We start from the raw sequence: 57,158 nt of genomic DNA on the forward strand, positions 1-57,158 counted from the left end.
CTGTGTGGGGACGCGGTAGGCGTGCCACACCGGATGGTCCCAGCGGGCGAAGGCGGGCGGGAGCGCGGGCTCGACGACGTCGGACTCGGCGGTGAGCTGGGCGAGGTCGCGGTCGAGGGCCTCGCGCGCCCGGCCGGTGAGCTCCCGGCACCTGGCGTCGGCCTCGGCGCGGGCGGCGTCCCCCGTGCCGAGGCGGCTGCGCGGGTCGGACAGGGCGCTGTCCAGCTCCCGCTCCATCCGGGACTCCGCGAAGTCGACGGCGCCCCGGTAGGCGGCGGTCGTACGGGCCAGGTCCTCGAACATGCCCCAGACCTGGTTGTAGAGGCGCTCCTCCATGGACCAGCCGGCGGCGTCGCCGGCGACCGGGGCGGCGGGGGCGCCGGGCGGCACGGGTGGCGCGGACGCGGCCGGCGGGGGCGGGGCGGTCCGGCGGCGGGGGTGCGTGTAGTCGACGGGGCCGACGGGCGGGGCGGACCGGACCGGAACGGACGGGGCGGGCGCGGGCGGGGCAGGAACGGGCGGGGCAGGCGTGGACGGGGCCGAAACGGGCGGGGCAGGCGCGGGCGAGGCGGGCGCGGACGGAGCCGGAACGGGCGGGGCAGGCGCGGGCGAGGCGGGCGCGGACGGAGCCGGAACGGGCGGGGCAGGCGCGGGCGGGGCCGGAACAGGCGGGGCGGGGCGGTGGGGCCGGTCGCCCTCCCCGGTAGGGGGCGGGGGCGCGGCGGCGGCGCGGTCCAGGCCGCGCGCCACGGCGTCCTGGACGGCCGCGGCGAGTTCGGCCGCGCAGGGCACCCCCTGGTCCCGGAACAGCGCGGCGAGGCCGTCCGCGTACCCCTGGCCGACGGCGCGGACCTTCCAGGCGCCCTGTCGGCGGTACAGCTCCAGGGCGATGACGGCGGACTCGGCCTCCAAGCCGGTGAGGGTGTACGTGGCGACCTCGGCGCCGCCGGGCGCGGCGACCGCGACGAAGGGCGCGGCGACGGCGCCGAAGCGGCCGGGCCCGCCCGTGTCCGCGGGCAGGGCCAGCAGGACGGCGACGCGGTGCACACGCGCGGCCAGGGCCTCCAGGTCCACGGTGAGCCGGTGCTCGGTGGCCGCCCGGCGGGACACCTCGACGCCGGGCAGGGCCGGCGCGCCGGGGTGGGCGACCCCCTCCGCTCCGGCGACGGTCCCGGCTGCGTCGGAGAGCACGGCCCCCACCGCCACCGGCACACCGGACGACACCCGGATCTCGAGTCGGGTGTCGGGCAGCGGGTGGTTCTGCCCCCGGACCAGCTCGGCCGTCATCGCCTGTCGTCCCCTCGGTGGTTGCGGCTGGGTGGCGTGCGTCGCGGAACGCGTCGGTGGCGCACGCGTGGCAGCTCCCGGTGGCCGGGCCTCCGGGAGCTGCGGTGCGTAACGCCGGGGTGCGGCTACAGGTGCGGCAGGATCGCCGGCATCAGGTCCTGGAACGTCCGGCCGTTGGACGGGGCGCCGATGGCCGTCATGGTCCAGCCGCCGCCGGTGCGGTGCACCTTCGCCATGATCTGCGCGGTGTACTGGCCACCGCCGTTCAGGGTGTAGCGGGCGAGCTCCTGGCCGTTCGTCTCGTCGACGAGGCGACAGAACGCGTTCTGCACCTCCTGGAACGTCTGGCCGGTGAACGAGTTGACGGTGAAGACGATCTGGTCGATGTGGACCGGGACCCGCTGGAGGTCCACGAGGACCGCCTCGTCGTCGCCGCCCTGGCCCGCGCCGCCCACCAGGTTGTCGCCGGTGTGGCGGACGGAGCCGTCGTCGCTCACCAGGTGGCGGAAGAAGACGACGTCGACGGGGTCCCCGCCGGCGAACAGCACCGCCGACGCGTCGAGGTCGACCTCCCGGGTGCGCGAGCCGAACAGACCGCGGCGCGGCGCCGCCTGCCAACCGAGCCCCATCCGCACCGCGGACAGGGACCCCCCGTCGCTCTTCTGCAGGCTGATGGCCTGGCCCTTGGTCAAGTTGACCGACACGCGCTGTCCCCTCTCTTCAGCGTTCCCCGCGGCCGCCCTGTGGTGGGGGCGCGGTTGCGAGCACCCTATGCGGGGGCGCGGCGCCGGCATCACGGCAAGACCCCCTTTGTGTCGGTGTTGCAACACAGCGGACGCGGCGTCCCCGGCCGCGTCCGCGGCGGCGCGCCCCGGCGGGCCGGGAGGCCCGTCAGGCGATGCCCGCCTCCTTCATCTGGCGCAGCTCCTTCTTCAGCTCGCCCACCTCGTCGCGCAGCCGGGCGGCGACCTCGAACTGGAGGTCCGCGGCGGCGGCCCGCATCCGCTCGGTCATCTCCTCGATGATCCCGGCCAGCTCGGCGGCGGGGCGGTCGCTGGTCACGGCGCCCGCGCGGGCCGTCCCGCCCCTGCCGGCCCTGCCGCCGTCCTTGGCCGCCTTCGCCGCCTTCGCCGCCGACCCCAGGGAGGGGACGGGGGCCTTGGCGCCCTTGCCGTCCTTCGACTGGCGGTAGCCCGTGCCCAGCAGTTGCTCCGTGTCGACCTCCTCGCGCGCGAGGGTGACGACGATGTCGTTGATCTTCTTGCGGAGCGGCTGCGGATCGATGCCGTGGGCCTTGTTGTACGCGACCTGCTTCTCTCGGCGGCGGTTGGTCTCGTCGATGGCCTGCGCCATCGCCGGTGTGATCGTGTCCGCGTACATGTGGACCTGGCCCGAGACGTTGCGCGCGGCGCGGCCGATGGTCTGGATGAGGGACGTGCCGGAGCGCAGGAAGCCCTGCTTGTCGGCGTCGAGGATGGCGACCAGGGACACCTCGGGCAGGTCGAGGCCCTCCCGCAGGAGGTTGATGCCGACCAGGACGTCGTACTCGCCGGCGCGCAGCTCGCGCAGCAGCTCGATCCGGCGCAGCGTGTCGACGTCGCTGTGCAGGTAGCGGACCTGGATGCCCAGCTCCAGGAAGTAGTCCGTGAGGTCCTCGGCCATCTTCTTGGTGAGCGTGGTGACCAGGACGCGCTCGTCGCGCTCGGTGCGGAGGCGGATCTCGTGGACCAGGTCGTCGATCTGGCCCTCGGTGGGCTTGACGACGACCTCCGGGTCGACCAGGCCCGTGGGGCGGATGATCTGCTCGACGAACCCGTCGGAGCGGGACAGCTCGTACGGCCCGGGCGTGGCCGACAGGTAGACGGCCTGGCCGATGCGCTCCTGGAACTCCTCCCACTTCAGGGGCCGGTTGTCCAGCGCGGACGGCAGCCGGAAGCCGTGGTCGACGAGGGTCCGCTTGCGGGAGGCGTCGCCCTCGTACATGGCGCCGATCTGCGGCACGGTGACATGGGACTCGTCGATGACCAGCAGGAAGTCCTCGGGGAAGTAGTCGAGGAGGGTGTTGGGCGGGGAGCCGGGCTCGCGCTGGTCGAAGTGCAGCGAGTAGTTCTCGATGCCGGAGCAGGAACCGATCTGGCGCATCATCTCGATGTCGTACGTGGTGCGCATGCGCAGCCGCTGGGCCTCCAGCAGCTTGCCCTGCCGCTCCAGCTCGGCGAGGCGCCCCTCCAGCTCGCGCTCGATGCCGTTGACGGCGCGCTCCATGCGCTCGGGGCCCGCCACGTAGTGGCTGGCGGGGAAGACGTACAGGTGCCGGTCGTCGCTGATGACCTCGCCGGTGAGCGGGTGCAGCGTGGAGAGGGCCTCGATCTCGTCGCCGAACATCTCGATGCGGACGGCGAGCTCCTCGTAGACGGGGAAGATCTCGATCGTGTCGCCGCGCACCCGGAACGTGCCGCGCGTGAAGGCGAGGTCGTTGCGCGTGTACTGGATGTCGACGAAGCGGCGCAGCAGCTCGTCCCGGTCGATCTCGTCGCCGACCTTGAGGGAGACCATCCGGTCGACGTACTCCTGGGGCGTGCCCAGGCCGTAGATGCAGGAGACGGAGGCGACGACGACCACGTCCCGCCGGGTGAGCAGGGAGTTCGTGGCGGAGTGGCGCAGGCGCTCCACCTCCTCGTTGATCGAGGAGTCCTTCTCGATGTACGTGTCCGACTGCGGGACGTACGCCTCGGGCTGGTAGTAGTCGTAGTACGACACGAAGTACTCGACGGCGTTGTTCGGCAGCAGCTCGCGGAACTCGTTCGCCAGCTGCGCGGCCAGGGTCTTGTTCGGCGCCATGACGAGCGTGGGCCGCTGGAGCCGCTCGATCATCCAGGCCGTGGTCGCCGACTTGCCGGTGCCGGTCGCACCGAGCAGGACGACATCCTTCTCACCTGCGCGGATGCGCCGTTCGAGGTCGGCGATGGCCGTGGGCTGGTCACCGCTGGGCTGGTACGGGCTGACGACCTCGAAGGGCGCCACCGAGCGTTCGATCTGGGTTACGGGCCGCATGAGTCCACCGTACGACCCCGCACTGACAGCCGGGCGTCGTCCGCCGGGCCCGCGGCGCACGGCCCCCGGTCAGCGGCCGGCGTCGTGGTCGCGGTGGCGCGGGGCGGGGACGCCGGGGCGGTGCGCGCGCGGGTCGGCGGGGTGCCGCCCGGGCCCGTCGCCGCCGACCAGGGTCGGGTCGAACAGCACGACGACACCCGCGAGGACCAGGAACGCGGCCGGTCCGGCGAGGAGCGGGACGAGGGGCGCCGTACCGCCGTCGGCCGCCACGGTCACGTCGGGCGCGCCGCCCGCGGCGCCGGCGGCTCCCGCGCCCGCCGCGTCCGCGGTCCCGGCGGCTCCGGCCGCGCCCGCCGCTTTGGCCGCGCCCGCCGCTCCGGCCGGGTCCGCCGGGCCGGAGCGACCGGACGCCGCGGTGGCGCCGCCGTGGAGGTGGACGGTGGCGGCGGCCATGCCGGTGTAGTGCATGCCGGTCACCGCGAGGCCCAGGACGAGGCTCGCGCCGACGCTCGCCGCGAACCCCCGGACGCTGACGGTGGCCCACAGCGCCGCGGTGGCCGCCGCCACGGCGATCACCACGGAGAGGGCGACGGTGGGGGTGTGGTACTCGACGCGGCCGGGGAGGCGCATGCCGGCCATGCCGAGGTAGTGCATGGTGGCGATGCCCAGGCCGGTGATGGTGCCGCCGGTGACCAGGGCCATCGCGGTCCGGCCGCGCAGCCCCACGACGAGGATCCCGACGCCGGCCATGAGGATCGCGACGGCGAGGCTGGCGAAGGTGATCGGGCGGTCGTAGCCGATGGGCACCCCCTCGATGCGGAAGCCCGTCATCGCGACGAAGTGCATGGTCCACACTCCGGCGCCGATGGACACGGCGCCGAGGGCGAGCCAGCCGGGGTGGGGGGCTCCGGAGGCGCGCAGGGACCTGGTCGTGCAGCGCAGGCCGAGGGCCCCGCCCAGGCAGGCCATGAGGTAGGCCACCACGGGCGTGATCAGCCCGTGGCTGAATCCTTCGACTGTGCCCCGCATACCCGTGCGCCCCTCACCCCTCGGCCTTCCGCCGCGAACCTGAGCGTGGAGGGTAGTCCACCCGGGCGGCGCCCACGCGGCCGGGCGGCGGGGGCGGGCGGTCTCGCCGACCGCGTTGTCGGTGGCGGCGCGTACCGTGGCGGCATGGACAGCGGCACGCGGGGTGAGGGGCGGACCGTGGAGTGGGCGGTCGTCGGCAGTGGCATCGGGCCGCTGCTGCTGGCGGCCACCGCCGACGGGCTGGTCGGCGTGGTCTTCCACGCGGGCGAGGAGGTCCGGCGCGAGGCGCCGACCCGGCTCGCGGCGCGACTGGGGGCGGAGCCGGTGGAGACTGCGGCGGGACGCCTCGCCGAGCCGATACGGATGCTGGACGCCTACTTCGCGGGCCGCCTCCGGGAGTTCCGGCTGCCCCTGGACTGGTCGCTGACCAGCGGGTTCAACCGGCAGGTGCTGCGTGAGCTGGCGTCCGGGGTGCCGTACGGGACGCTCGTCGGGTACGGGGAGCTGGCCGCCCGGGTCGGGCAGCCCGGTGCCGCGCAGGCCGTGGGTGCGGCGATGGGCGCCAACCCCCTGCCGGTCGTCGTGCCGTGCCACCGCGTGGTGGAGGCGGGCGGCGGGCTCGGCGGGTTCGGCGGCGGGCTGGAGACCAAGCGGCGGCTGCTGGTGCTGGAGGGGGTGCTTCCGGAGCCGCTGTTCTGACGACTGTTCCGGCGGGCGGAGCGGCCGGGCCCGGGCGGTCGGCGCGGGTGGCCGGGCGCGGGCGGCGGCGACGGGGCCGGCGTCCCCACCGGTGACCCGTACCGGTGGCCCGGTGTCTGCGGGCGGCGGGGTCGAGGGCCTGGGTGGCCGGTGTCGCGGGCGCGGTCCGGCACGCCGTACGTGCCGGGGACCGGCGCGCGCGTGACCCGGTCGTCCAGGGCCGTGCCCTGCCGGACGACGCTCGCGTCCCGGTCCGCGTGGAGCAGGCCGCGGTCGGTTGCCGGGGCGTCGTGGGAGTACCGGGGGCGTGAGGGGGCGCGGGAAAGGGGCGTACGGGCGGGGAGCGGCGGGGCCGCCGATGTTTGGGGGTGTGGCCGGCGCGCCAGGGATGGGGGCATGTCCCAGACCGCAGTGGTGTTGTCGGAAGAGGTGCGGGAGGCGCTGGAGGCGCGCCGCCCCGTGGTCGCCCTGGAGTCGACGATCATCGCGCACGGGTTGCCGCGCCCGCGCAACCTGGCCGTCGCCGAGGAGCTGGAGGCGCTCGTACGGTCCGGGGGCGCCGTCCCGGCCACGATCGCCGTGCTGGACGGGGTGCCCCGGATCGGCCTGGACGGGGACCAACTGGAACGGGTCGCGGCGGACGCTTCGTTGCGGAAGCTGGGCCACCGGGACCTGGCGCTCGCGGCGGCGGCGGGTGCGAGCGGGGCGACGACGGTGTCGGCGACGGCGTTCCTGGCGGCGCGGGCGGGCCTGCGGGTGTTCGCGACGGGCGGGCTCGGCGGGGTGCACCGGGAGTGGGCGCGCACGCAGGACGAGTCGGCGGACCTGCGGCTGCTGGCCCGGACGCGGATGACGGTGGTCTGCGCCGGTGTGAAGTCGATCCTCGACGTGCCGGCGACGCTCCAGCGGCTGGAGACGCTCGGCGTGGGCGTGGCCGGGTACGGGACGGACCGCTTCCCCGGCTTCTACCTCGCGTCGTCGGGCGAGCCGGTTGACTGGACGGTGGGGTCGCCGGAGGAGGTGGCGGCGGTCATGCGGGCACAGGACCTGCTCGGCGGGCCCGGGGCGGCGCTGGTCGTCGCCAACCCGGTGCCGGAGGACGAGCAACTGGACCCCCGACTGCACGACCGGGTGCTGGCGGAGGGCCTGGCGGAGTGCCGGGAACGGGGCATCACCGGCCAGGCGGTGACGCCGTTCCTCCTGGAGTACCTGGTGCGGCACACGGACGGGGCGTCACTGGAGGCGAACCTGGCGGCGGTACGGGGCAACGTACGGCTGGCGGCGCGGATCGCGTCGGCGTGGACGGCCGGGGCAGGAGAAGGGCCCGGGACAGGAGAGGTGTCCGGGGCGGGGGCGACGCCCGGGACAGGAGAGGTGCCCGGGGCAGGGGCGACGCCCGGGGTGGAAGAGGCAGCCAGGGCAGGAGAAGGGCCCGGGACAGAAGAGGCGCCCGGGGCGAGCGGGGGCACCGGGGCGGCGGAGGCGCGGTGAGCGGTCTGCTGCTCGTGGGGGACGTGGTCACCGATGTGGTGGCCCGGCACGCCGAACCCCTCGCCCCGGGCACCGACACCGCCGCCCGGATCCGGATCCTGCCGGGCGGGGCGGCGGCGAACGCGGCGTGCTGGGCGGCCCGTTCCGGCTGCTCCGACGTACGGCTGCTGGGGCGGGTCGGCGTGGACGAGGCGGCCTGGCACGAGGCCGCGCTGCGCCGCGCCGGGGTGCGCCCGCTGCTCGTCCGGGACGCGGAGGCGCCGACCGGGACGGTGGTGGCGCTGGTCGACGGGCAGGCCGGCGGGGAGCGGACCTTCCTCACGGACAGCGGCGCGGTGCTGCGGCTCGCCCCCGCCGACTTCTCGCCGCGGCTGCTGGACGGGGTGGCCCACCTGCACCTGTCGGGCTATCTGTTCTTCGCCGCGACCAGCCGGGACACGGCGGTGCTCGCGACGGCCGCGGCGCGGGAACGGGGCGTTCCGGTGAGCGTGGACCCGGCGTCCACCGGGTTCGTCGGCGCGTTGGGCGTCGACCGGTTCCTGGGGGCCGTGGCCGGTGCGGACGTGCTGTTCCCGAACGCCGACGAGGCGGCGCTGCTGACGGGCCTGCCCGCTCCGGAGGCGGCGGCCGCCGCGCTGAGCCGCCGCCACCGGCTGGTCGCGATCACCCTCGGCCCGGAGGGCGCGCTGGTCGCGGAGGCCGGCGCGGTGGTCGCGCGGGTGCCGGCGCCGCGGGTGCGGCCGGTCGACACCACGGGCGCGGGCGACGCCTTCGCGGGCGGTTTCCTGGCGGCCCGGCTGGCCGGCGCGACGGTGGCGGAGGCCGCGGCGGCGGGGTGCCGGGCGGGCGCGGAGGCGGTGACGGTGGTGGGCGGGCGCCCGGCGCGGTGACGGCAAGACGCCGGGCGGGCCGGTCGCGGCGCGGTGGCCGCGCGGCCGGTCACGGCAGGCCGGTCCAGGCCGGGTGGCGCGGGTCGTCGGCGCGTACGACCACGTCGGCGGCGTCCGCCGGGGCGACCTCCTCCTCGTACCGCTCGAAGGCCGGTAGCGTCCAGCGTTCGGGCGTGCGGCGGGCCAGCGCGGCGCGCGAGAGCCGCAGGTGCACGGTGAGGTCGAACGGGAACCAGTGCCCGAGCAGGAACGGCCCGTGCAGCAGCAGGACGCCGCCGGGCGCGAGCTCCCGGTACGGGCTGCGGGTGGCGCGGTCGGTGACCGGGTCCCACAGGTCGGGCAGGACGCGTCCGCTGCCGCCCGGCTCCAGCGGTCCGAACACCTCCCGCCACAGCGCGCCGGTGTCGAACCACCCGTCGTAGTACGCGTCGGGGTCCTCCTTGCCGTACTCGAACCGCAGCGACGCCGGGCGCAGGAACCCGGACGTGCCGACCCGGATCACCTCCCGCCCGCGCAGCCGCAGTTCCTGCGCCACGCCGTCCGCCAGGTCGCCGGGCCGGGCGGCGGGGGCGCCGTCCACGGCGACCTTCAGCCAGGGGCCCCCGTCGGCGGGGCTCAGGCCGTCCAGGCGTTCGGCGAGCGCGTCGGTGAGCCGTTCCCAGGTGATCGGTTCCAGTCGCACGCCCCCATCCTGCCAAGGAGGACCGGCACCGCGGACGGCGGACGACAGCGGACGGCGGACGGCGGACGGCGGACGGCGGACGGCGAACGACAGCGGGCGGCGGCCGGTCAGCCCCGGCCGGTCTCGCCCCGGAGCGCGGCGGCCAGCGGGCTCTCCCCCGCCACCTCGACGCGCCCGGCCTTCACCCCCGCCGTCAGCGTCAGTTCGCCGCCGCCCACCGCCACGCAGGTCGCTGCGTCCATGCGCAGCCGCGCGTCCGGCGCCTCGGCGGGCCCGTCCCCGTAGGCGGGCCCGCCGTCGTCGCCGAGGCGGACGTGGAACACGCCCTCGTCCAGGCGGACCTCCACCGTCCCGGACCCGCCGACCGCCTCCAGCGCGTCGAGCAGCGGCACCGCGCACCAGTGCGCCCGCACGGCGTCCGTGGGGCGGGGCCCGTCCAGCGCGGGGGCGCCCCAGCGCGCGAGGGCGCGCAGCACGGGCAGCAGTTCGCGGCCGCGGCCGGTGAGCTCGTACACGTACGCGGACGAGGGGGGCGGCAGGCGGCGGCGGGTGGCGAGGCCGTCGCGCTCCATGTCCCTCAGGCGCGTGGCGAGCATGTCGGTGCTGACACCGGGCAGGTCGGCGTGGAGGTCGGTGTAGCGGCGGGGGCCGGCGAGGAGTTCGCGGACGATCAGCAGGGTCCAGCGGTCGCCGACGGCGTCGAGGGCGCGGGCAGCGGCGCAGTACTGGTCGTAGCTGCGGCGGCGGTCGGCGGAACGCGTGCTCGGACGTGGCATGCGACGCAGTCTAGACGTCTTGTTGGACTTTCCAAGCTCCCACTTGGTAAAACCAAGCAACACCCTTTCCGTGGAGGTCGCCGTATGGAGTTCCGGCAGTCGAGCAAGTTGAGCGAGGTCTGCTACGAGATCCGCGGCCCGGTGATCGAGCACGCCAACGCCCTGGAGGAGGCGGGCCACAGCGTCCTGCGCCTCAACACCGGCAATCCGGCCCTGTTCGGGTTCGAGGCGCCGGAGGAGATCCTCCAGGACATGATCCGGATGCTGCCGCGGGCGCACGGCTACACCGACTCGCGCGGCATCCTCTCCGCCCGGCGCGCCGTCGCCCAGCGCTACCAGGCCATGGGGCTCACCGGGGTCGGCGTCGACGACGTCTTCCTCGGCAACGGCGTCTCCGAACTGGTCTCCATGGCGGTCCAGGCGCTGGTCGAGGACGGCGACGAAGTCCTCATCCCGGCCCCCGACTTCCCGCTCTGGACGGCGGTCACCACCCTCTCCGGCGGACGACCCGTGCACTACCTGTGCGACGAGTCCTCCGACTGGTACCCGGACCTCGACGACATGGCCGCGAAGATCACCGACCGCACCCGGGCCGTGGTCATCATCAACCCCAACAACCCCACGGGCGCGGTCTACCCGCGCGAAGTCGTCGAGGGCATCCTCGATCTGGCCCGCCGTCACCAGTTGATGGTCTTCGCCGACGAGATCTACGACCAGATCGTCTACGACGACGCCGTCCACCACCCGGCCGGCGTCCTCGCCCCCGACCTGGTCGTCCTCACCTTCGGCGGGCTGTCCAAGACGTACCGCGTGGCCGGCTTCCGCTCCGGCTGGCTCGTCGTCAGCGGACCCAAGCAGCACGCCCGCGACTACCTGGAGGGGTTGACGATGCTCGCCTCCATGCGGCTGTGCCCCAACGCCCCCGCCCAGTACGCGATCCAGGCGGCGCTCGGCGGGCGCCAGTCCATCAAGGAGCTGACCGCGCCCGGCGGCAGGCTGTACGAGCAGCGCGACCGGGCGTGGGAGAAGCTGAACGAGATCCCGGGCGTGTCCTGCGTGAAGCCGCGCGGCGCGCTGTACGCGTTCCCGCGCCTCGACCCGAAGGTGCACCCGATCCACGACGACGAGAAGTTCGTCCTGGACCTGCTGCTGCGGGAGAAGATCCAGGTCGTGCAGGGCACCGGGTTCAACTGGCCGCGCCCGGACCACTTCCGCATCCTCACGCTGCCGTACGTCGACGACCTCGACGCGGCGATCAGCCGGATCGGACGCTTCCTCAGCGGCTACCGGCAGTAGGGCGGCGCGGCCCCGGGCCGCTCCGGCGCGCACCCCGGTCGTTCCGGCGCGGTACCGGGCCGCTCCGGCGCGGTTTCGGGGTGGGCGCGGCGCGGGGAGAACCCCACCGACGTACGCGTGACGGGGCGGTGGGGCGCGGTGCAGCGAGACCCGGTCGTGATCGTCGAGCCGCTCCGGCCGCGCGCCCGCTGCGCGCAGTGCCGCCGGGGCCCGCTGCGGCGGATGGTGCTGGAGCTCTCCGCGCCGCGCTGCCTGGACTGCGCCGGCCTGGGGCACCTGGTCTACCTGCCGCGCGGCGACGCGGCGCTCACCCGGCGCGCCCGGGAGGCGAGCGGCCGGTGGGCCGTGGTCGTACGGCACGACAGGCGCCGCACCCGGTACGAGCGCCAGGGCATCCTCGTCGAGGAGGCGGCCCTGGCCCGGGCGGAGGCGGCGTGCCGGGCCGACGCCGGGGCACGGGCCCGCCGCCGGGCCAGGGACGCGGAGCGGCGCGCGGCCGAGGACGTCCGGTTCACGGCCGCGCTGGAGGCGCGGATACGCCGCCTGTTCCCGGGGTGCCCGGCCGACCGGGCCGCCGAGATCGCCGCGCACGCCTCGGTGCGCGGAAGCGGACGCGTGGGGCGTACGGCGGCCGGGCGGGCCCTGGACGAGGGCGCGGTCGCGGCGGCGGTCCGGGCGTCGGTACGGCACCGCGACACCCCGTACGACGCGCTGCTGACGAGCGGGGTGCCGCGCCGCCAGGCGCGCGTCCGGGTGGCCCCGGCCGTCGAGGCCGTGCTGGCGGCCTGGCGGCGGTGACGGGCACCTCGCGGGGCCCGGTCCGGTCAGGCGCGCGTGGCCGACGCGCGGGAGCGGCGGTAGAGCAGCGTCCCGGCGAGGACCAGGCCGGCGGCGGGCAGGCCCATGCCGACGAGGTCGCCGCTGCCCGTGACGGCGAGGGCCGGGGCCTCCGTCGGCGCGGGCGCTTCCTCGACCGGCTCGACGACCTCGGCCGTCGCGACCGCCTCGGCGGACTTCGGCGGCGTCACGGGCTGCCCCTGCGCCTCGCCACCGCCCTCGGGGGCCGGGTCGTCGGTGCCGACGATGCTGACCGCGCCGCTGGAGTCCTTCCCCGGCAGGTCGACGGGGAGGCGGAGGTCGTCGCCGGAGAGGCCGAGCGAGTCGACCACACCGGTGACGGGGTTCTTACCGCCCTCGTCGCCTCGGTGGGAGTTGCCGTGCTCGTCCTTGTGCGAGCCGTGCCTCTCACCCTCGTCGGCACAGGTGCCCCCGGCCGCGGGGCTGAGCAGGCCCTCGGTGTTCATCGTGTCGCCGCAGGCGCCGGCCGGGGAGTGCGCCGACCGCGTCTCGTCGCCGCTGACCAGCCCGGCCGGGTCGAACGCCGAGTCGAACACGTCGGCGTCGGCCTGTGCCGAGCCGGCGGCCAGGGCGAGCATGCCGCCCGTGGCCATCAGAGTGATCAGACCATTTCGGCGAATGTGCCTCATGGCTTCCTGCCTTCCGGAGATGTTCACGGGCGCTCGCCCGCACTCCGGTTAACGCGCTGATCCCGGGCGGGTTATGACAGATCCCGCAATCACCCCATCGAGGGACGTTTCAATCGTTCTCTCACATCATCTCTCCTGTTTTCATCCTCCCGGGTGGTCACGTCACCCGGTCGGGGTGCCGCCGAGGTCGATGCGGCCGACCGTGCCGGTCTGGATCACCGTGCCGTTCTGCGTTCCCCCGCTGATCGTGTTGTGGGTCCGGACGACCTGTCGGGGTGCGGCCGAAGCGTCTTCCAGCTCGTCCAGCCACGCGCGCAGTTCGGCCGCGCCCTCCGGGTCGTTGCGCAGGGCGCGGCGCATGCGGCCCCTCCACTCGGCGAGCGCCTCGGTCCTGGCCTCCTCGTCGCCGGACCGCTCGGCCTCGACGAGTTCGCCCCTCGCCTCGTCCAGCTCCTCGCCGATCACCGCCGCGTCCTGGCCCGAGCGGCGGGCGAGGAACGCGGTGACCCGGCCCCGGGCCTGCTCCCACGCCTCACCGACCATCTGCTGCACGAGGGCCGCCGCCCCCGCCGACGCCAGTGCCACCAACTCCGCTTCCACAAAGCCCCCTTCGGGGTCGATCGACGACAGGCCAGCAGCGTAGCGCTCAGGTGCCGAGCAGTCCGGTGAGTACGCCGACCGGATCGGGATCCGGGGTGCCCCGCGGCCACCAGTCCTCGCGGCCCGCGTCGGACTCGTAGCCGTACCAGAGGCCGTCGCGGCCGTGGCGGAGTTGGAGCGCGTCCGTGGAGAGCCGGTTGCGCCACGGCCGGAAGTGCGGGAAACCGGCGGCGGTCAGGGCGGGCCGGGCGCGGTCGAAGGGGCCCGCGGGCGGGTCCCAGGGCTCCTCGAGCACGACGAGGCCGGCCGGGCCGCCCTGCCGCCAGGCGGCGACGGCGCGCGCCAGGTCGGCCGGGGTGCGGTCCACGGCGGCGGCGAGGTCCCGGTACAGGGCCCGGGTGGAGGCGGTGAGGCCGGACCCGGGGTGGGCGGCGGCGAGCCGGACGGCGTCCTGCCAGGGCGTGAGGCCGGCGACCGGGTCGCGGCCGGTGGTCAGGTGCGCGTGGGCGCGGGCGGCGGCCTCGCCGGCGAGGAGTTCCAGGGCGAGGGGGTCGGGCGCGCCGGGCGCCTCCGGGTACGCGGGCGGGCGGCCGGGATGGGGCGGGGGCGGCAGCGGCGGGGGCAGCGCGGCGGGTGCGGCGGTGACGGCGTCGCGGGCCGGCACGCCCGGTACGGGCGGGGGCGGCGCGGCGGCGGCCTCGGCGGCCGCGCGGGCGGCGCTGCGGCGGCCGAGCGCGGCGAGGATCTCCTGCTCTCCGCGACCGCGCATCAGGAGCAGCGCGAAGGGGTCCTCGTCGAGGATCCGGGCCGCCTGGTAGCAGAGCGCGGCGGCGTGCTTGCAGGGGTGGCCGTCGTCGGGGCAGGAGCAGTCGGGGGCCAGGTCCCCGGCGCGCGGGAGGAGGTCGGTGAGGTCGGCCAGGGCGTGCGGGACGTCCCCGTCGAGGAGGGCCGCCATGTGGTCGGGGCGGGCCGCGGCGGCGTCGAGGAACCTCTCCCAGTCGTCGTCGCCGAGGACCCCGAGCCGGATCTGCGCGCGGTACGGGCGGGCCCGGCTGCCGTGGACGTACGCCGTCACGCGGCCGGGCGTGATGGTGATCGCGTCGACGAGTCCGCGGCCCGCGTAGGCGCGGCCCCGGGCGAGGCGGGCCGGGTCGAGGGCGGTCTCCTCCAGGGCCGCCGCCCAGGCACCGCCCCACCAGGTGGCGGCGGGCGCGCCGTCGCCGCCGGGGACGGGCGGGAGCCTCGGGAACGTGCGGCGCCGGTCGTCGGGGGCGGGCGCCGGGGCGCCGGTGCCGCCGGGGGCGGGGCGGCGCGGGCCGGGCCGGGGGGTCATGACGGCCTCCTCAGGGACACCAGGTCGGCCAGTTCCCGGTCGGTCAGCTCGGTGAGGGCGGCCTCGCCGGAGCCGAGGACCGCGTCGGCGAGGGCGCGCTTGGCGGCGAGCAGTTCGGCGATGCGGTCCTCGACGGTGCCTTCGGCGATCAACCGGTGGACCTGGACGGGCTGGGTCTGGCCGATGCGGTGGGCGCGGTCGGTGGCCTGTTCCTCGACGGCCGGGTTCCACCAGCGGTCGTAGTGGACGACGTGTCCGGCGCGGGTGAGGTTGAGGCCCGTGCCCGCGGCCTTCAGGGACAGGACGAAGACGGGGACGCCGCCGGACTGGAAGCGGTCCACCATCCGCTCGCGCTCCGCGACCGGTGTGCCGCCGTGCAGCAGCTGGGCGGGGACGGCGCGGGCGGCCAGGTGGGCGGTGAGGAGCCGGGCCATCGACACGTACTGGGTGAAGACGAGGACCGAGCCGTCCTCGGCGAGGATCGTGTCCAGCAGTTCGTCGAGGAGGGCCAGCTTCCCGGAGCGGCCGGCGAGCCGGCGCGTGTCCTCCTTCAGGTACTGCGCCGGGTGGTTGCAGATCTGCTTGAGGGAGGTGAGCAGCTTCATGACCAGGCCGCGGCGGGCGATGCCCCGGGCGCCCTCCACGGCGGCCATCGTCTCGCGGACGACCGCCTCGTAGAGGGATGCCTGCTCGCGGGTGAGGGGCACGGGGTGGTCCGACTCGGTCTTGGGCGGCAGCTCCGGGACGATGCCGGGGTCGGTCTTGCGGCGGCGCAGCAGGAAGGGGCGGACGAGCCGGGAGAGCCGCTCGACCGCCTCGGCGTTCTCGATCTCCTCGCTGTTCTCGACGGCGCGCGCGTGCCGGGCGCGGAACGCCTTGAGCGGGCCGAGGAGCCCGGGCGTGGTCCAGTCCAGCAGGGCCCACAGCTCGGAGAGGTTGTTCTCGACGGGCGTCCCGGTGAGCGCGACCCTCGCCGGGGCGGGGATGGTGCGCAGTGCCTTGGCCGTGGCGGAGAACGGGTTCTTCACGTGCTGGGCCTCGTCCGCGACGACCATCCCCCAGGGGTGGGCGGCGAGCTGTGCGGCGCCGGCGCGCATCGTGCCGTACGTGGTGAGGACGAAGCCGCCGCCGGTGCCGTCGAGGGTGCGGGCGGCGCCGTGGAAGCGGCGTACGGGCACGCCGGGGGCGAAGCGGCGGATCTCGCGCTGCCAGTTGCCGAGGAGGGAGGCGGGGCAGACGACGAGGGTGGGCTCGCGGCGGGCGCGGCGCAGGTGGAGGGCGATCAGCGTGACGGTCTTGCCGAGGCCCATGTCGTCGGCGAGGCAGCCGCCGAGGCCGAGCGAGGTCATCAGGTCGAGCCAGGCCAGGCCGCGCAGCTGGTAGTCGCGCAGGGTCGTGTCGAGGCCGGGCGGCGGTGCGGTCCGGGCGGGTCCGGCGGTCAGCCGGTCGCGCAGGTCGGCGAGCGCGCCGACCGGGACGGCGGGGACGGTCTCGCCGTCGACCTCGGCGGTGCCGGTGAGGGCGGCGGCGAGCGCGTCGACCGGTTCGAGCAGGCCGAGCTGTCGTTTGCGGGCCTTGCGGACGAGGGCGGGGTCGACGACGACCCAGCGGTCGCGCAGCCGCACGACGGGCCGGTGGGCCTCGGCGAGGGCGTCCATCTCGCGCTCGGTGAGGGGGTCGCCGTCGAGGGCGAGCTGCCAGTCGAAGCGGAGCAGCTCGGCGCTGTCGAAGAACGCCGTCCCGTCCGTGGCGGAGCCGGGCGCGGGCCGGACGACGGCGGTGGCGGTGAGGGAGCGGGCCAGTTCGCGGGGCCAGTGCACCGTGACACCCGCCGCGTCCAGGCGGGCCGCCGCGGGGCCCAGCAGCTCGTACAGCTCGTCCTCGGTGAGCGCGAGGACGTCGGGCACGGGACGCTCCAGGAGCCGGCCGAGCGGGGGCCAGACGCGGGCGGCGCGGCGCAGGGCCAGGAGGGCGTCGACGCGCGCGCGGGGGCCCAGGTGCTCGTCGCCGGCCCACAGGGCGACGGCGTCGACGACGAGGGCGGGGTCGGCGAGGCCGTGCACCTGGACGACCGCGGCGGCGGCCCGCCGCTCGCCGCCGCCTTCGCGGTCCGTGTCGAACAGCTCGTACGAGGAGAGGTCGAGCCGCAGCGAGACGCGGACGCCCGCGTCCGTCCCGGCGGCGACCTCGGCGGCCCAGGCCCGCGCGTGGGGCAGCCGCTGCGGCTCCCGGGCGGCGAACGGCGCCCCGGCGGCGTACGGGGCCGCGGGGGTGCGCGGCAGGCTGTCCGCGACGGCGTCGAGGAAGGCGCGGACGAGCGCCTCGGGCTCGGGCAGCCGCAGCGGCCGCAGGCCCGGTACGGGCACGGCGTGCGCCTCGTACGGCATGGCGGCGGCGACGGCGCGCAGGTGGGCGATGTCGTCGGCGTCCAGGGGGCCGGCCCGCCAGGTGTCGAGGTCGTCGGCGGTGAGCCCGGGCAGGAGGCGCCCGCGCGCGACGAGGTGCAGCCCGTGCAGGGCGGCGGCGCCCCAGCAGGCGGTCGCGGGGTGGGCGCGCGGGGCGTGGCGGGCGGTGGCGAGCAGGGGCAGGGCGTCGGCGACGGGCAGGAGGAGGGCGGGGACCTGCCGTCTGCGGGCTCCGTCGCCGTGGCGCCGCACGACGGTGAGCGTCCCGGCCCGTCCCGCCGGAACGGCCGGGAGGGGGCCGCCGTCCGGGGACCAGAAGGCGACGCGGCCGTCGCGGGGCAGGGCGGCGGGCAGGAACACGGCGGCGCTCCCGTGCACCGCGTCCACCTGCGGCGTGTCGTCGCCCATGAGCCGTTCACCTCCCCTGACGTGTCCCCCCGGCGGTCGGGGTCCTGCGCTCACCGACCTTACGGCGGGGGTCTGACAACGGACCCGGCCGCCGGGATCGAAGGGCGGTTCGGGGTACCCGCCGGACGGGAGGACGATGGCCATGCGCAGTGGAAACGAACCGGTCACCGCGCGCAGCCCCCTCCGGCTGCGGCTCGGGCTGGGTGTGTGGGGCCTGCTGTGGGCCCTCGGCGGCACCGTCGCGTTCGCGCTGGTGGGGCGGACGGGCTGGGCGGTCGCCTGCGGGGTGTTGCTGTTGGTGGTGGCGGCCGACGTGGCGCTGGTCCTGCGCCACATGAGGCAGGGCGCCCACTACCAGCCGGGCCCGGACGTGCCCCCGTACGAGCCGTACGAGCCGTACCGGCCGGGCCGCCCGGACCGGCGGCGCGGCGGCCCGGGCGCGCCGTAGGGGCGTGCCGCAGGGACGCCGCGGGCCGCGGCGCCTCCCGGGCGCGGCGTCAGTCGGTGGCGTCGAAGCGCGCCGCCTCGACGTACTCGGGCTTCGGGTCGAGGGCGGCGGCCAGCCGGAAGTGCCGCTTGGCGTGCTGCGGGCGGCCGGCGCGCTGCAGGGTGCGGGCCAGCCCGAAGTGGGCGAACGCGTTGTCCGGCTCGCGCTCCAGGACCAGCTCGAACTCGAGCTCGGCGGGGCGCAACTGGGCGGCCGCGAAGAAGGCGCGGGCGCGCAGGAGGCGCGCGGCGGTGTTCTCCGGGTGGGCCGCGATCACCGAGTCGAGCAGCTTGACGGCGCCGCGCGGGTCCCGCGCGGCGAGCAGTTGCTCGGCCGCCCGGTAGTCGATGACATGGGTTTCCGGGTTGCTGTCGGGCACGGTCGGATCCTTCCCCTCGCTGCGGCCCTTCAACATCCCCGGCGGCCGGCCTATTCCGGCCCGGTGCGGGCCGCGCGGGCCTCCAGTCGCTCCCACACCTCGCGGACCTGCGGTTCCAGGGCCTCGATGGGGCCGTCGTTGTCGATGACGTAGTCGGCGATGGCGCGCCGCTGCTCGGCGGTGGCCTGGGCGGCCATGCGGGCGCGGGCCTCGGCCCCGGTCATGCCGCGGAGCCGTACGAGGCGGTCGAGGCGGGTCTCGGCGGACGCGTCGACGACCACGACGACGTCGTAGAGGGGGGCGAGCCCGTTCTCGGTGAGGAGGGGCACGTCGTGGACGACGACGGCGTCGGGCGCGGCGGCGGCCTGCAGTTCGGCGGAGCGGGCGCGGACGAGGGGGTGGACGATGCCGTTGAGGGTGGCGAGGCGCTCGGCGTCACCGAAGACGAGGGAGCCCAGCTTGGGCCGGTCCAGGGCGCCCTCGGGCGTCAGGACACCGGGTCCGAACGCCTCCACGACGGCGGCGAGCCCCGGCGTGCCGGGCTCGACGACCTCGCGGGCGACCCTGTCGGCGTCGACGAGGACGGCGCCGTACGAGACGAGGAGGCGGGAGACCTCGCTTTTGCCGGCGCCGATTCCTCCGGTGAGACCTACGGTCAGCATGAGCGGAAGCCTAGACGCCGGGACGGGGCGGACGTCGGCCGCCCCTGGCGGCGGCCGGCGTCCGCTCGCTACGGCGTGTCGCCCTCGCGCTCGGCGAGGAAGCGCTCGAACTCGCGGCCGATCTCGTCGGCGGACGGCAGCTCCACGGGCTCCGCGACGAGGCTCCCGCGGGTCTCGGCGCCGGCCAGCGCGTCGTACTGGTGCTCCAACCCCTTGACCAGGGCGACCAGTTCCTCGTCGCCCTCGCCGATCTGGCGGTCGATCTCGGTCTGCGTGCGCTGCGCCGCGGTGCGCAGGTGGTGCGCCACGGCCGGCAGGACCAGGCCCGTCGCCGCCGTGATCGCCTCGAGGGCGGTGAGCGCCGCGTCGGGGTAGGCGGAGCGCGCCACGTAGTGCGGGACGTGCGCGGCGATGCCGAGCACGTCGTGCCCGGCCTCGATCAGCCGGTACTCGACGAGCGCGACGGCGCTGCCGGGGACCTGCGCCTCGTCGAACGGGCTGCGGTGCCCCGGCACGAGGTCGGTGCGGTTGCCGTGCGGGGTGAGGCCGACGGGGCGGGTGTGCGGGACGCCCATCGGGATGCCGTGGAAGTTGACGGCGAGGCGCACGCCGAGCCGCTCCACGATCTGCCGCACGGCCGCGGCGAAGCGCTCCCACTCCACGTCGGGCTCGGGCCCGGACAGCAGCAGGAAGGGGGCGCCGGTGGCGTCCTGGACGATCCGGAGCTCGATGGCCGGGGTGTCGTACCCGGTCCAGCGGTCGCGGCGGAAGGTGAGCAGCGGGCGGCGCGCCCGGTAGTCGACCAGGCGGTCGTGGTCGAAGCGGGCCACCACCTGGTGCGGGAGGGTCTCCAGCAGGCGGTCGACGATCTGCTCGCCGGCCTCTCCCGCGTCGATGTATCCGTCGAAGTGATAGAGCATGATCAGGCCGGCCGACTCCTGCGCGAGCGCCATGTCGGCGACCGCCAGGCCCTTCGGATCCCATGCGTACAAATCCTGCGGATCAAGCACGATTACCGCTCCTTCTCGTCTTCCCACGGAAGAACGTCGGACGGGCCCCCGGCATTCCCGAGCGCGCCATGTCACGGGCGACGCGCACCCTTTGGTACAGACCTTGACATGCCCACACCCTGTCCCTACCGTCTCGGGGCAGCGCGCGTTCAGCATCCCGCCCGGCGTCCAGGTACGAGAACTCCACGGGAAGGCACCCCCACCATGCGCACCAGCACGCTGCTCCCCGCCCTGCTCTCCGCCGCCCTCGCCCTGACCGCCACCGCCACCACGTCCACGACCGCATCCGCCACCGCGACCGCGAAGGCCCCCTCCGCCGGGCGGGCCGCCGCCGTCGTCGACGTCTCGACGGCCGCGCAGCTCAAGGCGGCCCTCGCCGCCGCGCGGCCGGGCGACACGATCCGGCTCGCCGACGGCACGTACACCGGCAACTTCAAGGCGACGGTCCCCGCCACCGCCTCCGCGCGCATCGTCCTGACCGGTTCGCCGCGGGCCGTCCTCACCGCGGGCGGCGGCTACGGCCTGCACCTCAACGGCGCCTCGTACTGGACCGTGCGCGGCGTGACGGTCACCGGTGGCCAGAAGGGGATCATGATGGACGGCGCGAACGGCGTCGTCATCGACTCGGTCACCGTGCACGGCCTGGACATGGAGGGCGTCCACTTCCGGAACTCCAGCAGCGACGGCGTCATCAGCAACTCCCGCATCTACGACACGGGCCGCGACGGCCGCGGGATGGGCGAGGGCGTCTACGTGGGGACGGCGAACACGCTGTCGGACCGGAGCGACGGCGTCCAGATACTCCACAACACCATCGGCCCCGGTGTGGGCGGCGAGGGCGTCGACATCAAGGAGGGCACCACCGGCGCCCGGATCATCGGGAACACCTTCGACGGGCGCGGGATGACGGGAGTCCACTACGACGACTCGTGGGTGGACGTGAAGGGCAACGACGTCCTCGTCTCCGGCAACACCGGCCGGAACACGCTCAACAACGGCTTCGAGGTGCACTCCCAGCAGCCCGGCTGGGGCTGCGGCGGGGTCTTCCGCGGCAACCACGCCGACCTGGTGGGCGCGACCGGCGCGGACCGGTACGCGATCCACGCCCCGCACCACTCCGCCTCCTGCCGGACGACGGTGTACGCGGACAACACCCGCACCGGCGGACGCGGCCTGGCCACTCCGGGCGTCCCCGTCGTGAGCTGACGTCCCGGACGCGGGGAGGCGCGTCGGGCACGGCGGGCCCGGCCCGGCACGCGGAAAGCACCGAGGCCCGCCCCCGTGGGGGGCGGGCCTCGGTGTTACCGGCTAGGAGCTAGCAGGTCGGTGCCGAGCCGTTCAGCTCTGGCCGCCGGCCAGCTTCTCGCGGAGGGCGGCGAGCGCCTCGTCCGACGCCAGGGCGCCGGAGTTGTCGTCCGACTCCGAGGAGTAGGAGCCACCGGTCGGCGCACCGGCGCCGGAGGGAGCGGCGGAGCCACCCTCGGCAGCGGCGGCCGCGTCGGCCTCGCGGGACTTGATGACCTGGGCCTGGTGCTGCTCGAAGCGCTGCTGCGCCTCGGCGTACTGGGTCTCCCAGGCCTCGCGCTGCGCCTCGTAGCCCGGCAGCCAGTCGTTGGTCTCCGGGTCGAAGCCCTCGGGGTAGATGTAGTTGCCCTGGTCGTCGTAGGACGCGGCCATGCCGTACAGGGTCGGGTCGAACTCGACCGAGGCCGGGTCGGCACCGAAGGACTCGTTGGCCTGCTTCAGCGAGAGGCTGATGCGGCGGCGCTCGAGGTCGATGTCGATGACCTTGACGAAGATCTCGTCGTTGACCTGGACGACCTGCTCCGGGATCTCCACGTGGCGCTCGGCCAGCTCGGAGATGTGGACCAGGCCCTCGATGCCCTCGTCCACGCGGACGAACGCACCGAACGGAACCAGCTTCGTGACCTTACCCGGGACGACCTGGCCGATCTGGTGGGTCCGGGCGAACTGCTGCCACGGGTCCTCCTGCGTCGCCTTCAGCGACAGGGAGACGCGCTCGCGGTCCATGTCGACGTCGAGGACCTCGACCGTGACCTCCTGGCCGACCTCGACGACCTCGGACGGGTGGTCGATGTGCTTCCAGGACAGCTCGGAGACGTGGACCAGACCGTCGACGCCACCCAGGTCCACGAAGGCACCGAAGTTGACGATCGAGGACACGACGCCGGAGCGGACCTGACCCTTCTGGAGGGTCGTGAGGAACGTCTGGCGGACCTCGGACTGGGTCTGCTCCAGCCAGGCACGGCGGGACAGGACCACGTTGTTGCGGTTCTTGTCCAGCTCGATGATCTTGGCCTCGAGCTCCTTGCCGACGTACGGCTGGAGGTCGCGGACACGGCGCATCTCGACGAGGGAGGCCGGCAGGAAGCCACGGAGGCCGATGTCGAGGATGAGACCACCCTTGACGACCTCGATGACGGTGCCGGTGACGATGCCGTCCTCTTCCTTGATCTTCTCGATCGTGCCCCAGGCGCGCTCGTACTGGGCGCGCTTCTTCGAGAGGATCAGGCGGCCTTCCTTGTCCTCCTTCTGGAGGACGAGGGCCTCGATCTCGTCGCCGACCTTGACGACCTCGTTCGGGTCGACGTCGTGCTTGATCGAGAGCTCGCGGCTCGGGATGACACCTTCGGTCTTGTAACCGATGTCGAGCAGGACCTCGTCCCGGTCGACCTTCACGATGACGCCGTCGACGATGTCGCCGTCGTTGAAGTACTTGATCGTCTCGTCGATCGCTGCGAGGAAGGCTTCCTCGTTACCGATGTCGTTGACCGCAACCTGCGGGGTGGTGGCGGTGGTCTCGGTGCTGCTCGTCATGTGGGAAAGGGCTCCGGTACGGACATTGAAGTCGTAGGTACTGCTACGCCGAGAGCCCGTATCGCAGCTGCAGAAGCCGGACAGCCAAGGAAGCGCCGGGCCCAGCGACTGGGTGGCGCCTCGACAACCGAGGGGACATACAACAGATGCGAGCGCGGCCTGCTCCGTCTGAGGCGCGCAGGCCCGCAGCGCAACCTTTAGCATACGGGCGGTGCCGTACGGGGTCAATGCGCGAAGGCGCCCACCCGGGGCGGAGCCCCCCATATCCGGCACAACTAAGCTGGGCGGAGGCCGTCCTGGCCGGGACGCGCCGGTGACACGCCGGGGCGCACGGCGCGGTCGCGGCCATCGGCACGCCGGCGCCCGTGCGCACCGCGCGCGGAGCGCAAACTACAACGACGGACGAGATGATCCAAGACTACGAGCCCGAGGCGACGCGCCGTGACGCGGGCGACGCGGAGAGCAGCAGGGCGAGCCGCGGCTGGTGGGACCGGAACGCCGACGAGTACCAGAGCGAGCACGGCGGCTTCCTCGGGGACGACCGGTTCGTGTGGGGCCCCGAGGGGCTGGACGAGGCGGAGGCCGGGCTGCTGGGCCCGGCCGGGTCGCTGCGGGGCCTGGACGTCCTGGAGATCGGCGCGGGCGCGGCGCAGTGCTCGCGCTGGCTGGCAACACAGGGGGCCAGGCCGGTGGCGCTGGACCTCTCCCACCGGCAGCTCCAGCACGCGTTGCGCATCGGCGCGGACGGGCTGTCCCCGGTGCAGGCGGACGCGGGGGCGCTGCCGTTCCGGGACGGCTCCTTCGACCTGGCCTGCTCGGCGTACGGGGCGGTGCCGTTCGTCGCCGACCCGGTGCGGGTCTTCCGGGAGGTGCGGCGGGTGTTGCGGCCGGGCGGCCGGTGGGTGTTCTCCGTGACGCACCCGATCCGCTGGGCGTTCCCGGACGAGCCGGGGCCCGAGGGGCTGACGGTCGCGGCGTCGTACTTCGACCGCACGCCGTACGTGGAGCAGGACGAGCGGGGCCGGGCGGTGTACGTGGAGCACCACCGGACCATCGGCGACCGGGTGCGGGACGTGGTCGCGGGCGGCTTCCGGCTGGTGGACCTGGTGGAGCCGGAGTGGCCCGCCTGGAACGGCCAGGAGTGGGGCGGCTGGTCCCCGCTGCGCGGGAACCTCATCCCCGGCACGGCGATCTTCGTGTGCGAGCGGGACGAGCGGGGCGCGTGATCGCGTGATCCGCGAGGAGGAGCGGGAGCGGCTCCCGGTGCGGCACGCCCTGCCGGCGCTCCGGCGGGCGCTGGACGGGCACGGGGCCGCGGTGCTGTGCGCGCCGCCGGGGACCGGCAAGACGACGCTCGTGCCGCTGGAGCTGGCGGAGCGGGGCGCCCGGGTGGTGGTCGCCGAGCCGCGGCGGATCGCGGCGCGGGGCGCGGCCCGGCGGATGGCGTGGCTGCTGGGCGAGGAGGTCGGCGGCCGGGTCGGCTTCACGGTGCGCGGCGAGCGGGCCGTGTCGCGGGAGACGGTCGTCGAGGTGGTGACGACCGGGGTGCTGCTCCAGCGGCTCCAGCGGGACCAGGAGCTGGCCGGGGTGGACGTGGTGGTCCTCGACGAGTGCCACGAGCGGCACCTGGACGCGGACACGGTCGCCGCGTTCCTGCTGGACGTACGGGAGGCGCTGCGGCCGGAGCTGCGGCTGGTGGCCGCGTCGGCGACGACGGACGCCGAGGGGTGGGCGCGGCTGCTGGGCGGCGCGCCGGTCGTGGAGGCGGCGGGTGCGGCGCACCCCGTGGAGGTCGTGTGGGCGCCGCCGGGCGGGGCGGTGCGGCCGGCGCACGGGATGTTCGTGGACCCCGCGCTGCTGGCGCACGTGGCGGGGGTGGTGCGGCGGGCGCTGGCGGAGCGCGAGGGCGACGTGCTGTGCTTCCTGCCGGGGGTGGGTGAGATCGCCCGGGTGGCGGGGCTGCTGTCGGATCTGCGCGGGGTCGAGGTGCTCCAGGTGCACGGCCGGGCGCCCGCCGCGGTGCAGGAGGCGGTGTTGTCGCCGGGGCACGGACGGCGGGTGGTGCTGGCGACGGCGGTGGCGGAGTCGTCGCTGACGGTGCCGGGCGTGCGGGTGGTGGTCGATTCGGGGCTGGCGCGGGAGCCCCGGGTGGACCACGCGCGGGGGCTGGGCTCCCTGGTGACGCTGCGGGCGTCGCGGGCGTCGGCCCGGCAGCGCGCGGGCCGTGCGGGGCGCGAGGCGCCGGGTGCGGTGTACCGGTGCTGGTCGGAGGCGGAGGACGGCCGGCTGCCGGCCTTCCCCTCGCCGGAGATCCGGGTGGCGGACCTGACGGGGTTCGCGTTGCAGGCGGCGGCGTGGGGCGATCCGGACGCGTCGGGCCTGGCGCTGCTGGATGCTCCTCCGGCCGGGGCGATGGCGGCGGCGCGGTCGGTGCTGGAGGCGGTCGGCGCGGTCGACGCGCGCGGCCGGGTGACGGAGCGGGGCGCCCGGATGGCGCGTCTGGGCCTCCACCCCCGGCTGGCGCGGGCGCTGCTGGACGGCGCGCCGCTGGTGGGCGCGCGCCGGGCGGCGGAGTTGGTGGCCCTGCTGGGCGAGGAGCCGCCGCGCGCGTACGGCGACGACGTGGCCGCCGCGTGGCGCGCGGCCCGCCGGGGCGGCGACGCGTACGGGGCGCGGTGGCGCCGGGAGGCCGGCCGGCTGGCCCGGCAGCTCGCCGCGGCGGGCACGGGCGGGGCGGAGTCCGGCCAGGCGGTGGGCTCTGGCGGAGCGGCAGGATCCGGCGGCCCGGTGGGGCCCGGCGGAGCGGTGAGGTCCGGCAGCCCGGCCGGGTCCGGTGGGGCGCGTGAGGGCTCCGGCGGGGCGCGTGAGGGCTCCGGCGGGGCGCGTGAGGGCTCCGGCGGCGGGGTGTCGGACGACGTGGCCGCCGGGATCGTGGTCGCGCTGGCGTTTCCGGAGCGGGTGGCGCGGGCCCGGGGCGGCGGTTCCTTCCTGATGGTGGCCGGGACCGGTGCCGAGGTGGGCGGCGGGTCGGGCCTGCGGTCGGCGGACTGGCTGGCGGTGGCCGTGGCCGACCGGCCCGCGCACTCCGCGTCGGCCCGGGTGCGGCTCGCCGCCGTGTGCGACGAGGACACGGCGCGACTCGCCGCCGGGCACCTGCTGGTGGCGGGTGACGAGGTGCGGTGGCAGGACGGTGACGTCGTGGCGCGTGCGGTGGAGCGGCTGGGCGCGGTCGACCTGGCCGTACGGCCGCTCGGGGACGCCGCGCCCGGGCTCGTGCGGGAGGCGCTGCTGGAGGGGCTGCGGCGGGAGGGGCCCGGGCTGTTGCGCTGGTCGCGGGAGGCGGTCCGGCTGCGGGAGCGGCTGGCGTTCCTGCACCGGGTGGTGGGGGCGCCCTGGCCGGACGTGTCGGACGGGGCGCTGGTGGCGCGGGCCGGGGAGTGGCTGGAGCCGGAGCTGTCGGCGGCGCGCCGGCGGGCGGGTCTGGCGCGGATCGACGCCGGGGAGGCGCTGCGGCGGCTGCTGCCCTGGGCGAGCGGTGACGCGGCGCGGCTGGACGAGCTGGCGCCGGAGCGGATCGAGGTCCCGAGCGGCTCGCGGGTCCGGGTGGAGTACGGGGACGGGCAGCCGGTCCTCGCGGTGAAGCTGCAAGAGATGTTCGGGCTGGCCCGGACGCCGCGGGTGGCCGGGGTGCCCGTACTGGTGCACCTGCTGTCGCCCGCGGGGCGGCCGGCGGCGGTGACGGCCGACCTGGAGTCGTTCTGGCGGGACGGCTACCGGGCGGTGCGGGCGGAGCTGCGCGGGCGGTACCCGAAGCACCCGTGGCCGGAGGACCCTTCGGCGGCGCCGCCGACGCGGCGTACGAACCCGCGGCGCTAGACGGCCCGCCGCCCTCGTACCGGTGAGGGGGCGGGCCGTCGGGCGCGGGGCGGGTCAGGCGGCGGTGACCGTCAGCTCCACCGTCAGCGATGCGCCGCCCTGGGCGGTGAGGCGCAGCAGGAACGTGCCGGTCCGGCCGTCCGCGTACATCGGCGGGAGCTGGAGGACGCCGTCCGCGTCGGTCGTGAGACCGGTGAGCGTACGGATCGGGGCGCCCTGGGCGTCCTTGAAGTAGGGGCCCCCGTCGCTGGGCGTGTGCGTGCCGCCGGGGCCTTCCGTGACCATCGCGGCGGTCAGCTCGGTGCCGGGGACGGCGGCGCCCCCGCGGGTGGCCCGCACGGTGAGCCGCTGGGCGAACTCCCCTTCGGGGGCCGCGGTGAGCGGGGCCCCGCCGGTCGGGGTGAGGGTGTCGGCCCGGCCGGCGGTGACGGTCGCCGCGAAGGCGACGGGGGTGACGGCCGGGCGCTTCGGGACGGTGGCGCGGACGGTGAACCGTCCGGTCTTCTCGCCGGCCCGGAGGGCGGGCGCGGTGGCGGTGCCGTCGCTTCCGGTGGTGACGGTGACGGCGGTGGCGCCGTTCGCGAAGCGCGCGTCGGTGTCGCCGGCGATCTCGAACCGGACCGGGACGAGGGCGAGGAGGCCGCCCCGGGCGTCGCGGGCGACGACGGAGGGGCGCTCGGCGAACTCGGTGCCGGCGGGGGCGGTGAGCGCGCCGGTGCCGGCGTCGGCGAGGCGGCTCACCCGGTCGGCGGGGGCCGGGGTCGGAGTCGGGGTCGGGGTCGGGACGGGCTTGGGCGGCGTCGGCGAGGGGCTGGGCCGGGTGGGGACCGTCTCCACGGGGGCCGGCTTGGCGGGCGGGGTGGTCGTGCCGGGCTTGGGGGCCTGGGTGCCGGGTGTGGCGCCGGGCGTCGGCGTGGTGGCCGAGGGCGACGGCGTCTTCGCCGGGGCGGGGGTGGGGGTCGGGGTCGGGGTGTACGTGGATCCGCCGGGGGTGCGGGAGTCGCTGCGCTCGACGGGCTGCACGCCGGTGCCGTCGGGGACCTGGTGCGTGCCGCGCTTGTAGAACTCGAACCAGGACAGGACCGTGCGCAGGTACTCGCGGGACTGGTTGTAGCTGAGGATGGCCCGGTCGAGGTCCGCCTTGACCGCGAGGTCGCGGTTGTTGGCGCACAGGTACATGCCGGCGGCCTGGGCGGCGTCGTAGATGTTGTTGGGGTCCTTGCGGCCGTCGCCGTTGGCGTCCTGGCCCCAGGAGGCCCAGGTGGACGGGATGAACTGCATGGGGCCGACCGCGCGGTCGTGGCGGGTGTCGCCGTCGTAGGCGCCGTCGTCGGTGTCGCTGATGTCGGCGAAGCCGTTGCCGTTGAGGACGGGGCCCAGGATCGGCGAGAAGGTGGTTCCGGCGGCGTTGACGCGACCGCCGCGGGCCTGGCCGGACTCCACCTTGCCGATGCCCGCGAGGAGTTGCCAGGGCAGGTTGCAGCCGGGCCGGGCGGTCTTCAGGTACTGCTCGGCCTGCTTGTACGCGGCGAGCACGGTGGCCGGTATGCCCGCTTCGGCCGGGCCGGTCCCCACGGGGCCGCCGTCGGCGGGCCCCACGGGGTTGGGGCTGTTCAGCGGCGGCAAGTCGGTGTAGTAGGGCGAGTCGCCCGTGGCGGTGGAGCCGGACGAGGCCGGTGGTGTCGTGTCGCCGGCCGGCTGACCGCCGGTGGTGGCGGGGGTGGCGCCCGGTGCCTGTGAGGCCGAGAGCGCGGCCACGGCCGCGGCGGCGACCGCGGTGGTGGTGGCGCTCTTGCGCAGCCGACGGCGGATGTGCACTGCCATGCGTCTGTCCCTCCCCGGTGGCGCCCGTCGGCGCCGAAGACCTCTGCCGCGCGCCCCGATGCGCGGCTCAGGCGACCCTACGACACCTCGGGGCTTCATCACACCGAGGGGTGACCGCTTTTCACGCTTTCGCCATCAGTCGTCCTTGCAGCCCTCTCGGACATGACGACGTCACATGTTGATCACGAAATGATTGATACTGATCGGGTTGGGGTTGGAGGACTGATAACCGGGGGCCGTCGCTCATGCCGTTCACACTCAGCCACGCCGCCGCCGTCCTCCCGGCGATGCGAAGGTCCGGCGCCGCGCGGGGCCCGCTGGTCGCCTCGGCCCTCGTCACGGGGTCGTTCTCACCCGACATGACGTACTTCGCGGACAGTGCCGTGCCCGGCGCCATGGCGTTCGGGGAGGTCACGCACAGCGGGTGGGGGGTGCTGACCGTCGACGTCCTGACGGCCGCGCTGCTGACGGGCGTGTGGCTGATGGTCCGTGAACCGCTGGTGGCGCTGCTGCCGGGACGGTGGCGGGGCCGGGCGTACGCGGTGCTGCGCGGCCGGCCCTGGCGCGGGCGCCGCCCGGTGGCGCTCGCGGCGTGGTTCTACGTCTCGGCGGTCCTCGGGGCGACGACCCATGTCGTGTGGGACCTGTTCACCCACCCCGGCCGGTGGGGCACGCGCGTGCTGCCCGTGCTCGGCGAGTCCGTGGCGGGCCTCCCCCTGTACCTGTACGCCCAGTACGGCGGGTCGGCCGCGGCGCTGGCCGTCCTCGCGTGGTTCGGGCACGGCGCGCTGCGCCGCGTCCCCGCCGATCGGGCCGAAACGGCGGGGGCGCTGCGGCCGGTGCCGACGCGGCGGGGACGGTGGCTGGCGATCGGGCTGCTCGCGGGGTGCGCGGCGGCCGGGGCCGCGCACCGGTGCCTGCGCTGGTACGCGTACGGGGGGCGCGCCGAGACGCCGCTCGACATCCTCCCCACCGCGTGCTTCGGCGCCGGGGCGGGGCTGGCCGTGGGGCTCGTCCTGTACGGCGCGGGGATGCGGCTGCGGTCCGGCGCCGCGCCCCGGCCCTGAGGCGCGCCGGGGGCGGAGGGGGCGGCGCGCGGTCGCGCCGCCCCTCTTCCGCGGTCCGGGCCGGTCAGTGCGCGGCCGACTCCCAGTCGGGGCCGACGCCCACCGACACGTCCAGCGGCGCCCGCAGCTCGACCGCCGACGACATCTCGCGGCGCACGATCTCCTCGACGCGTTCCCGCTCCCCCGGCGCGAGCTCCAGCACGATCTCGTCGTGGACCTGGAGCAACATCCGGGAGGTCAGGCCGGCCGCGGTCAGCGCCCGGTCGACGTTGAGCATGGCGACCTTCACGATGTCGGCGGCCGTGCCCTGGATCGGCGCGTTGAGCGCCATCCGCTCGGCCATCTCGCGCCGCTGCCGGTTGTCGCTGTTCAGGTCCGGCAGGTAGCGGCGACGGCCCAGCATCGTCTCCGTGTAGCCCGTCGCGCGGGCCTCGTCGACGACGCGGCGCAGGTAGTCCCGCACCCCGCCGAACCGCTCGAAGTACGTGTCCATCAGGGCGCGCGCCTCGACGGCCTCGATGTTCAGCTGCTGCGACAGGCCGAACGCGGACAGGCCGTACGCCAACCCGTACGACATGGCCTTGATCTTGCGGCGCATCTCGGCGTCGACGGCCGACTTGTCGACGCCGAAGACCTGGGAGGCGACCGTGGTGTGGAGGTCCTCGCCGGAGGTGAACGCCTCGATGAGACCCTCGTCCTCCGACAGGTGCGCCATGACGCGCAGCTCGATCTGGCTGTAGTCGGCGGTCATCAGGGCCTCGAAGCCCTCGCCGACGACGAAGCCGCGGCGGATGGCGCGACCCTCGTCCGTACGGACCGGGATGTTCTGCAGGTTCGGGTCCGTGGACGACAGCCGACCGGTCGCGGCGACCGTCTGGTTGAACGTGGTGTGGATCCGGCCGTCCGCCGCGACCGTCTTGATCAGGCCCTCCACGGTGACGCGGAGCTTCGCCTGCTCCCGGTGGCGGAGCATGATCACGGGCAGTTCGTGCTCGGTCCGGGCGGCGAGCCAGGCCAGCGCGTCCGCGTCCGTCGTGTAGCCGGTCTTGGTCTTCTTGGTCTTCGGCAGGTTCAGCTCACCGAAGAGGACCTCCTGGAGCTGCTTGGGCGACCCGAGGTTGAACTCGTGGCCGACCGAGGCGTGCGCCTCCTTCACCGCCTGCTGGACGGCGCCGGCGAACTGCTGCTCCATCCCCTCCAGGTGCGGCCGGTCGGCGGCGATGCCGTGCCGCTCCATCCGGGCGAGCAGCTCGGACGTGGGCAGCTCCACCTCGTGCAGCAGCCGTGTCGCGCCCACCTCCTCCAGGCGCGCGGCGAACGCCTCGCCCAGGTCGAGGACGGCCCGCGCCTGCGTCATCAGCGCGTCGGCCTCCGCCGTGTCGTCCGCGCCGAACGCAAGCTGGCCGTCGGCGGCGGACGGCGGGGCGAGCTCCCGCCCCAGGTACTCGACGGCGAGCGCGTCCAGGGCGAAGGAACGGCGACCCGGCTTCACCAGGTACGCCGCGAGCGCCGTGTCCATCGTGACGCCGGCGACGCTCCAGCCGTGTTCCGGGAAGACGCGCATGGCGGCCTTGGCGTTGTGCAGCACCTTCGGCCGGGCCGGGTCCGCGATCCACGCGGCGAACGCGCGCTCGTCGGCCTCGTCCAACTGCGACGGGTCGAACCAGGCCGCCGCGCCGTCCGCCGCCGCGAGGGCGACCTCGGTGACACTGCCCACACCGAGCGCCCAGCTGTCCGCCGTCGCCATGCCCAGCGGCCCGCCCCCGTGCCGCTCCAGCCACGGCGCCAGCTCGCCGGCGCCCAGCACCGCACCGTCCAGCTCCACGCCGGCGGCCGGGGCGGGCCCGGCCTCCTCCTCGGAGCCGGGGTCCACGGCGAGCAACCGCTCCCGCAAGCTCGGGTTACGGATCTCCAGGACCTCCAGGAAGCCCTTGAGCGCCGCCCGGTCATAAGGGGCGCGCTCCAGGTCCGCCACCGCCTTCGGCAGCTCCACGTCCCGCACCAGCTCCGTCAGGTGCCGGTTCAGCTTCACGGACTCCAAATGGTCGCGCAGGGCCTGCCCGACCTTGCCCTTCACCTCGTCGGCCCGCTCCACCAGCTCCTGGAACGAACCGAACTGGTTGATCCACTTCGTGGCCGTCTTCTCGCCGACGCCCGGAATGCCCGGCAGGTTGTCCGACGGATCACCGCGCAGCGCCGCGAAGTCCGGGTACTGGCTCGGCGACAACCCGTACTTCTCCTGCACCTTCTCCGGCGTGAACCGGGTCAGCTCCGACACGCCCTTCGTCGGATACAGCACCGTGACGCGGTCCGTGACCAGCTGGAACGAGTCGCGGTCGCCGGTGACGATCAGCACCTCGAAACCGGCGGCCTCCGCCTGCGTGGCCAGCGTGGCGATGATGTCGTCCGCCTCGTAGTCCTCCACGGCGAACCGGACCGCGTTCATCGTGTCCAGCAGCTCGCCGATCAGCTCGACCTGACCCTTGAACTCGTCGGGCGTGGCGGAGCGGTTCGCCTTGTACTCCGGGAAGTCCCGGGAACGCCAGGTCCTGCGGGACACGTCGAACGCCACCGCGAAGTGCGTGGGCGCCTCGTCACGCAACGTGTTCGCCAACATCGACGCGAAGCCGTAGACGGCATTGGTCACCTGCCCGCTCGACGTCGTGAAGTTCTCCGCGGGCAACGCGAAGAACGCCCGGTACGCCAGGGAGTGCCCATCCATGAGGAGCAGGCGCGGACGGTCTTGCGCGGTCTTCTTCGATGCTGTCTCAGCCACGTGCACGATCCTGCCACGCTCCACTGACAACCTCCGACGGGCACCACCCACCACCGACCCCCGCGTGACAGGATCGAAAGACGCACCCGCGTACACACGTACGGCGAAACGAAGGAGCGCGCCATGGTCAGCAAACCGCCCGCAGGGGACCCCGTCCAGGACGCTCCGCAGGTGGGAGCCGTCCAGCACGCCGCCGCCGGCCTGCCCGGCGTCGTCCACGGCCTGCGCGCCTCCCGGGCACAGATGGGACTGGGCCGCACGACCCGCACGCTCCTCAAGGTCAACCAGAAGGACGGCTTCGACTGCCCGGGCTGCGCCTGGCCCGAGGGCGACAAGCGGCACGTCGCGGAGTTCTGCGAGAACGGCGCCAAGGCCGTCGCCGAGGAGGCCACACTACGCCGGGTCACCCCGGAATTCTTCGCCGCGCACCCGCTGCCCGACCTGGCGGACCGCAGCGGCTACTGGCTGGGCCAACAGGGCCGCATCACACACCCGGTATACCTGCCGGAGGGCGGCGACCGGTACGAGCCGGTCACCTGGGAACGGGCGTTCGCGATCATCGCGGAGGAGCTGACCGCGCTGGACTCCCCCGACGAAGCACTGTTCTACACCTCGGGCCGGACCAGCAACGAGGCCGCGTTCCTGCTCCAACTCTTCGCCCGCGAATTCGGCACGAACAACCTGCCGGACTGCTCCAACATGTGCCACGAATCGTCCGGCTCCGCACTCACCGAGACCCTCGGCGTCGGCAAGGGCAGCGTCTCCCTCGACGACCTCCACCAAGCCGACCTGATCATCGTCGCCGGACAGAACCCGGGCACGAACCACCCCCGGATGCTGACCGCGCTGGAAAAGGCCAAGGCGACCGGCGCGAAGATCATCTCCGTGAACCCGCTGCCCGAGGCGGGCCTGGAACGGTTCAAGAACCCGCAGACCGCCAAGGGCCTCCTGACGGGCACAGCCCTCACCGACCTGTTCCTACAGATCCGCATCGGCGGCGACCAAGCCCTGTTCCGCCTCCTCAACAAACTCGTCCTCGACACCGAAGGCGCCGTCGACGAAGAGTTCGTACGCACCCACACGCACGGCTTCGAAGAATTCGCCGCCGCCGCCCGCGCCGCCGACTGGGACGAAACGCTCACCGCGACGGGACTGACCCGCGACGCGATCGAAAGCGCCCTGCGGATGATCCTCGCCTCACGCCGCACGATCGTCTGCTGGGCAATGGGCCTCACCCAACACAAACACTCCGTGCCCACCATCCGGGAGATCGTCAACCTCCTCCTGCTGCGCGGCGCCATCGGCCGCCCCGGCGCCGGCGTCTGCCCCGTCCGCGGCCACTCCAACGTCCAAGGCGACCGCACCATGGGCATCTTCGAACGGCCCACCGAAGCGTTCCTCGACGCCCTCGACAAAGAGTTCGGCATCACCTCGCCCCGCCACCACGGCTACGACGTGGTCCGCTCCATCCAGGCGCTCCGCGACGGCCGCGCGAAAGTCTTCTTCGCGATGGGCGGCAACTTCGTCGGCGCAACCCCCGACACCCAAGTCACCGAAGCCGCGATGCGCCGCGCCCGACTCACCGTGCACGTCTCCACCAAGCTCAACCGATCCCACACCGTCACCGGCACACGCGCACTGATCCTGCCCACCCTCGGCCGCACCGACCGAGACGTACAGGCATCCGGCCGACAATTCGTCACCGTCGAGGACTCAATGGGCCTCGTCCACCCCTCCCGAGGCAACCTGCCACCCGCCAGCCCCCACCTGCTGTCCGAACCGGCCATCGTCGCCCGCATGGCCCGCGCCGTCCTCGGCCCCTCATCGACCACCCCCTGGGAAGAGTTCGAAAAGGACTACGCCACCATCCGCGACCGCATCGCGCGCGTAGTACCCGGCTTCGAAGACTTCAACGCCCGGCTCGCCGCCAACCCCAGCGGATTCGCCCTCCCCCACGCCCCACGCGACGAACGACGCTTCCCCACCACAACCGGCAAAGCCAACTTCACCGCCGCCCCCGTCGAATACCCCAAGGTCCCCGAAGGCCGACTGCTACTACAAACACTGCGCTCGCACGACCAGTACAACACCACCATCTACGGCCTCGACGACCGCTACCGCGGCATCAAAGGCGGCCGCCGCGTCGTCCTCATCCACCCCGACGACGCCCGCGAACGGAACCTCGCCGACGGCTCGTACGCCGACCTCATCAGCGAGTGGACCGACGGCACCGAACGCCGCGCCCCCGGATTCCGCGTCGTCCACTACCCGACCGCACGCGGCTGCGCCGCCGCCTACTACCCGGAGACGAACGTCCTCGTACCACTGGACGCCACCGCGGACGTCAGCAACACCCCCGCCAGCAAGTCCGTCATCGTCCGTCTGGAACAATCACCGACCGACTGAGCGTTCGCTCAGCAGCACCACCAGGACAGCCGTACGACGACGAACGGAGTTCGGACCCCATGGGCGAGCAAACCACAGCCACCTTCCCACAAGAGATCATCGACGAATACGCCGCACTCGGCGTCGACCTGCCCGCCCTCTTCTCCGCCGGCCACCTCGGCAACCGCATGGGCCTACAGATCATCGAAGCCGCCCCCGACCGCGTCATCGGCACCATGCCCGTCGAAGGCAACACCCAGCCCTACGGCCTCCTCCACGGCGGAGCCTCCGCCGTCCTCGCCGAGACACTCGGCTCCGTAGGCGCAATGCTCCACGGCGGCTCCCGAAAGATCGCCGTAGGCGTCGACCTGAACTGCACCCACCACCGCGGCGTCCGCTCCGGACTCATCACCGGCACCGCCACCCCCGTACACCGCGGACGCTCCACCGCCACGTACGAAATCGTCATCACCGACGACCAGAACAAGCGCATCTGCACGGCACGCCTCACCTGCATGCTCCGCGACGCCACCCCAAAGGACACCGAGAACATACCCGGCATGTCCTGACCGACACGGGAGCGCCGAACCCCCTCCACAAGGCACCCGGCGCTCCCACCCCCACCCCACCCGGAATCAGACCGCGCCCACACACGGAAACAGACACCGAGCCGAGGCCCACCCCACCAACACGCCCCACACAGGACCCACCTACTGACCCTTCGCCGCCTTCTTCTCCTCAGCGTCCTCGATGACCGCCTCCGCAACCTGCTGCATCGACATCCGCCGATCCATCGACGTCTTCTGGATCCACCGGAACGCCGCCGGCTCCGACAAGCCATACTGCGTCTGCAGAACGCTCTTCGCCCGATCCACCAACTTCCGCGTCTCCAACCGCTGCGAGAGGTCCGCGACCTCCTTCTCCAGCGCCCGCAACTCCGCGAACCGCGACACCGCCATCTCGATCGCCGGAACGACATCGCTCTTGCTGAACGGCTTCACCAGATACGCCATCGCACCCGCGTCCCGCGCCCGCTCCACCAGCTCCCGCTGCGAGAACGCAGTCAACATCAACACCGGGGCGAGCGACTCACCAGCGATCTTCTCAGCAGCAGAGATCCCATCGAGGACGGGCATCTTCACATCCAGGATCACCAGATCGGGACGGTGCTCACGGGCCAGCTCCACGGCCCGGGCCCCGTCGCCCGCCTCGCCGACGACGGTGTAGCCCTCCTCCTCGAGCATCTCTTTGAGGTCGAGGCGGATGAGGGCCTCGTCCTCGGCGATGACGACGCGGGTCGTCAGCGGCGGGACGTGCGACTTGTCGTCGTCGGCGACGGGCTGGGGCGACTCGGGGGCGGTCACGGAGGCTCCTCGGTACGGGCGATACAGCTCCCCATGAGCCTACCTATCTCCTGTAAGGTATGAACACACAGGGCTACCCCCAGCCTGTCATTTGAAGGCCCCAGTACTCCAACTGGTTAGAGAGACGGTGCTCAAACCACCGACAGTGTGGGTTCGAATCCCACCTGGGGCACAACTACCTTCGGTTCCATGGTCACGGGTTCGGGTGACGGCGGTCACTCGATCGCGGTAAAGCTGTGGCTTAGCCCTACCCCGTCGCTTGACGCGCGTCATCCTCGCCCGCATGTACGACATGCATACGCGCAATCGAGCGCTGACGATGCTGCGCGGCGGAGCGCGCAACACGGACGTGGCCCGGCAGCTCGGAATACCTCTGGGCACGATCGGCTACTGGCGCCACATCGACCGCGCGAAGCGCGGGGAGCGCCCCGGACGGCCCGCCTCGGACTGCCCTCACTGCGACGGCACGCCACTCGACGGGGAGGCGTACGCCTATCTGCTCGGCCTCTACCTGGGCGACGGGCACATCGTCTCGAAGCCCAGGCAACATCATCTTTCGATCTACTGCGACGCCACGCAGGTCGGCCTGATCGCCGCAGCGGAAGAGGCCATGGGAAGGGTCATGGCCCTGCCCGGCATCGGGAGGCGCGACAAGCCCGGTTGCGTCGAAGTGAAGTCCTACAGCAAACACTGGCTCTGCCTCTTCCCGCAGCACGGGCCCGGGAAGAAGCACGAGCGGCGGATCGTGCTGGACGGGTGGCAGCAGGCCGTCGTGGACGCCTGTCCGTGGGACTTCGTCCGGGGGCTCGTCCACTCCGACGGGTGCCGGATCACCAACTGGACCACGCGCCTCGTGGGTGGTGAGCGGAAGCGCTACGAGTACCCCCGGTACTTCTTCACCAACAAGTCCGACGACATCCGGGAGCTCTTCACGGGTGTCCTCGACAAGCTGGGTGTGGAGTGGACGCACTGTACGCGCAACGGTGATCCGTACACCGTCTCCGTGGCTCGGAAGGCGTCCGTCGCGTTGATGGACGCCTATGTCGGAGCGAAGTTCTAGGGGGTCAGCGGACCGCTTCTCCGATGTGGTGGACGCGGACCATGTTGGTGGTGCCGGGGACGCCGGGCGGGGAGCCGGCGGTGATGATCACGATGTCGCCGGGTCGGCAGCGGCCGATCTTCAGCAGGTGTTCGTCGACCTGCGCCACCATCGCGTCCGTGGAGTCGACGTGGGGGCCCAGGAAGGTCTCGACGCCCCAGGTGAGGTTGAGCTGGGAGCAGGTCGCCGGGTCCGGGGTGAAGGCGAGCAGGGGGATGGGTGAGCGGTAGCGGCTGAGGCGGCGGACGGTGTCGCCGGACTGGGTGAAGGCGACGAGGTATTTGGCGCCGAGGAAGTCGCCGATCTCGGCGGCGGCGCGGGCGACGGCGCCGCCTTGGGTGCGGGGTTTGTTGCGTTCGGTGAGTGGGGGGAGTCCTTTGGCGAGGACGTCTTCTTCGGCGGCGGTGACGATGCGGCTCATGGTGCGGACGGTTTCGACGGGGTGGCGTCCGACGCTGGTTTCGCCGGAGAGCATGACGGCGTCGGTGCCGTCGATGACGGCGTTGGCGACGTCGCTGGCTTCGGCGCGGGTGGGGCGGGAGTTGTCGATCATGGAGTCGAGCATTTGTGTGGCGACGATGACGGGTTTGGCGTTGCGTTTGGCGAGTTTGATGGCGCGTTTCTGGACGATGGGGACTTGTTCGAGGGGCATTTCGACGCCGAGGTCGCCGCGGGCGACCATGATGCCGTCGAAGGCGGCGACGATGTCGTCGATGTTGTCGACGGCTTGGGGTTTTTCGATTTTGGCGATGACGGGGATGTGGCGGCCTTCTTCGTTCATGATGCGGTGGACGTCTTGGGCGTCGTGGCCGGTGCGGACGAAGGAGAGGGCGATGATGTCGACGCCGGTGCGGAGGGCCCAGCGGAGGTCGTCGATGTCTTTTTCGGAGAGGGCGGGGACGGAGACGGCGATGCCGGGGAGGTTGAGTCCTTTGTGGTCGGAGACCAGGCCGCCTTCGATGACGCGGGTGTGGACGTGGGGGCCTTCGACGGTGGTGACTTGGAGGGTGACGCGGCCGTCGTCGATGAGGATGCGTTCGCCGGGGGTGACGTCGGTGGGGAGGTTGTTGTAGGTGGTGCCGCATTGTGTGCGGTCGCCTTGGACGGGTTCGGTGGTGATGGTGAAGTGGTCGCCGCGTTCAAGGAGTACGGGTCCTTCGTGGAAGCGGCCGAGGCGGATCTTCGGGCCTTGAAGGTCGGCGAGGATTCCGATGTTGCGGCCGGTTTCGTCGGCGGCTTTGCGGACGCGGGCGTAGCGTTCTTCGTGGTCGGTGTAGGTGCCGTGGCTGAGGTTGAGTCGGGCGACGTCCATTCCGGCTTCGATGAGGGCTTTGATCTGGTCGTACGAGTGGGTGGCGGGTCCTAGGGTGCAGACGATTTTGGCTCGGCGCATGGTGTGAGCCTAGGGCTTACTGGTGGGTAGGGGGTGGGGTGTGGGTGACGGGTCAATCGCCTTTTGGTGGATGGTTTTTGACAAGTGTTGAAGTGTGCGGTGGGTTGCTCTGATGAGCAGTTTTCCGGGGGTGGGTGGGGGTGGGGTGAGGGTGGGGAGGTGGGGTTGGGGGTGGTTCAGAGGGTGGGGGGGTGGAGGGTGAATCGGGCGGTGATGTGGGCGGTGGCGGTTTGGCGTTGGGGTTGGAGGTCGAGGGGTGGGGGGGTGGTGGTGCTTTCGGTGGTGAAGGCCATGCGGTGGGTGGTGGCGCCGAAGGGGATGGGGTCGGGGGTGGTGTCGTCGAGTGCGAGGAGGGTGTGGATGTCGGTGCCGAGGGCGTGGGCGTAGTCGCGGGCACGGCGGACGGCGTCTTTGACGGCTTGGTGTCGGGCTTCGGTGTGGGTGGGTGAGGTGGGGCGCAGGATCCACCAGGGGCCGTCGATGCGGGTGAGGTCGAGGTCGGCGAGGCGGGTGACGAGTTCGTTGAGTGCGGTGAAGTCGTTGAGGGTGGCGGTGAGGTGGGTGGTGGCGTGGTGGGTGTGGATGTGTTCGCCGCGGCCGCGTCGGGTGAGTTCGGGGGTGAGGGTGAGGGCGGTGGTTTCGAGGGTGTCGAGGGCGGGTCCGTAGCTGTGGATGAGGTCGAGGGTGGTGGTGTTGCGGCGGGTGAGGTCGTGGAGGGTGGTGCGGCGGTCGGTGCCGCGGGCGGTGAGGGTGATGCCGATGCGGGCGAGGTCGGGGTCGGTTTCGATGTGGGCTTCGCCGCGGACGGTGATGTGGGGGGGTTCGGGGGTGGTCATGTGGTGTCTTTCGCACGGGGTGGTGGGTTCGAAACCTGGTGGGTGTGTTCGGGGTTGGTGTGGGGGGTCGGGGGTCTACACGCGTCATGTGGGTGGTGCGGGCGGTGGGGTGGGGGTGGGTGGGTTCGGATGAGGTTCGTGAGGGGGTCGCCCGGTGGGTGGAGGGGAGCGGGGTCCGGTGGGTTCGCTTCGGGGGGGTGGTGGGTGATGCGGGTGGGGGTGTCGTCGTGTCCACCCAGCCGAGCGCCCCCGGCGGGTGGTGTCCGCAGGGGGCGCTGGGGTGGATGGTGTCCGCCGGGGGCGCTGGGGCCGGGTGGGGTCAGCCTTCGCGGACGCGCAGGGCGCGGCGCAGGTCGTCGAGGCGGTCGATGAGCTGGCGGCGGAGGGCGGGGGTGGGGTCGGCGGTGGCGAGGTGTTCGTCGCCGAGGCGGAGGTTGTCGTGGGTGATGGTGTAGGCGGGGAAGGCTTGGCGGCCGGCGGCGGTGGCGATGGCGGGGCCGCGGCGGGCGGCGAGGGCGGTGGCTTCGGGGTAGTAGCGGGGGACGTAGGGGGTGAGGAGGTCGGCTTGTTCGGGTTGCCAGAAGCCTTCGGCGGTGGCGTTGAAGAGGTAGTTGGAGAGGGTGTCGTCGTGGAACATGCGCTGCCAGGCGGTGTCTTTGGCTTCGGGGGTGGGGAGGGCGGCGCGGCAGCGGGCGGCGCCTTCCTGGCCGGTGGCGCTGGGGTCGCGGTCGAGTTCGGCGTCGATGGCGGCTTCGTCGGTGGCGCCGAGGACGGCGAGGCGTTTGAGGATGCGCCAGCGCAGTTCGGGGTCGAGGTCGGGGCCGCCGGGGACGGCGCCGTCGTTGAGCCAGGCGTGGAGGGTGCCGGTGCGGTCGGTGCAGTCGATGAAGTGGCGTACGGCGGTGAGGCGGAGGCCGGGGTTTTCGCCGTCCTCGGTGCGGCGGATGAGGTCGCGGGTGAGGTCGGTGAGGGTGGTGCGGGCTGTGGTGCGGTCGGTGGGGGGGACGTAGCGGTCGGCGATTTGGTGGATGGCGAAGCCGAGGACGCTGTCGACGAGGGAGACGTCGGTTTCTTCGGGGAGGTGGGTGTGGGCGGTGGTGAGGTAGTCGGTGGGGGCGAGGTGGCCGTCGCGGACCATGTCGCGCAGGGTGTTCCACAGGACGGCGCGGGCGAGTGGGTCGGGGACGGCGGAGATGCCGCGCAGGGTGGTTTCCAGGGAGACGTCGTCGAGGTGGATCTTGGCGTAGGTGAGGTCGTGTTCGTTGGGGAGGACGAGGGCGGGGCGGGTGCCGGGGCGGGTTTCGGGGGTGTCTTGCGGGATGTCCGTCTCGTACCGTTCGCGTAGGACCAGGGTGCGGCTGTCGGCGAGGTCGCGGTCGTAGACGCCGATGGTGGCGCGGTGGGGGCGGCTGCCGTCGCGGTGGAGGGTGAGGGTCCAGCGGCCGGGTCCGGGGGTGACGTCGGCGGTGAGGGTGTCGATGCCGGTGGTGCGGAGCCAGGCGTCGGCCCAGGCGTGGACGTCGCGGTCGGTGGCCGAGGCGAGGTTGTCGATGAAGTCGGCGAGGGTGGCGTTGCCGTACTTGTGGCGGGTGAAGTGGTGGTTGATGCCGGCGAGGAATTCTTTTTCGCCCATCCAGGCGACGAGCTGGCGGAGGGCGGAGGCGCCCTTGGCGTAGGAGATGCCGTCGAAGTTGAGGAGGGCGGAGGCGGTGTCGGGGACGGCGTCGGGGTCGGGCGCGACGGCGTGGGTGGAGGGGCGTTGGTCGGCGTCGGAGCCCCAGGATTTGCGGGCGATGCCGTAGCCGATCCAGGTGTCGGGGTAGCGGGTGGTGGCTTCGTTGATGGTCTGGTAGCCCATGTACTCGGCGAAGGACTCGTTGAGCCAGATGTCGTCCCACCACTTGAGGGTGACGAGGTCGCCGAACCACATGTGGGCCATTTCGTGGGCGATGACCATGGCGCGGGTCTGTCGTTCGGCGACGGTGACGGCGGAGCGGAAGACGAAGTCGTCGCGGAAGGTGACGAGGCCGGGGTTCTCCATGGCGCCGGCGTTGAATTCGGGGACGAACGCCTGGTCGTAGGAGTCGAAGGGGTAGGGCTCGTCGAACTTCTCGTGGTAGCGGTCGAAGCAGCGGCGGGTGACGTCGAGGATTTCGGCGGCGTCGGCGTCGAGGTGGGGGGCGAGGGAGCGGCGGCAGTGGATGGCGAAGGGGAGTCCGGCGTGTTCGGTGCGGACGGTGTGCCAGGGGCCGGCGGCGACGGCGACGAGGTAGGTGGAGATGCGGGGGGTGGTGGCGGCCTTCCAGCGGCCGTCGTCCTGTCGTGTGGTGATGCCGTTGGCGAGGACCGTCCAGTGGTCGGGGGCGGTGACGGTGACGTCGAAGGCGGCTTTGAGGTCGGGTTGGTCGAAGGCGGCGATGACGCGTTGCACGTCGTCGAGGAACATCTGTGTGTAGGTGTACGTCTCGCCGTCGGTGGGGTCGGTGAAGCGGTGCATGCCCTCGCCGGTGCGGGAGTACCGCATGGTGGCGTCGACGCGGAGTTCGTGGCGGCCTTCGGTGAGGCCGGTGAGGGGGAGCCGGTTGTCGTCCAGGGTGGCCGGGTCGAGGGGCTGCCCGTCCAGGGTCGCGCCGCGCAGGGTGGCGGGCTTGAGCTCGACGAAGGTGTCACCGGCGGCGCGGGCGGTGAACTCGATGACGGTGGTCGAGTCGAAGGTGTCGTCGCCGGTGGTCAGGTCGAGGTCGATCGTGTAACGGTGGACGTCCAGGATCCGGGCTCGGGTCTGCGCCTCTTCGCGCGTCAGTACGGGCATGGGCCCATGCTGCCCGATGGGGCGGCGGCGAGGGGGCGGGTTTTGCTGTAAGCGTCAGTCGTGGGGCGCGTCAGGGGCGGGGGGCGCCCCCGGTGGTGTTGTCGGCGTTGTCGGTGTCGTCCGTGCGGTCCGCTGTGTGGGGTTCGACGGCGATGCGTTCGTGGTGGCGGATGACCTCGGCGATGATGAAGTTGAGGAGTTTCTCGGCGAAGGCCGGGTCGAGGTGGGCGGTCTCGGCGAGCTGGCGGAGGCGGGCGATCTGACGGGCTTCGCGGGCGGGGTCGGCCGGGGGCAGGTGGTGGCGGGCCTTGAGGAGGCCGACCTGCTGGGTGCACTTGAACCGCTCGGCCAGCATGTGGACGACGGCCGCGTCGATGTTGTCGATGCTCTCGCGGAGGCGGGTCAGTTCGGCGGTGACGGTGTCGTCCATGTCGCGCGTGTCGCTCTTGTCGCTCGTGTCGCTCGTGCTCATGCCCGCGAGCTTAGACGGGTCGCCGGGGGGTGGGGCGGGGGTGTTCGGGATGCGGTCAGCGGGGCGGGTGGGGGTGGGGGGGCGGCGTGTGCGGGGGTGCGGGCCGGGGGCGCGACCCGGGGGCGGGTGAGGGGGTACGGCGGGGTGAGGGGGTACGACGGGAGGCAGGCCCGCGGTGGTGGCGGGCCTGCCTCGTGTCGGGCGCGTCGCCGGACGCGTCAGGGGGTCACAGGGTGGCGGCCGCCGACTTGATGGCGGAGGCGAAGGTGGAGACCTCGGTGTACACGCCCGGGTAGTTCGGCCGGGCGCAGCCGTAGCCCCAGCTGACGATGCCGACCTGGATCCAGGCGCCGTTGGCGTCGCGGCGGAACATGGGTCCGCCGGAGTCGCCCTGGCACGTGTCGACGCCGCCGCTGGTGTAGCCGGCGCACAGTTCCTCGGAGGCGATCAGGTCGCTGTAGGACTGCCGGCAGGTGGTGTCGGAGACGAACGGCACCTCGGCCTTGAGGAGGTAGCGCTGCTGGCTGCCGCCCTCGCGGTTGGCGCCCCAGCCGGCGATGGTGAAGGTGCCGCTGTTGTAGGTGGTGGTGGTGGCGATGTCGAGGGTGGGCAGGTTGATCGGCTGGGCGAGCTTGATCAGGGCCCAGTCCTTGCCCGAGCCGTTGTAGCCGGGGGCCTGGAGGACCTTGGTGGAGCGGACCTTGATCGCGGAGGTGCTCTGGAGGTCGACCACGCCGGCGGTGGCGGTGATGCTGGTGTTGTTGCCGGAGCCGCTGACGCAGTGGGCGGCGGTGAGCACGATCTGCTGGGTGAGCAGGGAGCCGCCGCAGCCCATGGAGAGCCGGACCATCCAGGGGAACTCCCCCTGGGCCGCGCGCGTGCCGCCGACGACGGGCGCGGGGGCGGCGGAGGCGTTGGTGGGCTGGAGGCTGACCGCGGCGAGCACGACCGCGCCGACCGCGGCGAATCTCTTCAGAGCACGTACCAGTGTTTTCTTCAACTGCCTTCCCTTCGTGGGGGGTTGATGCCTTGCGCACCTCGGGCCACACGTTTGGGTGTCATGAGCCCGTCAAGACATGGACGGGATTATCCGGAGGGCCGCGCGAAGGACACAAGCCCGTCTTTTCGGCCACGCACCGGCCGCCGGGGGCGGACGGTCCGCCGGCGCGGCCACCGCCGTACCGTGGAAGGGGGGTCGGCGTCGTGCTTGGGGGTACCGGACGTGGCGAACGGCAGAGCGGGCGGGGCCGGCGGCGACGTCGTCCACGGCTTCCCGCACCTCGGCACGGTACGGGCGGCGATCACCGCGCTGTACCGGCGGATCACGCCCGACGGCCTCCACGCGTACGCCGGCAGCGTCGCCCCCGCCGACGTCGCCTTCGCCGACACCGACGACCTGCACCTGGGCGCGCACCGGGCGGCCCGGGCGCTGGTGCGCCAGCTGCGGCTCCCGGAGGCGCGGGTGATCGTGACCTTCCGGCCGATGGAGCACGCGGCGAGCGTCGAGCTGGCGGCGGGGCCGGAGTACTTCGTCGAGCTGAACGACCGGTTCCGCACGCACCGCCGGGACATCGGCGCCGCCCTCGCCCACGAGATCACCCACGTGCTGCTGCACCGCCTGGGCCTGGCCTTCCCCGACACGCGGGACAACGAGATCCTCACCGACACCGCCACCGCGTACCTGGGCGCCGGATGGCTGCTGCTGGATGCCTACCGGGAGGACGCGGTGTCGAGCCAGAAGCTCGGCTACCTGACCCCGGAGGAGTTCGGGTACGTGCTGGCCAAGCGGGCGCGGGTGTTCGGCGAGGACCCCTCGCCGTGGTTCACCAGCCCGCAGGCGTACGAGGCGTACGGGCGCGGCCTCCAGGAGGCGCTGCTCGACGAGCGGCGGCCCCCGCTGGTGGCCGCGGGCCGGGCGGGGCGGCACCGGTACGCGAAGGAGCGGCGGCGGTACGCACAGGGCGACCCGGACGCCGCCGCGCCGGCCGGGGCCGGGTACGCCTTCGAGGGCGGGGGCGGGGGCGCGCTGCGGGTGTCGTTCCCGTGCCCGACGTGCCGGCAGCGCGTGCGGATCCCGGTGCGGGGGCGGGTGCGGGCGCGGTGCGGGCTGTGCCGCACGGTGCTGGAGTGCGACACGTGAGGGGCCTGTTCGGGGGTGCGATTGCTTGCGGGCGGGCGGCGCGCGGGTGAGGGTCGGGGTATGACGATGGTGCCCGCCCCTGTTCACGAGGATCTGTTCGAGGCCGTCCACGGAGGTGACGACGACGCCGTGGTGCGGCTGCTCAGGTCGGGCGCGCCCGCCGAGGCCACCGACGAGGACGGCGGGACCGCCCTGTACACCGCCGCGGTGGGCGGCCGCACCGGGATCGTGCGGCTGTTGCTGGCCGCCGGGGCCGACCCGGGGCGGGGCAGCGGCGAGAAGGGCGGCGACCTGCCGCTGTGCGGCGCCGCGTGCCACGGCCACACGGAGACGGTGCGGGCGCTGCTGGCGGCGGGGGCGTGGCCCGATCAGCGCGAGGAGTTCGGGTACACGGCGCTGGCCTGGGCGGTGCGCCAGGGGTACGCCGGCACGGTGCGGGCGCTGCTGGAGTACGGTGCCGACCCGGGCGCCGCCGGACCGGACGGGGCCGTTCCGCTGGTGGCGGCGGCGCGGCGCGGGTCGGTGCCGGTGGTGCGGGCGCTGCTGGAGCGGGGCGCGCCGGGGCGGGAGGAGGCGCTGGCGGAGGCCCGGGCGTGGCTGGGCGTGGACGTGGAGCGCGTCCTGCGGGACGGGTTGGTGGAGGCGTACGGGGGCGGGATCGAGACCGTGACGCGGCGCATCCCGGAGGACGGCGGCGTGACGGTCGTCGTGGAGGCCCTGCGGGACGGGCGGCCGGTCGCGGGGCGCGAGCTGCAGACCGGGCACGCCGCGATCGCCACGCTGCTGGAGGCCGCCCTGGGCGAGCGCCCGCCGTACGAGGAGCTGGCCGGGCGGGCGCTGCGCTGCGGCGACCCGGCGCTGGACGACTGGACGGAGGCCGCGGAGGCGCTGGGGCGGCGCGGGGACGAGGAGACGTTCGCTGCGGCAGCCGCGTGGTGCGCGGACGGGGACCCGCTGCGGCAGGCGTTCGGCGCGGACGTGCTGGCCCGGCTCACCACCTCGGGCGGGCGCGCCGGGGCGTTCGCCGCGCGGGCGGTGCCGGTGCTGCGGGAGCTGGCCCGGGAGGCCCGGGAAGCCGACGTGGTCCTCGCCGTGGTGCGGGCGCTCGGGGCGCAGGGCGACGCGGCGGTGCTGCCCGACGTGCTGCGGCACGCCGTCCACCCGGACGCGCGGGTACGGCGCGGGGTCGCCGTGGCCGTGACCGGCCTCGTCCCGGAGGGGCACCGGGAGGGGGTGGCCGCGCTGGTGGCGCTGGCCCGCGACGGGGACGCGGCGGTGCGCGCGGCGGCGGTGCACGCCCTGGCGGTGGCCCCGGACGACTCCCCCACCGTACGGGGGGCCCTGGCCGCCCGGCTGGACGACGAGGAGCCGGACCCGGCCGTCGCCGCGGAGGCCGCGCGCGGCCTGGCGGCCCGCCGGGACGACCGCGCCGCGGACGCGCTGGAGCGGCTGCTGGCGACGGCGGACCCGGACGGGCGCGCGTACGCCGTCGCGCTGGCCGCCCTGGAACACGTACCCGACGAGGCGGTGCGCCTCCGCCTGGAGTCGACCCTCCCGCGCCACCGCGGCTGAGCGGACCACGACGGCGACCGGCCTCGCCGCCGCAGGGACGGGGCCCGGACGGAGGCGGGGCGGACGCCGGGCGGGCGGCCGGCCCCGGACGGCGGGCGGCGGAGGGCGGACGGCGGGCGGACGGGCCCGGACGGCGGGCGGGCGGACGCCGAACAGGTGGGCGCCGAGCGGACGGGTGCCGGGCTCCCGCCATACTCCCGTCACTGGGGTGCGGCGGGGCTTCTGCCGTTCTGACCTACCGCGGACACAAGGGTGCCCCACCATGCATCGCACGGTAGGGCATCCCCTGACGCTGTGCGCTGGGGCGGGTGCTCAGGCAGCCGGGGCCGAGGCATGTCCGGGCCTAGGCGGCGACCCGCTCCACGAGGAACCGGAGCCGTTCGTCCACCGTCTTCCATGCATCGCCGGTGAGGTCGTCCAGCGCGGCGGCGGCCGTGAGGATGAGCTCACCGAGGCGCGCCTCCACGTCCCCCCACGTGTGCGTCACCTCGACCGCCTCACCGCGCGGGCCGGTGCCCAGCGCGCCGTACACAGCGGTGGCGACCGCACCCATGCCGCCGCTGATCGCGAGGACCTGGAGGAGCCGGATGTCCCCGGCCGCCGTGGTCTCGTCCACCGTACGGCTCTGGAGCTGATGCCCCATCACCGCCGCGCCGTCCCCGCTCACCGTGTCCAGAGCGACCCCGGCCGTCACGATGACGTCCGCGAGCTCCGACGCCACGTCGCCCCACCCGTGTGACGCACCCTTCCGCGGGTTCGCGCCGAGCGCCCCGTGCAGGGCCTCCGCGACCTCGCCCAGCTCCTCGCTGATTTTGAGCACGCGCAGGAGCCTGGCGTCCTCCACCGACGTCGGGGCCGCATCCGAATCGAGCCACTTCCGCAGCCGCGTCACGTGCTCCCAGGTCTCAACCTTCATGCCGTCCTCCTCGGGCGGGTGGTGCAGGGTCAGAACAGCGTCGGTGCCGCGAGTTCCGCGGCGGCCGGGTCGGTCACGTCGAGGGGCGCCGTGGCGTTGAGCGCCAGGGCGACCGTGAGGGCGGAGTGGTCCGTGAGCCGGTCCTCGTGGGTGCGCGGCTCGTGCACGTACCGGCAGCCCGTCACGTGGCGCGTGAGGGGTCCGGAGACGTGGGCGTGGTCGTAGCGGTAGCCGTCGCCGGTGCGCCCCACCCAGGAGTACTCCAGGGCGTCCGGCGCCAGGAGGCGGAAGGCATCCACGTACCCGGCTGCGGCGAGCCCGGTGTAGAACCCGTACTCCCAGGCCTTGAACGTCGAGTACCGGGGCGTGTGATCCGGTTCCAGGATGTTGAAGTCCCCGAGGACCAGGCGGTGGCCGGCCTTCCCGGTGGGCAGGGCGGCGGCCAGGCCCGCCAGGAACGTGCGCTTCCTGGTGACCTTCGCCTCCGTGGCGTCCCGGGACGGCACGTACACCCCCACGACCTCCAGCGGCCCCGTGCCGGTCTCCACGGTCACCGCGGCCACCCGGTGCGGGAGGTAGTCCACCGGCAACCGGAGCGGGCCCATGGCGAGGCGGGAGACGATCATCACGCCCCGCTCCCGGGTGCCGTGCGGAGGCCGGGGGAAGGTCACCGAGTAGCCGGCCCGTTCGAACCGCTCGGCCAGGTACTCACACCCCGCGCTGAGCGCCGTCTCCGTGAGGACGAGCACCGGCTCCGGCCGCTGCGCCAGGTACCGGAGCTGTCTCTCCGCGCGCTCCCGGGACGGGTTGTTGAGGTTGAACGTGAGCACGTCCAGCATGGTGCGGCTGGTCCTTCCGGAGTCGAGTGACCGTGGAGACGATCGCGCGGGCGACCTCTTCGGCCGGCGTCTGGGTGGCATCCACGTCCAGGACGCGTTGTCCCTTGCCGCGTAGGAACTTAGCGGCCTCCGCGAAGTAGGCGCACTCCACGCGGCTGGAGCCCTCGGCGCGTTCGTACCGGGAGTGCGCGCCCCGCGCGGTGAGCCTGGCCTCGATCACGACCGGATCACCGCTCACCACCACGGTCAGGTCCGGCTGAAGGACCCGTTCGTTGAGGAGCCACACGAATTCCCGGTCAACGCCGTCCATGCACTGCAGCGCGAGGCTACTGGCGATGTACCGGTCACAGACCACGACGTCCCCGCGCTCCAGGGCGGGCTGGATCTCCTCGCCGTGCTTGAAGCGGTCGGCGGCGATGAGGCACGCCATGGCCTCGCCCTGGTAGTCGTCCGTGCCGTGCCGCGCGAGGTTGCCCAGGGTGGTGTCCGTGGGCTCCCGGGTCGCGAGCACGGGCACGCCCTCCGCCCGAAGGAGGTGGGCCACGAGAGCCGTGACCGTTGACTTCCCGACTCCGCCCGGGCCCTCGACGGCGACCAGGAGGCCGCGGTCCCCGGTCACGAGACACCGACCAGGGGCAGGACGCGGGTCTGGCGCGGGACCACCGGGCACTGTTCCGTGTCCACCGCGCCGATCCGTTCGCCGGCGGCCACCACAGCGGCCGGGCAGCCCTTCCCGCACGAGGGCGAGAGGGAGCACGCGCCGCACGTCGAGTTCCCCCCGAGGTCCCACCGGTCGGAGAACTTGCCGTACGCGTCCAACCGCGCCGCGATGTCGTCGTGTTCCCATACGTTGCCCACGAGGAAGTCCGTGTCAGGGTGCTGGGAGACGTTCGTCCGGGCCGCGAACACCAGGTACGGGCAGATCGCCACGCCGCCGTCCGTGAACACGTAGACGATGGTGCCGGCCTCGCAGCCCGCGAGCGGCTTGCCCTCCGTGTTCGGGAACCGGATGTTCACCATTTCGAGCTCGTCGCCGGCCGCCTCCGCGGTCATGGCGGCGATGTCCCGCATTCGGTCCTCTGGGGTGCGGAGCTTGCCCTGCGCCCTCTTCGACGCTCCCCGGCCCATCGAGCCGAGGGGGTTCATGAGGACGTACGTGGCACCGTGCTCCCGGGCGAACTGGACCAGCTCCCGGTACTCGCGGTCCTGCGCCAGGTTGTTCGGCGTGCACAGGAGGCCCTGGAGGATGCCGGCGCGGGCGAACCGCCGGATGGTGTCCACCGTCTCGGCGAAGCACCCTTCGAGCTTGCGGAACGTGTCGTGCGACTCCGGCGCGAACCCGTCCAGGCTGACGTTCATGTGGACGTCCAGCTCCGCCAGGGCGGCGATCGTCTCGTCGGAGCACATCGTGCCGTTGGTGCAGACGCCCACCGACATCCCGGCGGCGCGGAACAGGGCGACGATCTCCAGGAGGTCCGGGTGCATCATCGGTTCCCCGCCGGTGATCGTGACCTTCGTGACGCGGGCCTCGGTGAGCTGCGGGACCAGCTTGTCCCGGACGTTGTCCACCGACATGTACTTACCGCGCTTCGTCGCCACCACGAAGCAGTGGTCACACAGCGCGTTGCACGGCTCGCAGATCTGCACGAGCGCTTTCCGGTGGGGGGCGTCCACGGTCGTGCGGAAGTAGCAGGAGGCGGCCTGGCCGCCGGTCAGGATGGGGCGCGCGCTCAAAGCGGTCTCCCTCGTGGGTGGATGGTGCCCGGCCCCTCATGGGTCGGGGGGCTGTCCTGCCCGTCACAGCAGGAGCGGCGCCGCCCTCGGGTGCGCCCGGCGTGAGCCGGTACCGGGTGCGCGGGGAAGGTCCCCGCCGGGGGCGGAAGTCTCAGGTGTCTCGTCTGGCGCTGTAGTCGGCCACCAGGGCCTCCAGGCGCCGGATGCAGGGTTCGCACGCGTGGAACGGGCCGGCGCCGTGGTCCTCGCTGTGGACCGGGCCACATGACCGGGAGGCCGGCGCCGTCGCACCTCCAGCACTGGCCGATGACCCACACCAGCCGGCGGCCAGTGTCCGGCTGGTCCGGGAGCTTCACCGAAAGATCCCGTAGGCGAGGGCGCACATGATGGTGACCAGCGCGACCAGGTACGCGACCGCTTGTCGGTGCTGCGCGGTCCTCGCGTCCTAGCGGTCCGGGTTGTCGGGGAGCGTCACCGGCCGGCCTCCGCCCCGGCGAGCCCGGCCCGGGCCGTCTCTTCCATGTGCCCGCTCACGCCGTTGCCTCCTTCGACCCACGTGCGTGGAAGCAGGGTTTGCAGGCGTACCAGCTCCAGCCGGGCCCGCTGTCCTGGTGCCCCCATGCCACGAGCACGACGTCCGCTGTTACGGCGTTGCAGTAGCGGCACACCTCCCCCTTCGCCGCGACCTCGTCCAGTGGGCCGATCAGTGTTTCGACCGCGCGGCGCAACATGGCCGGATCGACGTACGGACGGTCCTCCTCCGGAGGCCAGAGCCAGCACATCCCGGTCAAGGTCTTCCGCGGCCCCGGGATGAGGAGTTCGTCTCCGGACCCGTACTGGACAACCCGGATCGCAGCGAGGTCCGGCCAGTCGGCAGTGGCACCCGGAGGCAGCGGCCACACCATGTGTAGGAGGCCGGGATCCTCGAATCCGTGCCCCCACCGGACAGTTGGCTACGCTCATGCACGGCGACTCCTCACAGTCGTCCACGCCCCGGTGCGGCACACCACTGCCCCCGGGGCCTCGACGTTCAGAGTGGAATCCCTGTGAAATCCGCGCGTCCCGCCGCCGGGTATACCCATGATGGGTAGGCACGCCGCAGAGCACGGCGTGCAGCCTTACCGGGCAGGAAGAGACCGCCATGAGCTTTCAGCCTCCGGCCGCGCTCCCGCGTGACCTCCTGGACGACGCTTCCATGCAACACGCTTTGTCCACCCACGACTTCGGCGCGGTGTTCCGCCTCGCACGAGAACGGGCCGGAATCAGTTACTCCCGGATCGCCACCGAGTGCGATATCAAGCCGGAGCGGGTCGGCACGCTGGCACGCGATCAGGGCCGCATCAGCAGCTTCGGCAAAATCGTTCAGATCGCGGACGCCCTACGGGTGCCCGGTCACATGGTCGGTCTCGCTCCCCGACCGTGGGAGGCGGAGTCCGCTCCTGCTTCACAGGACTGGACTGGACCCGACTTGCACCGCCGCACCGTTCTCCAGGTGGCCACCGCCTCCGGCCTGGCCGCCGCGCTCCCCGCCCTCCACCACGCCGCCCCGCCGGCCCGCATCACGAACTCCTACGTGGACCGCCTCCGGGAGCGCACCGCCCGCCTCCGCCGCCTGGATGACATCCTCGGCGGTGGCGACACCTACTGCGTGTACCTCGCGGAGGTCCAGCGCACGAAAGCCGTCCTCCACCGCGGCTCCTTCGCCGGTGAGGACGCACGCCTCCGGCTCACCTCGCTCCTGGCCGAGCAGGCCCAGCAGGCCGGGTGGGCCGCCTTCGACGGAGGCCGCGGGAAGGAGGCGGCCTCCCTCTACGAGGAGAGCCGCACGTACGCCCAGGAGGCCGGGGACGCCGATCTCTACGGCAACTCGTTGGCCTTCCTCGCGTACGGCGCCCTCGCCCACGACCGGCGGACCGCAGTGACCTTCGCCCGGGCCTCCTGCGCCACCATCACGGACAGGACGCCGGCCTCCGTCCGGGCGTTGCTCTATGAACGGCTCGCGTGGGCGTGCGCGGTGGACGGCCAGCCGGCCGGGACGGAGGCCGCGCTTGCCTCGGCCCAGGAGGCCCTGGAGACCGCCCAGGACGGCGAGCCGCAACCGGACTGGTCGGTCTGGGTGGACCGCACGGAGCTGGGCATCATGACGGGCCGCTGCTGGACGGAGCTCCGCCGCCCGCTCCGCGCCGTCCCCGCCCTCACGGACGCCCTCGGCCGGTACCCGGACGAGTACGCCCGGGACAAGTCGCTCTATCTCTCGTGGCTCGCGGAGGCCTACCTCACCGCCGGGGAGGTGGAGGAGGCCGCCGCGACCACGGACCGCGCGCTGGACCTCGCCACGGGCGTCGCGTCCATCCGGCCCATGCAGCGCATCGCGCCCGTCCTGGAGAGCCTGCGCCCCCATGGGCAGCTCCCCGCCGTACGGGCGGTCCTCGATCGCGCGGCCCCCTAGTCCTGCTGCGGGCCCACGGAGCTCTCAATCCACTCCAGGGCCCGCGCGGCGCCGGTCGTGATCGGCGTGGCGATCAACTCGGGGTTGTCCCACGGGTGCTCCGCCAAGAGGTGGGCCTCTAGCTCCGGGTACCGCTCCGCGGTGGTCGTGAGGAGGACCTTGTACTCCTTGCCGGTGCCGTACTCCCCGAGGTGCCAGAACACGCTGGTGACGGGGCCGATCACCTGGGCCCCGGCAGCGAGCCGGGCCTTGACCGCCGAGCCGGCCAGGGCCACGGCGTCCTCTTCGGTGGGCGTGGCGGTCGATACCTGCACGTGATCAGTCATGGTCAGGAGCGTAGCCACCGGGCCGCACGGCCACTAGATGAGTGAGTCCGGTGTTCTCAGTGGTCGTAGGCGATCAGTGATCGTTTGACTGCGGCACCAGTGGTCCAGTTGTGCCAGATGCCGGCGGCGAGGGCGAGGAGTCGTTGACCGGTGCGGGCGAAGACTCCGGCCGGGGTCCTGCCGCCGTGCTGTTCCAGGCTGAGCTGGCCCTTGAGCGTATCGATCACGGCTTCGATCCACTGACGGACGCGGGCGATCTTCCCGTGCCGGACCGGTTCGTCCTTGCGGTCCGGCCGCACGAGACGAGCGCCGAGGCGCTCGGTGCAGAACGCTTCGAACTCCTTCCCGGCGAAGCCCTTGTCCGCGAGGATCACCTGGCCTTGGCGGATGAGGTGATGGTCGCGTTCCAGCAGCGCGGCCATCACCTCCCGCTCGCCGATCTTCGGGTTGGCCAGGCACCAGGTGACGGGCATGCCTTCGGCGGTGGTGACCAGGTAGAGGCGAAAGACCCAAAAGAAGCGAGAGTGGGAGCGGCAATAGCCGTAGCCGCAGTGCCCGGCCAGGTCGGAGCCTTTGACGCTCTCGCGGGAGGCCGCGCAGGGCAGCGGGGTGGAGTCGATCAGCCGCAGGTCGTCGTTCCAGGTGGGTACCTGTCGAGCCAGGGCCTCGATCACGCGGCTGATCAGCGGCCCGGCGGCGTTGAGACGCTTGTTGCAGGCGGACTGTTGAGGCAGGTAGCGGAACAGGTGTCCGAGGCGTGCGTGGGCGAAGCGGATCCAGTGGCGTGCCGAGGGGAAGCCGAGCAGGACTTGGGCGACGGCCAGGCACAGCAGTTCGGCGTCCGTGAGTTTCGGGGGTCGCCCAATCCGGCGACAAGGGGCCACATGGTCGTCGATGAACACGTACAGTGCCGTCAGAAGGGCGTCCAGGTTTGTCTTCACACACTGACCAACGGGCGCCCTTCGCCATGGTCGCGACCAGCACAAACATCGGACTCATTCATCTAGAGGTGCGGCGGGGCTTCTGCCGTTCTGACGTACCGCGGGCACAAGGGTGCCCCACCATGCATCGCACGGTGGGGCACCTCCTGACGCTGTGCGCTGGAGCAGGTGCTCAGGCGACGCCGGCCTCTCCGCGCTTGACACCCTCCACGAAGGAAGAGAACGCCTCGGCGGGGAAGCTCAGGACCGGACCAGCCGGAACCTTCGAGTCACGGACGGGAACCACGCCGCGCGTGGGCACAAGGTCCGTGGCGACCTCCACGCAGTTGCCGCCAGTGTCACTGTAGGAGGACTTGAACCACTGCGGGTTTTCGGTCACGGGTAGCCCTTTCGTACCTCGCGGATCATGTCAACCGTCGCGCTCTGGGGGAGGGCTTCGGCCTGCAACTGATGGTAGGCCGTCAACAGGGGGAACACTGCTGCCGAGTCCCGCTCCAGGTAACCGCGGATCTGCGACTCGGCGTAGGCAACGACGGTCATGTTCGGCATGGTCAACAGGTTTGTCGGAAGGTACAGGGCGCGTTGCTCGCCTATCTCAAAGGGTGCGATTTGGAGAACCGTGTTCGGCCGTTCGGCGAACTCCAACAGGTGGTCAAGCTGCGCCCCCATCGTCCTCGGGCCACCCACCTGCCTCCGGATACAGCTCTCGTCCATCACGACCAGCATCGTCGGTGGGCGATGACGCACGAGCGTAGCCTGCCGCTCCGCCAGGAACGCCACTAGATCGTCAGCCTGGTCGGGCGTCATGGCTCCTCGCCGGGCCTTACTGTCCGCCAGGCAACGGGCGTACTCCGAGGTCTGCAACAGGCCCGGAACAATCCCGGTATCGAACAACCGGAGCTCTACAGCCCGCCCCTCGTGTTCCACGTACTCCGGGAACCCTTCCAACAGCGCACCATGCCGTAGCTCGCGCCACTCGCGTTCGAACGAATCAGCAGTGCCCGCAGTGCCAAAGGCCAAGTCGAGGGCCCGCGAGAAGGGAAGAGTCGGCGGCTTGCGGGCAGTTTCGACGGCTGAAACATGCTTGCTGGAATATGCCGTATGCGCGGCTAAGTCTTCCTGACTCCACGCCCGAGCTTCCCGTAACCTGCGCACCCGTGCGCCGTAGGCCGCTTCCGGACTGCTTTCGGGATCCAGCACTTTGCGGTTGACCACAACCCTTCCTTCCTCCCTGACACGTTGAAGGGTTCTCGACTCTAGGACACGCTGAGCCGCCCTGGTAGTGGAATCACTACGGAGAGGAGCGAAGGTGTCTACTGCCGTTCCCGCAGACGGGTACGAACCCCCACAAGCTCCGGCCCCCGGCACGCTCGTGGTGGACACCAGTTGTGGTGACCGCGTCGGAGAGTTCCGGGAAGTCGTCGGCCCGTGCTGGTCGCTGCGTCCCGTCAGCGGTGGGCCCGCGTGGGAAGCCGCCCCCCAGCACGTCCGTGCGGCCTCCCCCTCCGAGCGACTGCACGCCATAACCGCTCGGCAGAACGCCCGGAGCCGGGGTGAACTGCTGTGAGCCGGGCCCGTGGCCGGTGGGCCGCACTGGCGATGTGGTGGTCCCTGGAAGGGCAGTTCACGCGTCCCGTGCTGTTGCTCAGTGCCCGACGGAGACGAGCTGCCGCGTTCGCTGAAGCTGCCTTTGACGAGCGGTTCGTGCGCGAGCTTCGCCACCAGGTGGGCGCCCTGGCCGCCAGGCGCGCCGCGGAGGAGGAGTGGTGGCGAAGCGCCCTTCCGCAGGTACGGCGCACGGTGTCCGCGCTGGCCCGGGAAGTCGACACGGCATCCGCACTACCGGGTGGGTCGGACACGTACCGCGAGCCGGGAGGCCGGTCATGAGCCCGGAGACGGCGGGCTACGGGTGCGAGGTGCGCGCCGAGGGGCCCGTGTACGGCACGGGGGAAACCGCGCAGTACGTCCTGGGCACCTTCCAGACCATTTCCCCGGTGCTCGCGCTCCGGTGGCTCCGCGGTGAGGCGCTGCGCATCGCGGACCGCCTCGACCCCGACCCGAACCGCTCGGCGTGGGTACGGCCGGCCATGCGCCAAGGTACCGCTGCTGCCCCCGACTGCCCCACCGAGCTTCGGGTGTGGGCCGACGGTCTCGAAGAACAGCGCGCCGCCCGCGAAGGCATCAAGGGCGGGGACCCGCTGTTCGTGGTCGTCCGGGACACGGACTGTGCGTACACCTTGTCCGTCTGGCCGGTCCGGCTTCCCACCAACGACCTCGGTCCGCCGTGGCCCGAGTCGGTGTGCCACCGGGTCGGCGGGGTGTCGCGCCCGCTGTACGTACTCGCCGGGGATCCGTGGAGACAGGGCCGTGCGCCTTACCCGAGCTGAGAAGGCCGCCGCGCGGGAGGCCGCCCGCGCGGACAGAGAAACGATCATCGAGCGGTACCGGGCCGGCGAGTCCGTGCCCCGGATAGCTGCGGACTACGGCGTGACGCAGGGGTGGCTGACGGAGCGCTTCAACGATTGGGGCGTTCCCCGTCGACAGAACCAGGCCGCGCACGCGACCCGGGCTGGTGGACGCATCTATCCGGGGCGCGTGGCTCCCCGGACGTCCGAGGAAGTGCGAAAAGCGCGCGAGAGATTCGACCGGGCTCGGAAAGACGTGATCAAGCGGTACCGGGACGGCGAGTCCGTCGCGTCCCTCGCGCGGGCTTTCCAGATCGACCGGCGGTGGGTGGCGTACCGGCTCGACGACTGGGGCGTGCCCCGCCGCAGCCAGTCCGAGGCCGTGTCCACGCGCCGGCCCGGGGCCCGGCCGCTGTAAGGCCCCCGCCGCACAGGCCCCCGTTCCCGGACAGCACGGGGACCGCGACTCGCTCTGTGGCGGGGGCGGGCACCACTCCGGTCGGCTGTCTGGCTGACGGTCGGCAGCCGGCCGGTCCTTCACCGCTCCGCCGGGAGAACAGGGTGACGGGCAAGGCCAAGAACACGGTTGCCGCCGCCGCGGCAGCCCCTCTCCCCTCCCCCAGGAAGGACACCTGTGCTGCAGTGCACCGCTCTTACCGCCGTCCGGTCTCCGACGGGGGAGATCGGCTACCCCTCGTGCGAACTGGGCGAGAAGCACGACGGAGAACACGCGGAGTGCTGCTGGGAGGAGGACGCGTGGGGCGGAGCGGTCTGGTTCCGCTGGGACGCACTCGGCGGACGTTTCGTCCTGCTGCCCTGGTGCGAGGTCGCCGGGGGCGCGTACGGGGACGCGTGCACGCTGTTCCGGAACCACCCGGCCGCACACTCGTGGAGCGTCGTCGATCCGACTCACGAAGCAGTGCGGCAAGAGCTCGAACGGCAGTACCCCGACTTGTCCCGGGGACCGGAACGACCCTAGGTCGTATACCGAAAGAGCCCGCAGAGAGCCCGGTCCTTCTCGTGTGATGCTGGCGTCATGACTGATCACCGCGAGGTTGCTGTCGTCCGCTGGCCAGGCCAGACCCCTCCGGTCGAGGACGGCCTGGCCGCGCTGCTGGC

General features: G+C 73.3%; 48 protein-coding genes, 1 tRNA gene and 2 pseudogenes (2 of these 51 cut by a window edge). 21 read left to right on the forward strand and 30 right to left on the reverse strand.

Annotated features, from left to right (window positions below; genetic code table 11):
• The 4 genes from RND61_RS04975 to RND61_RS04990 all read right to left on the reverse strand — a co-directional run.
• Window positions 1-1,287: the 5' portion of a TerD family protein gene (locus RND61_RS04975; RefSeq protein WP_315876450.1), read on the reverse strand. The gene continues 762 nt to the left of window position 1, outside the view; 1,287 of the gene's 2,049 nt are visible here — the first part of the coding sequence; its start codon is at window positions 1,285-1,287; its stop codon lies off the left edge, out of view.
• 125 nt (window positions 1,288-1,412) lie between these two features.
• The gene (locus tag RND61_RS04980) at window positions 1,413-1,991 is read right to left on the reverse strand and encodes a TerD family protein (protein ID WP_315876451.1); all 579 of its coding nucleotides are present in this window, start codon (window positions 1,989-1,991) and stop codon (window positions 1,413-1,415) included.
• 187 nt (window positions 1,992-2,178) lie between these two features.
• The gene (gene uvrB / locus RND61_RS04985; RefSeq protein ID WP_315876452.1) at window positions 2,179-4,341 is read right to left on the reverse strand and encodes an excinuclease ABC subunit UvrB; all 2,163 of its coding nucleotides are present in this window, start codon (window positions 4,339-4,341) and stop codon (window positions 2,179-2,181) included.
• A 69-nt stretch (window positions 4,342-4,410) separates the two neighbouring features.
• Window positions 4,411-5,370, reverse strand: a complete 960-nt coding sequence (locus RND61_RS04990; RefSeq protein WP_315876453.1) for an MHYT domain-containing protein — start codon at window positions 5,368-5,370, stop codon at window positions 4,411-4,413.
• 144 nt (window positions 5,371-5,514) lie between these two features.
• Between RND61_RS04990 and RND61_RS04995 the strand changes: the two genes are divergently transcribed.
• The 3 genes and pseudogenes from RND61_RS04995 to RND61_RS05005 all read left to right on the forward strand — a co-directional run bounded on the left by RND61_RS04995 (window position 5,515) and on the right by RND61_RS05005 (window position 8,450).
• Window positions 5,515-6,069: a methylated-DNA--[protein]-cysteine S-methyltransferase gene (locus RND61_RS04995; RefSeq protein WP_315876454.1), complete on the forward strand. Its 555-nt coding sequence runs from the start codon at window positions 5,515-5,517 to the stop codon at window positions 6,067-6,069.
• 396 nt (window positions 6,070-6,465) lie between these two features.
• Window positions 6,466-7,377 (forward strand): annotated as a pseudogene (locus RND61_RS05000) (pseudouridine-5'-phosphate glycosidase); the annotation flags it as partial.
• A 179-nt stretch (window positions 7,378-7,556) separates the two neighbouring features.
• Entirely contained in the window at window positions 7,557-8,450 is an 894-nt protein-coding gene (locus RND61_RS05005) for a carbohydrate kinase family protein (RefSeq protein WP_315876455.1), read from the forward strand.
• 49 nt (window positions 8,451-8,499) lie between these two features.
• Here the strand turns inward: RND61_RS05005 and RND61_RS05010 are convergent, their stop codons facing one another.
• Both RND61_RS05010 and RND61_RS05015 read right to left on the reverse strand, forming a co-directional pair.
• Entirely contained in the window at window positions 8,500-9,132 is a 633-nt protein-coding gene (locus tag RND61_RS05010) for a uridine kinase (RefSeq protein ID WP_315876456.1), read from the reverse strand.
• Between the two features lie 107 nt (window positions 9,133-9,239).
• On the reverse strand, window positions 9,240-9,908 hold the full coding sequence (locus tag RND61_RS05015) for a winged helix-turn-helix transcriptional regulator (RefSeq protein ID WP_315876457.1): 669 nt from the start codon (window positions 9,906-9,908) through the stop codon (window positions 9,240-9,242).
• Window positions 9,909-9,992: 84 nt separating this feature from the next.
• Here RND61_RS05015 and RND61_RS05020 point away from each other — a divergent pair, with 84 nt between their 5' ends.
• Together RND61_RS05020 and RND61_RS05025 are read left to right on the forward strand one after the other, a co-directional pair.
• Entirely contained in the window at window positions 9,993-11,204 is a 1,212-nt protein-coding gene (locus RND61_RS05020) for a pyridoxal phosphate-dependent aminotransferase (protein WP_315876458.1), read from the forward strand.
• Window positions 11,205-11,342: 138 nt separating this feature from the next.
• A complete protein-coding gene (locus RND61_RS05025; RefSeq protein ID WP_315876459.1) occupies window positions 11,343-12,002 on the forward strand; it encodes a DUF2293 domain-containing protein in 660 nt (219 codons plus the stop codon).
• Window positions 12,003-12,028: 26 nt separating this feature from the next.
• Here RND61_RS05025 and RND61_RS05030 read toward each other — a convergent pair whose 3' ends face one another.
• From RND61_RS05030 to RND61_RS05045, 4 genes are all read right to left on the reverse strand, one after another.
• Window positions 12,029-12,691, reverse strand: a complete 663-nt coding sequence (locus RND61_RS05030) for a chaplin family protein (RefSeq protein WP_315876460.1) — start codon at window positions 12,689-12,691, stop codon at window positions 12,029-12,031.
• A 162-nt stretch (window positions 12,692-12,853) separates the two neighbouring features.
• Window positions 12,854-13,291 carry a hypothetical protein gene (locus RND61_RS05035; RefSeq protein ID WP_315876461.1) on the reverse strand — a complete coding sequence of 146 codons (438 nt, stop codon included), beginning with the start codon at window positions 13,289-13,291 and terminating at the stop codon, window positions 12,854-12,856.
• A gap of 46 nt (window positions 13,292-13,337) precedes the next feature.
• Window positions 13,338-14,624: an SWIM zinc finger family protein gene (locus RND61_RS05040; protein ID WP_315876462.1), complete on the reverse strand. Its 1,287-nt coding sequence runs from the start codon at window positions 14,622-14,624 to the stop codon at window positions 13,338-13,340.
• Entirely contained in the window at window positions 14,621-17,437 is a 2,817-nt protein-coding gene (locus RND61_RS05045) for a DEAD/DEAH box helicase (protein ID WP_315876463.1), read from the reverse strand. The genes RND61_RS05040 and RND61_RS05045 overlap by 4 nt, the downstream gene beginning before the upstream one ends.
• A 142-nt stretch (window positions 17,438-17,579) precedes the next feature.
• Here RND61_RS05045 and RND61_RS05050 point away from each other — a divergent pair, with 142 nt between their 5' ends.
• Window positions 17,580-17,885, forward strand: coding sequence for a DUF6343 family protein (locus RND61_RS05050; RefSeq protein ID WP_315876464.1), 306 nt, complete (start codon window positions 17,580-17,582; stop codon window positions 17,883-17,885).
• 49 nt (window positions 17,886-17,934) lie between these two features.
• Here RND61_RS05050 and RND61_RS05055 read toward each other — a convergent pair whose 3' ends face one another.
• The 3 genes from RND61_RS05055 to RND61_RS05065 all read right to left on the reverse strand — a co-directional run bounded on the left by RND61_RS05055 (window position 17,935) and on the right by RND61_RS05065 (window position 19,975).
• The gene (locus RND61_RS05055; protein ID WP_315876465.1) at window positions 17,935-18,303 is read right to left on the reverse strand and encodes a tetratricopeptide repeat protein; all 369 of its coding nucleotides are present in this window, start codon (window positions 18,301-18,303) and stop codon (window positions 17,935-17,937) included.
• Between the two features lie 50 nt (window positions 18,304-18,353).
• Entirely contained in the window at window positions 18,354-18,965 is a 612-nt protein-coding gene (coaE, locus tag RND61_RS05060) for a dephospho-CoA kinase (RefSeq protein WP_315876466.1), read from the reverse strand.
• A gap of 68 nt (window positions 18,966-19,033) precedes the next feature.
• Window positions 19,034-19,975: a PAC2 family protein gene (locus tag RND61_RS05065; RefSeq protein ID WP_315876467.1), complete on the reverse strand. Its 942-nt coding sequence runs from the start codon at window positions 19,973-19,975 to the stop codon at window positions 19,034-19,036.
• A 204-nt stretch (window positions 19,976-20,179) separates the two neighbouring features.
• Between RND61_RS05065 and RND61_RS05070 the strand changes: the two genes are divergently transcribed.
• The gene (locus RND61_RS05070; RefSeq protein WP_315876468.1) at window positions 20,180-21,181 is read left to right on the forward strand and encodes a right-handed parallel beta-helix repeat-containing protein; all 1,002 of its coding nucleotides are present in this window, start codon (window positions 20,180-20,182) and stop codon (window positions 21,179-21,181) included.
• Between the two features lie 132 nt (window positions 21,182-21,313).
• On the opposite strand, the gene rpsA is transcribed toward RND61_RS05070, so the two are convergent.
• The gene (rpsA, locus tag RND61_RS05075) at window positions 21,314-22,813 is read right to left on the reverse strand and encodes a 30S ribosomal protein S1 (RefSeq protein ID WP_315876469.1); all 1,500 of its coding nucleotides are present in this window, start codon (window positions 22,811-22,813) and stop codon (window positions 21,314-21,316) included.
• 407 nt (window positions 22,814-23,220) lie between these two features.
• Here rpsA and RND61_RS05080 point away from each other — a divergent pair, with 407 nt between their 5' ends.
• Window positions 23,221-24,039: a class I SAM-dependent methyltransferase gene (locus RND61_RS05080; protein ID WP_315876470.1), complete on the forward strand. Its 819-nt coding sequence runs from the start codon at window positions 23,221-23,223 to the stop codon at window positions 24,037-24,039.
• Window positions 24,040-24,043: 4 nt separating this feature from the next.
• Window positions 24,044-26,689, forward strand: a complete 2,646-nt coding sequence (locus tag RND61_RS05085) for an ATP-dependent RNA helicase (protein WP_315876471.1) — start codon at window positions 24,044-24,046, stop codon at window positions 26,687-26,689.
• 54 nt (window positions 26,690-26,743) lie between these two features.
• On the opposite strand, the gene RND61_RS05090 is transcribed toward RND61_RS05085, so the two are convergent.
• The gene (locus tag RND61_RS05090) at window positions 26,744-28,513 is read right to left on the reverse strand and encodes a lytic transglycosylase domain-containing protein (protein ID WP_315876472.1); all 1,770 of its coding nucleotides are present in this window, start codon (window positions 28,511-28,513) and stop codon (window positions 26,744-26,746) included.
• 245 nt (window positions 28,514-28,758) lie between these two features.
• Between RND61_RS05090 and RND61_RS05095 the strand changes: the two genes are divergently transcribed.
• Entirely contained in the window at window positions 28,759-29,580 is an 822-nt protein-coding gene (locus tag RND61_RS05095) for a DUF4184 family protein (protein WP_315876473.1), read from the forward strand.
• 64 nt (window positions 29,581-29,644) lie between these two features.
• Here RND61_RS05095 and polA read toward each other — a convergent pair whose 3' ends face one another.
• Window positions 29,645-32,356, reverse strand: a complete 2,712-nt coding sequence (gene polA, locus RND61_RS05100; protein WP_315876475.1) for a DNA polymerase I — start codon at window positions 32,354-32,356, stop codon at window positions 29,645-29,647.
• A 123-nt stretch (window positions 32,357-32,479) separates the two neighbouring features.
• Between polA and RND61_RS05105 the strand changes: the two genes are divergently transcribed.
• Both RND61_RS05105 and RND61_RS05110 read left to right on the forward strand, forming a co-directional pair.
• Window positions 32,480-34,762: an FdhF/YdeP family oxidoreductase gene (locus RND61_RS05105; RefSeq protein ID WP_315876476.1), complete on the forward strand. Its 2,283-nt coding sequence runs from the start codon at window positions 32,480-32,482 to the stop codon at window positions 34,760-34,762.
• A gap of 59 nt (window positions 34,763-34,821) precedes the next feature.
• A complete protein-coding gene (locus RND61_RS05110; protein WP_315876477.1) occupies window positions 34,822-35,310 on the forward strand; it encodes a PaaI family thioesterase in 489 nt (162 codons plus the stop codon).
• A 141-nt stretch (window positions 35,311-35,451) separates the two neighbouring features.
• On the opposite strand, the gene RND61_RS05115 is transcribed toward RND61_RS05110, so the two are convergent.
• Window positions 35,452-36,105 carry an ANTAR domain-containing response regulator gene (locus tag RND61_RS05115; protein WP_315876478.1) on the reverse strand — a complete coding sequence of 218 codons (654 nt, stop codon included), beginning with the start codon at window positions 36,103-36,105 and terminating at the stop codon, window positions 35,452-35,454.
• Between the two features lie 97 nt (window positions 36,106-36,202).
• Between RND61_RS05115 and RND61_RS05120 the strand changes: the two genes are divergently transcribed.
• Both RND61_RS05120 and RND61_RS05125 read left to right on the forward strand, forming a co-directional pair.
• Window positions 36,203-36,277 (forward strand) — tRNA-Leu (locus RND61_RS05120).
• A gap of 120 nt (window positions 36,278-36,397) precedes the next feature.
• Window positions 36,398-37,165, forward strand: a complete 768-nt coding sequence (locus tag RND61_RS05125; RefSeq protein ID WP_315876620.1) for a helix-turn-helix domain-containing protein — start codon at window positions 36,398-36,400, stop codon at window positions 37,163-37,165.
• A gap of 4 nt (window positions 37,166-37,169) precedes the next feature.
• On the opposite strand, the gene pyk is transcribed toward RND61_RS05125, so the two are convergent.
• The 5 genes from pyk to RND61_RS05150 all read right to left on the reverse strand — a co-directional run bounded on the left by pyk (window position 37,170) and on the right by RND61_RS05150 (window position 43,717).
• Complete coding sequence (gene pyk / locus RND61_RS05130) at window positions 37,170-38,597, reverse strand: pyruvate kinase (protein ID WP_315876479.1); 1,428 nt, start codon at window positions 38,595-38,597, stop codon at window positions 37,170-37,172.
• A 176-nt stretch (window positions 38,598-38,773) separates the two neighbouring features.
• Window positions 38,774-39,433, reverse strand: coding sequence for an SIMPL domain-containing protein (locus RND61_RS05135; protein WP_315876480.1), 660 nt, complete (start codon window positions 39,431-39,433; stop codon window positions 38,774-38,776).
• A 319-nt stretch (window positions 39,434-39,752) separates the two neighbouring features.
• The gene (gene pepN, locus RND61_RS05140) at window positions 39,753-42,245 is read right to left on the reverse strand and encodes an aminopeptidase N (protein WP_315876481.1); all 2,493 of its coding nucleotides are present in this window, start codon (window positions 42,243-42,245) and stop codon (window positions 39,753-39,755) included.
• Window positions 42,246-42,315: 70 nt separating this feature from the next.
• Window positions 42,316-42,717, reverse strand: coding sequence for a chorismate mutase (locus RND61_RS05145; protein WP_315876482.1), 402 nt, complete (start codon window positions 42,715-42,717; stop codon window positions 42,316-42,318).
• A gap of 226 nt (window positions 42,718-42,943) precedes the next feature.
• The gene (locus RND61_RS05150) at window positions 42,944-43,717 is read right to left on the reverse strand and encodes a S1 family peptidase (RefSeq protein WP_315876483.1); all 774 of its coding nucleotides are present in this window, start codon (window positions 43,715-43,717) and stop codon (window positions 42,944-42,946) included.
• Between the two features lie 222 nt (window positions 43,718-43,939).
• On the opposite strand from RND61_RS05150, the gene RND61_RS05155 reads away from it, so the two are divergent.
• Both RND61_RS05155 and RND61_RS05160 read left to right on the forward strand, forming a co-directional pair.
• A complete protein-coding gene (locus tag RND61_RS05155) occupies window positions 43,940-44,857 on the forward strand; it encodes a hypothetical protein (RefSeq protein ID WP_315876484.1) in 918 nt (305 codons plus the stop codon).
• Between the two features lie 60 nt (window positions 44,858-44,917).
• A complete protein-coding gene (locus RND61_RS05160) occupies window positions 44,918-46,429 on the forward strand; it encodes an ankyrin repeat domain-containing protein (RefSeq protein ID WP_315876485.1) in 1,512 nt (503 codons plus the stop codon).
• 343 nt (window positions 46,430-46,772) lie between these two features.
• Here RND61_RS05160 and RND61_RS05165 read toward each other — a convergent pair whose 3' ends face one another.
• The 4 genes and pseudogenes from RND61_RS05165 to RND61_RS05180 all read right to left on the reverse strand — a co-directional run bounded on the left by RND61_RS05165 (window position 46,773) and on the right by RND61_RS05180 (window position 49,918).
• On the reverse strand, window positions 46,773-47,345 hold the full coding sequence (locus RND61_RS05165) for a MazG-like family protein (protein WP_315876486.1): 573 nt from the start codon (window positions 47,343-47,345) through the stop codon (window positions 46,773-46,775).
• A gap of 29 nt (window positions 47,346-47,374) precedes the next feature.
• Window positions 47,375-48,184, reverse strand: coding sequence for an endonuclease/exonuclease/phosphatase family protein (locus RND61_RS05170; protein ID WP_391652882.1), 810 nt, complete (start codon window positions 48,182-48,184; stop codon window positions 47,375-47,377).
• 52 nt (window positions 48,185-48,236) lie between these two features.
• Window positions 48,237-48,854, reverse strand: a pseudogene (gene tmk, locus RND61_RS05175) (dTMP kinase); the annotation flags it as partial.
• Window positions 48,800-49,918: a radical SAM protein gene (locus RND61_RS05180; RefSeq protein WP_315876488.1), complete on the reverse strand. Its 1,119-nt coding sequence runs from the start codon at window positions 49,916-49,918 to the stop codon at window positions 48,800-48,802. The pseudogene tmk and the gene RND61_RS05180, both read right to left, overlap by 55 nt.
• A 1,141-nt stretch (window positions 49,919-51,059) precedes the next feature.
• Here RND61_RS05180 and RND61_RS05185 point away from each other — a divergent pair.
• On the forward strand, window positions 51,060-52,367 hold the full coding sequence (locus RND61_RS05185) for a helix-turn-helix transcriptional regulator (protein ID WP_315876489.1): 1,308 nt from the start codon (window positions 51,060-51,062) through the stop codon (window positions 52,365-52,367).
• Here the strand turns inward: RND61_RS05185 and cutA are convergent.
• From cutA to RND61_RS05205, 4 genes are all read right to left on the reverse strand, one after another.
• A complete protein-coding gene (gene cutA, locus RND61_RS05190; RefSeq protein WP_315876490.1) occupies window positions 52,364-52,693 on the reverse strand; it encodes a divalent-cation tolerance protein CutA in 330 nt (109 codons plus the stop codon). The two genes, RND61_RS05185 and cutA, sit on opposite strands and share 4 nt — an antisense overlap.
• 56 nt (window positions 52,694-52,749) lie before the next feature.
• Window positions 52,750-53,634, reverse strand: a complete 885-nt coding sequence (locus RND61_RS05195; protein WP_315876491.1) for an IS982 family transposase — start codon at window positions 53,632-53,634, stop codon at window positions 52,750-52,752.
• 172 nt (window positions 53,635-53,806) lie between these two features.
• The gene (locus RND61_RS05200) at window positions 53,807-54,013 is read right to left on the reverse strand and encodes a DUF397 domain-containing protein (protein WP_315876492.1); all 207 of its coding nucleotides are present in this window, start codon (window positions 54,011-54,013) and stop codon (window positions 53,807-53,809) included.
• The gene (locus RND61_RS05205) at window positions 54,010-54,849 is read right to left on the reverse strand and encodes a helix-turn-helix domain-containing protein (protein ID WP_315876493.1); all 840 of its coding nucleotides are present in this window, start codon (window positions 54,847-54,849) and stop codon (window positions 54,010-54,012) included. The genes RND61_RS05200 and RND61_RS05205 overlap by 4 nt, the downstream gene beginning before the upstream one ends.
• Before the next feature lie 668 nt (window positions 54,850-55,517).
• On the opposite strand from RND61_RS05205, the gene RND61_RS05215 reads away from it, so the two are divergent.
• The 4 genes from RND61_RS05215 to RND61_RS05230 all read left to right on the forward strand — a co-directional run.
• Window positions 55,518-56,021, forward strand: a complete 504-nt coding sequence (locus tag RND61_RS05215; RefSeq protein ID WP_315876496.1) for a hypothetical protein — start codon at window positions 55,518-55,520, stop codon at window positions 56,019-56,021.
• 274 nt (window positions 56,022-56,295) lie between these two features.
• Window positions 56,296-56,457 carry a hypothetical protein gene (locus RND61_RS05220; protein ID WP_315876497.1) on the forward strand — a complete coding sequence of 54 codons (162 nt, stop codon included), beginning with the start codon at window positions 56,296-56,298 and terminating at the stop codon, window positions 56,455-56,457.
• Window positions 56,458-56,673: 216 nt separating this feature from the next.
• Complete coding sequence (locus tag RND61_RS05225; protein WP_315876498.1) at window positions 56,674-57,018, forward strand: hypothetical protein; 345 nt, start codon at window positions 56,674-56,676, stop codon at window positions 57,016-57,018.
• A gap of 57 nt (window positions 57,019-57,075) precedes the next feature.
• On the forward strand, window positions 57,076-57,158 hold the 5' end (the start) of the coding sequence (locus tag RND61_RS05230) for a GNAT family N-acetyltransferase (protein WP_315876499.1). 418 nt of this gene lie beyond the right edge of the window; the window shows 83 of its 501 coding nt (coding positions 1-83); the start codon lies at window positions 57,076-57,078; its stop codon lies beyond the right edge, outside the window.

Source organism: Streptomyces tamarix (assembly GCF_032423885.1).
Lineage (GTDB): Bacteria > Actinomycetota > Actinomycetes > Streptomycetales > Streptomycetaceae > Streptomyces > Streptomyces tamarix.

Bases quoted from the DNA above. Each gene is read 5' to 3' on its own strand.
- uvrB (WP_315876452.1), bottom strand. From the start codon at position 4,341: ATGCGGCCCGTAACCCAGATCGAACGCTCGGTGGCGCCCTTCGAGGTC.
- RND61_RS04990 (WP_315876453.1), bottom strand. From the start codon at position 5,370: ATGCGGGGCACAGTCGAAGGATTCAGCCACGGGCTGATCACGCCCGTG.
- RND61_RS04995 (WP_315876454.1), top strand. From the start codon at position 5,515: ATGGACAGCGGCACGCGGGGTGAGGGGCGGACCGTGGAGTGGGCGGTC.
- RND61_RS05015 (WP_315876457.1), bottom strand. From the start codon at position 9,908: ATGCCACGTCCGAGCACGCGTTCCGCCGACCGCCGCCGCAGCTACGAC.
- RND61_RS05020 (WP_315876458.1), top strand. From the start codon at position 9,993: ATGGAGTTCCGGCAGTCGAGCAAGTTGAGCGAGGTCTGCTACGAGATC.
- RND61_RS05030 (WP_315876460.1), bottom strand. From the start codon at position 12,691: ATGAGGCACATTCGCCGAAATGGTCTGATCACTCTGATGGCCACGGGC.
- RND61_RS05040 (WP_315876462.1), bottom strand. From the start codon at position 14,624: ATGACCCCCCGGCCCGGCCCGCGCCGCCCCGCCCCCGGCGGCACCGGC.
- RND61_RS05045 (WP_315876463.1), bottom strand. From the start codon at position 17,437: ATGGGCGACGACACGCCGCAGGTGGACGCGGTGCACGGGAGCGCCGCC.
- RND61_RS05050 (WP_315876464.1), top strand. From the start codon at position 17,580: ATGCGCAGTGGAAACGAACCGGTCACCGCGCGCAGCCCCCTCCGGCTG.
- coaE (WP_315876466.1), bottom strand. From the start codon at position 18,965: ATGCTGACCGTAGGTCTCACCGGAGGAATCGGCGCCGGCAAAAGCGAG.
- RND61_RS05070 (WP_315876468.1), top strand. From the start codon at position 20,180: ATGCGCACCAGCACGCTGCTCCCCGCCCTGCTCTCCGCCGCCCTCGCC.
- rpsA (WP_315876469.1), bottom strand. From the start codon at position 22,813: ATGACGAGCAGCACCGAGACCACCGCCACCACCCCGCAGGTTGCGGTC.
- RND61_RS05080 (WP_315876470.1), top strand. From the start codon at position 23,221: ATGATCCAAGACTACGAGCCCGAGGCGACGCGCCGTGACGCGGGCGAC.
- RND61_RS05090 (WP_315876472.1), bottom strand. From the start codon at position 28,513: ATGGCAGTGCACATCCGCCGTCGGCTGCGCAAGAGCGCCACCACCACC.
- RND61_RS05095 (WP_315876473.1), top strand. From the start codon at position 28,759: ATGCCGTTCACACTCAGCCACGCCGCCGCCGTCCTCCCGGCGATGCGA.
- RND61_RS05105 (WP_315876476.1), top strand. From the start codon at position 32,480: ATGGTCAGCAAACCGCCCGCAGGGGACCCCGTCCAGGACGCTCCGCAG.
- RND61_RS05110 (WP_315876477.1), top strand. From the start codon at position 34,822: ATGGGCGAGCAAACCACAGCCACCTTCCCACAAGAGATCATCGACGAA.
- RND61_RS05125 (WP_315876620.1), top strand. From the start codon at position 36,398: ATGCATACGCGCAATCGAGCGCTGACGATGCTGCGCGGCGGAGCGCGC.
- pyk (WP_315876479.1), bottom strand. From the start codon at position 38,597: ATGCGCCGAGCCAAAATCGTCTGCACCCTAGGACCCGCCACCCACTCG.
- RND61_RS05135 (WP_315876480.1), bottom strand. From the start codon at position 39,433: ATGACCACCCCCGAACCCCCCCACATCACCGTCCGCGGCGAAGCCCAC.
- pepN (WP_315876481.1), bottom strand. From the start codon at position 42,245: ATGCCCGTACTGACGCGCGAAGAGGCGCAGACCCGAGCCCGGATCCTG.
- RND61_RS05145 (WP_315876482.1), bottom strand. From the start codon at position 42,717: ATGAGCACGAGCGACACGAGCGACAAGAGCGACACGCGCGACATGGAC.
- RND61_RS05160 (WP_315876485.1), top strand. From the start codon at position 44,918: ATGACGATGGTGCCCGCCCCTGTTCACGAGGATCTGTTCGAGGCCGTC.
- RND61_RS05165 (WP_315876486.1), bottom strand. From the start codon at position 47,345: ATGAAGGTTGAGACCTGGGAGCACGTGACGCGGCTGCGGAAGTGGCTC.
- RND61_RS05170 (WP_391652882.1), bottom strand. From the start codon at position 48,184: ATGCTGGACGTGCTCACGTTCAACCTCAACAACCCGTCCCGGGAGCGC.
- RND61_RS05185 (WP_315876489.1), top strand. From the start codon at position 51,060: ATGAGCTTTCAGCCTCCGGCCGCGCTCCCGCGTGACCTCCTGGACGAC.
- cutA (WP_315876490.1), bottom strand. From the start codon at position 52,693: ATGACTGATCACGTGCAGGTATCGACCGCCACGCCCACCGAAGAGGAC.
- RND61_RS05215 (WP_315876496.1), top strand. From the start codon at position 55,518: ATGAGCCCGGAGACGGCGGGCTACGGGTGCGAGGTGCGCGCCGAGGGG.